Annotated in this window: 55 protein-coding genes (1 of these 55 only partly in view); 36 read left to right on the top strand and 19 right to left on the bottom strand. The window is 70.7% G+C overall.

Annotated elements, in window-relative coordinates; translation table 11 throughout:
* The first annotated feature begins 118 nt into the window (after positions 1–118).
* The 8 genes from ACZ7MX_RS13905 (at position 119) to ACZ7MX_RS13940 (ending at position 7,070) form a co-directional block, all read left to right on the top strand.
* Complete coding sequence (locus ACZ7MX_RS13905; protein ID WP_472131818.1) at positions 119–766, top strand: HAD family hydrolase; 648 nt, start codon at positions 119–121, stop codon at positions 764–766.
* 86 nt (positions 767–852) lie between these two features.
* On the top strand, positions 853–2,166 hold the full coding sequence (locus tag ACZ7MX_RS13910) for an MFS transporter (protein WP_472131820.1): 1,314 nt from the start codon (positions 853–855) through the stop codon (positions 2,164–2,166).
* Positions 2,135–3,310: an acetoin utilization protein AcuC gene (locus ACZ7MX_RS13915; protein WP_472131821.1), complete on the top strand. Its 1,176-nt coding sequence runs from the start codon at positions 2,135–2,137 to the stop codon at positions 3,308–3,310. The genes ACZ7MX_RS13910 and ACZ7MX_RS13915 overlap by 32 nt, the downstream gene beginning before the upstream one ends.
* Before the next feature lie 129 nt (positions 3,311–3,439).
* Positions 3,440–4,255 carry a phosphatase gene (locus tag ACZ7MX_RS13920; protein ID WP_472132508.1) on the top strand — a complete coding sequence of 272 codons (816 nt, stop codon included), beginning with the start codon at positions 3,440–3,442 and terminating at the stop codon, positions 4,253–4,255.
* A 129-nt stretch (positions 4,256–4,384) separates the two neighbouring features.
* Entirely contained in the window at positions 4,385–4,594 is a 210-nt protein-coding gene (locus tag ACZ7MX_RS13925; protein ID WP_014144137.1) for a helix-turn-helix domain-containing protein, read from the top strand.
* A 120-nt stretch (positions 4,595–4,714) separates the two neighbouring features.
* Positions 4,715–4,813, top strand: coding sequence for a 30S ribosomal protein bS22 (locus tag ACZ7MX_RS13930; protein WP_003948845.1), 99 nt, complete (start codon positions 4,715–4,717; stop codon positions 4,811–4,813).
* A 200-nt stretch (positions 4,814–5,013) separates the two neighbouring features.
* Positions 5,014–6,063 carry an NAD-dependent epimerase/dehydratase family protein gene (locus ACZ7MX_RS13935; protein ID WP_472131823.1) on the top strand — a complete coding sequence of 350 codons (1,050 nt, stop codon included), beginning with the start codon at positions 5,014–5,016 and terminating at the stop codon, positions 6,061–6,063.
* A 14-nt stretch (positions 6,064–6,077) separates the two neighbouring features.
* The gene (locus ACZ7MX_RS13940; protein WP_472131825.1) at positions 6,078–7,070 is read left to right on the top strand and encodes a lysophospholipid acyltransferase family protein; all 993 of its coding nucleotides are present in this window, start codon (positions 6,078–6,080) and stop codon (positions 7,068–7,070) included.
* Between the two features lie 113 nt (positions 7,071–7,183).
* Here the strand turns inward: ACZ7MX_RS13940 and ACZ7MX_RS13945 are convergent, their stop codons facing one another.
* From ACZ7MX_RS13945 to ACZ7MX_RS13960, 4 genes are all read right to left on the bottom strand, one after another.
* On the bottom strand, positions 7,184–8,395 hold the full coding sequence (locus ACZ7MX_RS13945) for a DUF5667 domain-containing protein (protein ID WP_472131827.1): 1,212 nt from the start codon (positions 8,393–8,395) through the stop codon (positions 7,184–7,186).
* Positions 8,396–8,673: 278 nt separating this feature from the next.
* Positions 8,674–9,459 carry an ECF subfamily RNA polymerase sigma factor, BldN family gene (locus tag ACZ7MX_RS13950; RefSeq protein WP_030416665.1) on the bottom strand — a complete coding sequence of 262 codons (786 nt, stop codon included), beginning with the start codon at positions 9,457–9,459 and terminating at the stop codon, positions 8,674–8,676.
* 330 nt (positions 9,460–9,789) lie between these two features.
* A complete protein-coding gene (locus tag ACZ7MX_RS13955; RefSeq protein WP_472132510.1) occupies positions 9,790–10,740 on the bottom strand; it encodes an HAD family hydrolase in 951 nt (316 codons plus the stop codon).
* Positions 10,741–10,900: 160 nt separating this feature from the next.
* Positions 10,901–11,179, bottom strand: a complete 279-nt coding sequence (locus ACZ7MX_RS13960) for a glutaredoxin family protein (RefSeq protein ID WP_030804011.1) — start codon at positions 11,177–11,179, stop codon at positions 10,901–10,903.
* A 354-nt stretch (positions 11,180–11,533) separates the two neighbouring features.
* Here ACZ7MX_RS13960 and ACZ7MX_RS13965 point away from each other — a divergent pair, with 354 nt between their 5' ends.
* The 6 genes from ACZ7MX_RS13965 to ACZ7MX_RS13990 all read left to right on the top strand — a co-directional run bounded on the left by ACZ7MX_RS13965 (position 11,534) and on the right by ACZ7MX_RS13990 (position 17,909).
* Positions 11,534–12,325, top strand: coding sequence for a redox-sensing transcriptional repressor Rex (locus tag ACZ7MX_RS13965; RefSeq protein WP_030416662.1), 792 nt, complete (start codon positions 11,534–11,536; stop codon positions 12,323–12,325).
* A complete protein-coding gene (locus tag ACZ7MX_RS13970) occupies positions 12,322–13,728 on the top strand; it encodes a glutamyl-tRNA reductase (protein ID WP_472131830.1) in 1,407 nt (468 codons plus the stop codon). The genes ACZ7MX_RS13965 and ACZ7MX_RS13970 overlap by 4 nt, the downstream gene beginning before the upstream one ends.
* Complete coding sequence (hemC, locus tag ACZ7MX_RS13975; protein ID WP_472131832.1) at positions 13,725–14,765, top strand: hydroxymethylbilane synthase; 1,041 nt, start codon at positions 13,725–13,727, stop codon at positions 14,763–14,765. Before ACZ7MX_RS13970 ends, hemC begins: the two co-directional genes overlap by 4 nt.
* Positions 14,762–16,411, top strand: coding sequence for a bifunctional uroporphyrinogen-III C-methyltransferase/uroporphyrinogen-III synthase (locus tag ACZ7MX_RS13980; RefSeq protein ID WP_472131834.1), 1,650 nt, complete (start codon positions 14,762–14,764; stop codon positions 16,409–16,411). Before hemC ends, ACZ7MX_RS13980 begins: the two co-directional genes overlap by 4 nt.
* 182 nt (positions 16,412–16,593) lie before the next feature.
* Entirely contained in the window at positions 16,594–17,583 is a 990-nt protein-coding gene (gene hemB / locus ACZ7MX_RS13985; protein ID WP_472131836.1) for a porphobilinogen synthase, read from the top strand.
* A 149-nt stretch (positions 17,584–17,732) separates the two neighbouring features.
* On the top strand, positions 17,733–17,909 hold the full coding sequence (locus ACZ7MX_RS13990; RefSeq protein WP_362146358.1) for a CsbD family protein: 177 nt from the start codon (positions 17,733–17,735) through the stop codon (positions 17,907–17,909).
* 446 nt (positions 17,910–18,355) lie between these two features.
* On the opposite strand, the gene argS is transcribed toward ACZ7MX_RS13990, so the two are convergent.
* Complete coding sequence (gene argS, locus ACZ7MX_RS13995; protein WP_472131839.1) at positions 18,356–20,122, bottom strand: arginine--tRNA ligase; 1,767 nt, start codon at positions 20,120–20,122, stop codon at positions 18,356–18,358.
* A gap of 187 nt (positions 20,123–20,309) precedes the next feature.
* Between argS and lysS the strand changes: the two genes are divergently transcribed.
* Both lysS and ACZ7MX_RS14005 read left to right on the top strand, forming a co-directional pair.
* Positions 20,310–22,058, top strand: coding sequence for a lysine--tRNA ligase (gene lysS, locus ACZ7MX_RS14000; RefSeq protein ID WP_472131840.1), 1,749 nt, complete (start codon positions 20,310–20,312; stop codon positions 22,056–22,058).
* A 170-nt stretch (positions 22,059–22,228) separates the two neighbouring features.
* The gene (locus ACZ7MX_RS14005) at positions 22,229–22,429 is read left to right on the top strand and encodes a hypothetical protein (RefSeq protein ID WP_472131842.1); all 201 of its coding nucleotides are present in this window, start codon (positions 22,229–22,231) and stop codon (positions 22,427–22,429) included.
* Between the two features lie 27 nt (positions 22,430–22,456).
* Here the strand turns inward: ACZ7MX_RS14005 and ACZ7MX_RS14010 are convergent, their stop codons facing one another.
* From ACZ7MX_RS14010 to ACZ7MX_RS14020, 3 genes are all read right to left on the bottom strand, one after another.
* Complete coding sequence (locus tag ACZ7MX_RS14010; protein WP_472131844.1) at positions 22,457–23,719, bottom strand: DUF2637 domain-containing protein; 1,263 nt, start codon at positions 23,717–23,719, stop codon at positions 22,457–22,459.
* A gap of 199 nt (positions 23,720–23,918) precedes the next feature.
* Positions 23,919–24,638: a DUF3558 family protein gene (locus ACZ7MX_RS14015; RefSeq protein WP_472131845.1), complete on the bottom strand. Its 720-nt coding sequence runs from the start codon at positions 24,636–24,638 to the stop codon at positions 23,919–23,921.
* A 220-nt stretch (positions 24,639–24,858) separates the two neighbouring features.
* Complete coding sequence (locus ACZ7MX_RS14020) at positions 24,859–25,848, bottom strand: hypothetical protein (protein ID WP_472131847.1); 990 nt, start codon at positions 25,846–25,848, stop codon at positions 24,859–24,861.
* Positions 25,849–26,010: 162 nt separating this feature from the next.
* Here ACZ7MX_RS14020 and ACZ7MX_RS14025 point away from each other — a divergent pair, with 162 nt between their 5' ends.
* Positions 26,011–27,204 (top strand): RtcB family protein, encoded by a 1,194-nt coding sequence (locus ACZ7MX_RS14025; protein WP_472131849.1) that lies wholly within the window; start codon positions 26,011–26,013, stop codon positions 27,202–27,204.
* 247 nt (positions 27,205–27,451) lie between these two features.
* Here ACZ7MX_RS14025 and ACZ7MX_RS14030 read toward each other — a convergent pair whose 3' ends face one another.
* Together ACZ7MX_RS14030 and ACZ7MX_RS14035 are read right to left on the bottom strand one after the other, a co-directional pair.
* Positions 27,452–28,261, bottom strand: a complete 810-nt coding sequence (locus tag ACZ7MX_RS14030) for an SDR family NAD(P)-dependent oxidoreductase (protein ID WP_472131851.1) — start codon at positions 28,259–28,261, stop codon at positions 27,452–27,454.
* 263 nt (positions 28,262–28,524) lie between these two features.
* The gene (locus tag ACZ7MX_RS14035) at positions 28,525–28,860 is read right to left on the bottom strand and encodes a YnfA family protein (RefSeq protein WP_472131853.1); all 336 of its coding nucleotides are present in this window, start codon (positions 28,858–28,860) and stop codon (positions 28,525–28,527) included.
* 123 nt (positions 28,861–28,983) lie between these two features.
* Here ACZ7MX_RS14035 and ACZ7MX_RS14040 point away from each other — a divergent pair, with 123 nt between their 5' ends.
* Entirely contained in the window at positions 28,984–29,745 is a 762-nt protein-coding gene (locus ACZ7MX_RS14040; RefSeq protein WP_472131855.1) for an AAA family ATPase, read from the top strand.
* 148 nt (positions 29,746–29,893) lie between these two features.
* On the opposite strand, the gene ACZ7MX_RS14045 is transcribed toward ACZ7MX_RS14040, so the two are convergent.
* Positions 29,894–31,504, bottom strand: a complete 1,611-nt coding sequence (locus ACZ7MX_RS14045) for an FAD-dependent monooxygenase (protein WP_472131857.1) — start codon at positions 31,502–31,504, stop codon at positions 29,894–29,896.
* Positions 31,505–31,624: 120 nt separating this feature from the next.
* Here ACZ7MX_RS14045 and ACZ7MX_RS14050 point away from each other — a divergent pair, with 120 nt between their 5' ends.
* Positions 31,625–32,293, top strand: coding sequence for a TetR/AcrR family transcriptional regulator (locus tag ACZ7MX_RS14050; RefSeq protein WP_472131859.1), 669 nt, complete (start codon positions 31,625–31,627; stop codon positions 32,291–32,293).
* Between the two features lie 23 nt (positions 32,294–32,316).
* Here the strand turns inward: ACZ7MX_RS14050 and ACZ7MX_RS14055 are convergent, their stop codons facing one another.
* Positions 32,317–32,697: a MazG-like family protein gene (locus ACZ7MX_RS14055; RefSeq protein WP_472131861.1), complete on the bottom strand. Its 381-nt coding sequence runs from the start codon at positions 32,695–32,697 to the stop codon at positions 32,317–32,319.
* Between the two features lie 191 nt (positions 32,698–32,888).
* Between ACZ7MX_RS14055 and ACZ7MX_RS14060 the strand changes: the two genes are divergently transcribed.
* Together ACZ7MX_RS14060 and ACZ7MX_RS14065 are read left to right on the top strand one after the other, a co-directional pair.
* Positions 32,889–33,455 carry a cupin domain-containing protein gene (locus ACZ7MX_RS14060; protein WP_472131863.1) on the top strand — a complete coding sequence of 189 codons (567 nt, stop codon included), beginning with the start codon at positions 32,889–32,891 and terminating at the stop codon, positions 33,453–33,455.
* A gap of 605 nt (positions 33,456–34,060) precedes the next feature.
* Complete coding sequence (locus ACZ7MX_RS14065; RefSeq protein WP_472131864.1) at positions 34,061–34,798, top strand: SDR family NAD(P)-dependent oxidoreductase; 738 nt, start codon at positions 34,061–34,063, stop codon at positions 34,796–34,798.
* Positions 34,799–35,075: 277 nt separating this feature from the next.
* Here ACZ7MX_RS14065 and ACZ7MX_RS14070 read toward each other — a convergent pair whose 3' ends face one another.
* Positions 35,076–35,633, bottom strand: coding sequence for a hypothetical protein (locus ACZ7MX_RS14070; protein ID WP_078866473.1), 558 nt, complete (start codon positions 35,631–35,633; stop codon positions 35,076–35,078).
* A gap of 323 nt (positions 35,634–35,956) precedes the next feature.
* Here ACZ7MX_RS14070 and hemL point away from each other — a divergent pair, with 323 nt between their 5' ends.
* From hemL to ccsB, 7 genes are all read left to right on the top strand, one after another.
* A complete protein-coding gene (hemL, locus tag ACZ7MX_RS14075) occupies positions 35,957–37,264 on the top strand; it encodes a glutamate-1-semialdehyde 2,1-aminomutase (RefSeq protein ID WP_078872077.1) in 1,308 nt (435 codons plus the stop codon).
* Positions 37,265–37,271: 7 nt separating this feature from the next.
* Complete coding sequence (locus tag ACZ7MX_RS14080) at positions 37,272–37,985, top strand: histidine phosphatase family protein (protein WP_472131866.1); 714 nt, start codon at positions 37,272–37,274, stop codon at positions 37,983–37,985.
* Between the two features lie 147 nt (positions 37,986–38,132).
* Entirely contained in the window at positions 38,133–39,359 is a 1,227-nt protein-coding gene (locus ACZ7MX_RS14085) for a polysaccharide deacetylase family protein (RefSeq protein WP_472131868.1), read from the top strand.
* A gap of 143 nt (positions 39,360–39,502) precedes the next feature.
* Entirely contained in the window at positions 39,503–40,114 is a 612-nt protein-coding gene (locus ACZ7MX_RS14090) for a TlpA family protein disulfide reductase (RefSeq protein ID WP_472131870.1), read from the top strand.
* A gap of 11 nt (positions 40,115–40,125) precedes the next feature.
* Positions 40,126–40,890, top strand: coding sequence for a cytochrome c biogenesis CcdA family protein (locus ACZ7MX_RS14095; protein WP_030416180.1), 765 nt, complete (start codon positions 40,126–40,128; stop codon positions 40,888–40,890).
* Between the two features lie 3 nt (positions 40,891–40,893).
* The gene (locus ACZ7MX_RS14100) at positions 40,894–42,681 is read left to right on the top strand and encodes a cytochrome c biogenesis ResB family protein (RefSeq protein ID WP_472131872.1); all 1,788 of its coding nucleotides are present in this window, start codon (positions 40,894–40,896) and stop codon (positions 42,679–42,681) included.
* The gene (gene ccsB, locus ACZ7MX_RS14105) at positions 42,678–43,763 is read left to right on the top strand and encodes a c-type cytochrome biogenesis protein CcsB (RefSeq protein ID WP_472131874.1); all 1,086 of its coding nucleotides are present in this window, start codon (positions 42,678–42,680) and stop codon (positions 43,761–43,763) included. The genes ACZ7MX_RS14100 and ccsB overlap by 4 nt, the downstream gene beginning before the upstream one ends.
* A 95-nt stretch (positions 43,764–43,858) precedes the next feature.
* Here ccsB and ACZ7MX_RS14110 read toward each other — a convergent pair whose 3' ends face one another.
* The 3 genes from ACZ7MX_RS14110 to ACZ7MX_RS14120 form a co-directional block, all read right to left on the bottom strand.
* Complete coding sequence (locus tag ACZ7MX_RS14110; RefSeq protein ID WP_472131876.1) at positions 43,859–45,286, bottom strand: alkaline phosphatase family protein; 1,428 nt, start codon at positions 45,284–45,286, stop codon at positions 43,859–43,861.
* Positions 45,287–45,500: 214 nt separating this feature from the next.
* Positions 45,501–46,118, bottom strand: coding sequence for a DUF4291 domain-containing protein (locus tag ACZ7MX_RS14115; protein ID WP_472131878.1), 618 nt, complete (start codon positions 46,116–46,118; stop codon positions 45,501–45,503).
* Positions 46,119–46,190: 72 nt separating this feature from the next.
* Entirely contained in the window at positions 46,191–46,631 is a 441-nt protein-coding gene (locus ACZ7MX_RS14120) for a PLD nuclease N-terminal domain-containing protein (RefSeq protein WP_472131880.1), read from the bottom strand.
* An 88-nt stretch (positions 46,632–46,719) separates the two neighbouring features.
* Between ACZ7MX_RS14120 and ACZ7MX_RS14125 the strand changes: the two genes are divergently transcribed.
* Together ACZ7MX_RS14125 and mqnP are read left to right on the top strand one after the other, a co-directional pair.
* Positions 46,720–48,177 carry a menaquinone biosynthesis decarboxylase gene (locus tag ACZ7MX_RS14125; protein ID WP_472131882.1) on the top strand — a complete coding sequence of 486 codons (1,458 nt, stop codon included), beginning with the start codon at positions 46,720–46,722 and terminating at the stop codon, positions 48,175–48,177.
* Entirely contained in the window at positions 48,177–49,079 is a 903-nt protein-coding gene (gene mqnP, locus ACZ7MX_RS14130; protein WP_472131884.1) for a menaquinone biosynthesis prenyltransferase MqnP, read from the top strand. The genes ACZ7MX_RS14125 and mqnP overlap by 1 nt, the downstream gene beginning before the upstream one ends.
* Before the next feature lie 18 nt (positions 49,080–49,097).
* Here mqnP and ACZ7MX_RS14135 read toward each other — a convergent pair whose 3' ends face one another.
* Positions 49,098–49,490, bottom strand: a complete 393-nt coding sequence (locus tag ACZ7MX_RS14135; RefSeq protein ID WP_472131886.1) for a nuclear transport factor 2 family protein — start codon at positions 49,488–49,490, stop codon at positions 49,098–49,100.
* A gap of 98 nt (positions 49,491–49,588) precedes the next feature.
* Here ACZ7MX_RS14135 and ACZ7MX_RS14140 point away from each other — a divergent pair, with 98 nt between their 5' ends.
* Entirely contained in the window at positions 49,589–50,032 is a 444-nt protein-coding gene (locus tag ACZ7MX_RS14140; protein WP_472131888.1) for a MarR family winged helix-turn-helix transcriptional regulator, read from the top strand.
* An 85-nt stretch (positions 50,033–50,117) separates the two neighbouring features.
* On the opposite strand, the gene ACZ7MX_RS14145 is transcribed toward ACZ7MX_RS14140, so the two are convergent.
* The gene (locus ACZ7MX_RS14145; RefSeq protein WP_472131890.1) at positions 50,118–50,747 is read right to left on the bottom strand and encodes a rhomboid family intramembrane serine protease; all 630 of its coding nucleotides are present in this window, start codon (positions 50,745–50,747) and stop codon (positions 50,118–50,120) included.
* Positions 50,748–50,871: 124 nt separating this feature from the next.
* On the opposite strand from ACZ7MX_RS14145, the gene ACZ7MX_RS14150 reads away from it, so the two are divergent.
* Entirely contained in the window at positions 50,872–51,648 is a 777-nt protein-coding gene (locus ACZ7MX_RS14150; protein WP_472131892.1) for a UbiX family flavin prenyltransferase, read from the top strand.
* Here the strand turns inward: ACZ7MX_RS14150 and ACZ7MX_RS14155 are convergent.
* Positions 51,645–51,779, bottom strand: a complete 135-nt coding sequence (locus ACZ7MX_RS14155) for a hypothetical protein (RefSeq protein WP_472131894.1) — start codon at positions 51,777–51,779, stop codon at positions 51,645–51,647. The two genes, ACZ7MX_RS14150 and ACZ7MX_RS14155, sit on opposite strands and share 4 nt — an antisense overlap.
* A 119-nt stretch (positions 51,780–51,898) precedes the next feature.
* On the opposite strand from ACZ7MX_RS14155, the gene ACZ7MX_RS14160 reads away from it, so the two are divergent.
* The 4 genes from ACZ7MX_RS14160 to ACZ7MX_RS14175 form a co-directional block, all read left to right on the top strand.
* Positions 51,899–52,357: an Lrp/AsnC family transcriptional regulator gene (locus ACZ7MX_RS14160; protein ID WP_261956973.1), complete on the top strand. Its 459-nt coding sequence runs from the start codon at positions 51,899–51,901 to the stop codon at positions 52,355–52,357.
* 188 nt (positions 52,358–52,545) lie between these two features.
* Positions 52,546–53,709, top strand: coding sequence for an aminofutalosine synthase MqnE (mqnE, locus tag ACZ7MX_RS14165; RefSeq protein ID WP_261957556.1), 1,164 nt, complete (start codon positions 52,546–52,548; stop codon positions 53,707–53,709).
* A 119-nt stretch (positions 53,710–53,828) separates the two neighbouring features.
* Positions 53,829–54,119, top strand: coding sequence for a DUF4229 domain-containing protein (locus tag ACZ7MX_RS14170; RefSeq protein ID WP_030416166.1), 291 nt, complete (start codon positions 53,829–53,831; stop codon positions 54,117–54,119).
* A 444-nt stretch (positions 54,120–54,563) separates the two neighbouring features.
* Positions 54,564–54,978, top strand: the 5' end (the start) of a protein-coding gene (locus ACZ7MX_RS14175) for a dicarboxylate/amino acid:cation symporter (RefSeq protein ID WP_472131896.1). The gene runs 944 nt beyond the window's last position; only the first 415 of its 1,359 coding nucleotides appear in the window; it begins with the start codon at positions 54,564–54,566; the stop codon falls past the right edge of the window.

The following is a 54,978-nucleotide window of genomic DNA, read 5'->3' on the forward strand; positions in this document are numbered from 1 at the left end:
CTGCAGGGGGGACCCTGTGGGAGAGTAGGACGCCGCCGAACAAATTTTGAAATAGCCTCGTCCCGAGTTGAAGTAATTCAACTCGGGACGAGGCTATTTTGCGTTTAGGGTCAGGGGTATGCGCTATGACCTGGTCATCTTCGACAACGACGGCGTCCTCGTCGACAGCGAGCCCCTGTCCAACACCATCCTGGCCGGCTATCTCACCGAGCTCGGGCACCCCACTTCGTACGAGGAATCGATACGCGACTACATGGGGTCGGCGATGCACCGCATTCATGACATCGTCCTGGAGCGGACCGGGCGGCGGCTGCCGAAGGAGTTCGACGAGGTTTTTCACGGGCGGGTCTTCGCGGCTTTTGAGCGGGAGCTGCAGCCGGTGCCGGGAGTGACGGACGTTTTGGAGAAGCTGGCCGCGGACGGTATTCCGTACTGCGTCGGATCGTCCGGGAGTCATGAGCGGATCCGGGTGGGGCACCGGGCGACGGGGCTGGACCGGTGGTTCGTGCCGGAGCGGGTCTTCTCCTCGCAGGATGTGGGGCGGGGGAAGCCGGCGCCGGATCTCTTTCTGCATGCGGCGCGGGAGATGGGTGTGGCGCCCGAGCGGTGTGTGGTGGTCGAAGACAGTCCGCTGGGGGTGCAGGCGGCGGTTGCTGCGGGGATGGACGTCTACGGGTACACGGCGATGACCCCGGCGGCGAAGCTGGTGGAGGCCGGAGCGACCGCGCTGTTCGGCGGGATGGCCGAGCTGCCGGATCTACTGTGACGCGGCATCACCCGCCGGACGCACATCGGAATTGACGGTGTGATCCATCTACCCAGCGGTAGCCGGGAGTTCTACGCTGAGCGGCCATGACGGCCCCTCTGGCACCGGGAGCGCAGCTGCGGCACGGCCGGGTTTCGCTCGCCCTCAGCTTCTTCGTCCAGGGAGCGGTCTTCGCCCTCCTCGTGACACGGATACCGGCGATCCAGGACCGGTACGGGATTTCGGACGGACTGCTGCCGGCGTTCCTGGCGGCGGTGCCGGTGCTGGCCGGCGTCGGCAGCCTCGTCACCGAGCAGCTGGTGAAGCGGGTGCGGCCGAGCCGGGTGCTGCGGTGCGTACAGCCGGTGGTGTGTCTGGCGTTGCTGGCCGTGGGGTCGGTCGGGTCGATGGCGCAGGTGGCCGTGGCACTGGCGGCGTTCGGGCTGGCGGTGGGGGCCCTGGACGCCTCGATGAACATGCTAGGGGTGAGCCTGCAGCGTGCGTACGGGCGGAGCATCATGCTCGGCTTCCACGCCGCGTACAGCCTGGGCGGCATCGTGGGGGCGTCGCTGGCCTGGGCGGGGGCGCACTGGAAGCTGTCGCTGGGACTGCTGTACGGGCCGGTGGTGGCGGTGCTGGTGCCGTTGGCGGTGGTCGTGGGGCGATGGTTCGTGGACCAGCGGGACGAGGCCGGGCCCGGAAAGCCGATGCCCGTGCAGCCGGCGGAGGTCACGCCCGGTGCCCCAGGCGTCCCCGGCGCACCCTCCGCCTCCGTAGCTCCCGCAGTCCCTGCCGGGCCGGTCACTCCCGTCGCGATGCGGCTGCTGCTGCCGTTGTGTCTGGTGATGGCGTTCGCCTATATAGGCGACTCGACGGTGTCCAACTGGAGCGCCAAGTATCTGCAGGACGTCCTGGGCAGTTCCGAGCAGCTCGCCACGGTGCCGTACAACGTCTACATGGTCACCACGCTGCTGGGGCGGGCGGTGGGGGACCTGGGGGTGCGGCGCTTCGGTGCGGTCGCGGTGGTGCGGTGCGGGACGGTGGTGGCGGCGGGCGGCTTCGCGGTGGTGGCCGCGGCGCCGGGGGCCTGGGCGGGTATGGCGGGGTTCACGCTGCTGGGGCTGGGGCTGTGTGTGATCGTGCCGCAGACGTTCGCGGCGGCCGGGCGGTACGCGTACGACAGCCAGGGTGCCGGAGCTTCGGACATGGCCGTTGCGCGGCTGAACATCTTCAATTACGTGGGCTTTCTGATCGGTTCTCCGTTGGTGGGGGCGCTGGGCGACGCCTGGAGCTATCGGGGGGCGATGTTGGTGCCGATGGCGCTGGTGCTGGTGACGCTCGTGTATGCCCGCGCGTTCGGTGCGCCGCGGGCCGGATACGGTGACAGGCATGAGCGGCCGCGCACAGCTGATGTGGGATGAGGCAGTAACGGGCTACAACTTCGGGCCCGGGCACCCGATGGACCCGGTCAGGCTCGCGCTGACCATGCGTCTGGTCGAGGCGTTCGAGCTGGACCGCGGGCCGTTGGAGGTGGTCGCGGCCAAGCCGGCCGGGGACTCCACGCTGCGGCTGGTGCACCGCCAGGACTACATCGAGGCGGTCCGCCGGGCGTCGGCGGATCCGGCCGCCGCGGACCTCTCGTACGGGCTGGGGACGGCCGACGATCCGGCGTTCGCGGGAATGCACGAGGTGTCCGCGCTGATCGCCGGCCAGTCGGTCGGCGCCGCGGAGGCGGTCTGGCGCGGTGACGCGGCGCACGCCGTGAACTTCGCCGGCGGGCTGCACCACGGGATGCCGGGCGGCGCGTCCGGATTCTGCATCTACAACGACGCGTCGCTGGCGATCGCCCGGCTGCTGGAGCTGGGCGCCGAGCGGATCGCGTACGTCGATGTGGACGTCCACCACGGCGACGGTGTGCAGGCGGCCTTCTGGGACGATCCGCGGGTCCTGACGATCTCGCTGCACGAGCATCCGCGGACGCTGTTCCCGCAGACCGGCTGGCCGGAGGAGACCGGCGGGGAGGGCGCGGCCGGCAGCGCGGTGAACGTGGCGCTGCCCGCCGGGACCGGGGACGAGGGCTGGCTGCGGGCCTTCCACGCGGTGGTGCCGGAGCTGCTGGGCGCGTTCCGCCCGCAGGTGCTGGTGACACAGCACGGCGCCGACACGCACTTCGAGGACCCGCTGGCGCACCTCGCGGTGAGCCTGGACGCCCAGCGGGCGGTGGCCGAGTCCTGTCACTCGCTGGCGCACGAGCACGCGGACGGGCGGTGGGTCGCGCTCGGGGGCGGCGGCTATGCCGTGGTGGACGTGGTGCCGCGCAGCTGGACGCATCTGACGGCGATCGCGGCCGGGCGGCCGATCGAGCCGACCACCCCGGTGCCGGAGTCCTGGCGGCACGAAGTGTTCCGGCGGACGCGCCAGTTGGCGCCGCAGCGGATGACGGACGGCCGGACGCCGCGGTGGCGGGATTTCCTCGACGGCGGTTACGACCCGGCCGACCGGCTGGACCAGGCGGTGCTGGCCACCCGGCGGGCGGTGTTCCCGGCGCACGGTCTCCTGCCGTAGCGGAGGCCGGCGGAACGGGACGGCGGAACAGGCCCCGGAGGAACGGGCCGGCGGGCGGATGCGCCCGGATGTGTGACTACCCGTCGGTTGGGGCATCGACCGGCCGGCCAACGAGTGAGCATGGGCGGCGTGTTGGCCACCGGGGAGCTGCGGGCGCATCTGATCGGGGCGCGGCTGGCAGGGACGATCGCGACGACCCGGGAGCAGAGCCTGGGGCGCTACCGGCTCTTCGCGGCGCGCGATCCCCGGGTGCTGCTGGGGCTGGACCCCGAGCGGGAGTGGCCACTCAGCGCACTCCTGCGACTGATGGGACAGAAGTGCGGTGTTTCGGTCGATCCCGCGCACATTTCCGGCCCGGACGTGATCGATCCGGATCGTACGATCGCGGCGCTCGACCGGTTCGCCGACCGGATCGGCGTCGCCGCGGGCCGGGCGGAGCCGGTGCTGCTCGGCACCGGACACCCGCAGGCGTTACTGGAGTTCTACGCCGGCCTGGCAGACGCCCTCTCGGCGGCGGGCTGCCCCGTCCTCACCCCGGCGTATGGCGTCCGTGTCGACATAGCGACCCGGTTCGGCGTACGCACCCGGGCCCTGGGCTACGTACGGGGAGTCGCGATGTTGCAAGAGACCGGCGTGCGGGGCGCGTCCGGGGCGGGGGGCGTACACACCCATTCGCCGCTGCCGGTGCGGACCGTTCTGGCGGCTGCCGCGGACGCCGGAGGGCCGCTTCCGGGGCTGGTGATCGGGGACCACGGGTGGGCCTGCGGGGCAGGTCAGCTGGGCATTGAGGCGATCGCGCTGGCGGATTCGGACGACCCGGCTCCGTTCGTCGGACAGGCCGAGGGACGGCTCTCGGAGGTGGTGCCGCTCGACGATGCCGTCCCGGCCGCGTCCTACCGGCCGCTCATGCGGTACGTCCTGAATCGTGTCGGTCTGTCATATTAGGCGGCTGTTCGCTGCTCCTCTTCCCCACTCGCATCACCCGCCCCTAATCTGGGGAGTGAGCGCATAGCGACGAAGAGTCACCGGAGGGGAAGCCGGTGACCGTCTTATGCGGAAGGTGCAGGTGTGTTCATGGCTGCTGACCAGAGGCCTCTGAACGAGGTCGTGTTCCTTACGGTGGCGGAAGTCGCCACGGTGATGCGAGTGTCCAAGATGACCGTGTACCGCTTGGTGCACAGCGGTCATCTGCCCGCGATTCGGGTCGGGAGGTCATTCCGGGTCCCGGAGCAGGCGGTTCACGACTACCTCCGGGAGTCCTACGTGGGGGTGGAATCGGCCTGACGGACACCCCGCCGACCCTCGGATTACGCCGTTCGCCCGGTGCCGGGTAGGCTGGCCCGATGTAGGTAGTGTGGGCTCGGACGCCCCGCACCGAGTGATTCGAAGTGAGCGAGGGTAGTCGTGGGCTCTGTTATCAAGAAGCGGCGCAAGCGGATGGCCAAGAAGAAGCACCGCAAGCTGCTCAAGCGCACCCGTGTTCAGCGTCGTAACAAGAAGTAAGCGACGCTGATCGCGATTTCGCAGCCCCCCATCGCCTTGGTGCGGTCGGGGGCTGCGGCGCGTTGTGGGCCGTATGGACGGTGGTGGGACGGAAATGTCGTCGTGGGCATCCCGTGGTCATCACTGCGCAACACCGACCCGATAGCGTTGACCGCACAGCTGGGCTACGCGCAGGTCGCGGCGGGAAGGTAGGGCTGATCTTGGGCAAGGTCGTGCTCGTCACGGGAGTCGCACGGCAGCTGGGCGGCAGATTCGTCCGCCGGATCCGGCGCGATCCGGACGTCGACCGGGTGATCGGGGTCGACGCGGTGGCACCCGAGCACCATCTGGGCGGTGCCGAATTCCTCAGGGCCGACATCCGGCACCCGGCGATCGCCAGGGTCCTGGCCGAAACCCGCGTCGACACGGTGGTCCATATGGATATCAACGGGACGCCGTTGGGCAAACGCGGCGGCCGCACCTCGGTGAAGGAAACCAACGTCATCGGGACGATGCAGCTGCTGGGTGCCTGCCAGAAGGCCCCGAACGTCGAGCGCGTGGTCATCAAGTCCAGCACCAGCGTCTACGGCTCCGCGCCCCGCGACCCGGCCGTCTTCACCGAGACCACCACCCCGAAGTCGCTGCCCAGCGGAGGCTTCGCCAAGGACATCGTCGAGGTCGAAGGGTACGTCCGCGGCTTCGCCCGGCGCCGGCCCGACGTGGCCGTCTGCATCCTGAGGTTCGCCAACATCCTCGGGCCGTGCGCGGATTCCCCGCTCGCCGAGTACTTCTCGCTGCCCGTTCTGCCCACGGTCCTCGGTTACGACCCGCGGCTGCAGTTCGTCCATGAGGACGACGCCCTCGACGTGCTGCGGATCGCCGCCGCCGCGCCGCGCCGGGGCACGCTCAACAGCGGCACCTTCAACATCGCCGGCGACGGCGTCCTGCTGCTCTCGCAGACCTCCCGGCGGCTCGGCCGGCCCACCCTGCCGCTCTTGCTGCCGACGGTGACCTGGGCCGGCACCGCCCTGAGGTCCGTCGGCATCACGGACTTCTCGCCGGAACAGATCCGGCTGCTCACGCACGGCAGGGTCGTCGAGACGACGCAGATGCGCGAGACACTGGGGTTCCACCCCAAGTACACGACGGCGGAGGCCTTCGCGGAATTCGCCCGCAGTCGCGGACCCGGGCTGCTGCCGCCCGAGTCCCTCGCCCGCACCGTCGACCGGCTCGCCGGCGTGCTCACCGCACGCCGGACCCCGGCCCAGTGAGGAGGTCACCCACCATGGCGGACGCCAAGGTCATTCCCTTCGGCGAGGAGCCCCGGGCGCGCCGGAAGGCCCGGCGGGCCGGGCGCGGCGGGCGCGGTGCCGCGCTGGCGCCCGTACCGGAGGCCCGGACCGAGCACCCGCCGGCGGCACCCCCGCCGCCCCGGCCGCGCTCCCTGGACGAGCGGATCGCGGGCGGACTGGCGTTCCTGCGCCGCCGGATCACCGGCGACTACGAGGTCGACGACTTCGGCTACGACGAGGAGCTGACCGACCAGGTCCTGATGTCGCTGCTGCGGCCCTTCGCCGAGAAGTACTTCCGGGTCGAGGTCAAGGGCATCGAGAACATCCCCGCGGACGGCGGGGCGCTGGTCGTCGCCAACCACTCCGGGACGCTGCCGCTGGACGGCCTGATGCTGCAGGTCGCGGTGCACGACAACCACCCGGCGCAGCGTCACCTGCGGCTGCTGGCGGCGGATTTGGTGTTCGTGCTGCCGGTGATAAACGAGCTGGCGCGCAAGGCCGGGCACACCCTCGCGTGTGCGGAGGACGCCCAGCGGCTGCTGGAGCGCGGCGAGATCGTCGGGGTGATGCCGGAGGGCTTCAAGGGCATCGGCAAGCCCTTCGCGGACCGCTACAAGCTGCAGCGCTTCGGGCGGGGCGGCTTCGTGTCGACGGCGCTGAAGGCCGGGGTGCCGATCGTGCCGTGCTCGATCGTGGGTGCGGAGGAGATCTACCCGATGATCGGGAACTCCAAGACCCTGGCGCGGGTGCTGGGGCTGCCGTACTTCCCGATCACGCCGACGTTCCCGTGGCTGGGCCCGCTGGGCGCGGTACCGCTGCCGACGAAGTGGACGATCCAGTTCGGCGAGCCGATCCCGACCGACGGCTATCCGCCGGAGGCCGCGGACGACCCGATGCTGATGTTCAACCTCACCGACCAGGTGCGCGAAACGATTCAGCACACCCTCTACAAGCTGCTGGTGCAGCGGCGTTCGGTGTTTTTCTGAGCTCTTCGCAAGCTGTTGGTGCGGCGGCGTTCGGTGTTCTTCTGACGGGCCGCCGTGCGGCGGCCCGTCATATGAGGAGCGTCGAACGCCGCCGCACCCGGCGCGGCGTGGCGTTACTTCGGGAGGTCCTGGCCGTCGATGCCCAGGCCGGGCAGCAGGCCCGGGAGCAGCGGGGGCAGGGTGACGTCGGGATGGCCGCCGGGGTGGCCTCCCGTGCCGTGGCCGGCGTCGTGCGGGGACGGGCTGTCGGCCTTGTCCTGCGGGTCGAGCAGACCGCCGGTGTTGCCGCCGAGCAGACCGTCCTCCTGGGACGGGGAGGCCGACGGACGGGGGGCGTGCGGGCCCGCGGAGTGGCCCCTGGTGGCGGAGCCGTGGCCGGAGGGGGCCGGGTGGCCGTCGGGACCGGAGCCGGTGCCCGCGGAGGCCGGGGTGTTGCGCGGGTGGTTCTTGCCGTCGGGGGCCTGCGGCAGCAGCGAACGGAGCGGACCGACCTCTTGGTCTATGGCGTCGAAGACCGAGCTGACCTGGTCGCGGACGTCCATGAGCTGCACCGGGAGCTTGTCGCGCAGCTGCGACCACGTGCTGCGATGGGACCGGGTGAAGGAGTTCAGCGCCTGGATGGGGCCGAGCGAGCCGTCCCGCTCGTACGCCGCGTGCAGCAGGCGGTGGCCCTCGCCCGCGTCGTGCTTCACCCCGGACAGGGCGCGGCGGACCTCGCCGAGCGACTCGTGGTCGAGGTCGGCGGCCCGGGCCCGCTCCATCAGGCGGCGCGCCTCGAACATGCGGGTGGACGCCTGGTCGAGGTAGAGCCGGCCGCGGTCGGAGTCGTCGTCGGCCATGCCGAGCCTGAGGTCCTCCATGCCCCGCTTGAGGCCGTAGAGGGAGTCACCGGGCAGGGCGTCGGAGCTGGCGGCGGCGACCCCGGTGAAGGCTCCGGCCGCGACGCCGACGGTCAGCCCGCCGGCGGCCAGTCCTTTGGAGAGCCGGGAGCGCGGCCGCAGCCGGCCGATCGATTTGTCGGCGCGGTGCGCGCCCTTGTGTTCGCGCTGCTCGGGCACCCTGGCACCCTCGGACGGAGTGCCTTCGGCGAAGGCGGACTCCATCGCGGCGAGGAGCTGAGCGCGCTGGACAGTCTTGACCTCGGCGGCCATCTCCGGCCGTGGAAGCCTCCCGAGACCGTCGGCGACCGCCAACAGCCGTGCCTCGCCCGGCGTCTGTGCCGGATTGTCGACCTGTTCCTCGGCCGCCGCGCCCTTGAGGACCTGCTCCTCCAGGGTCTGGGCGAAGGCGTTGGCCCGCCGGTGCACCGAGACATTCGCGATCACGGGCGGCACCTCCTCTCATCATCCCGCTCGACTCCCCGGACTGGCTTTGACTATCCAGACGGGCCGGACGGTTGCACACCGATGTCCGCGGCCACTCGATCGAGTGAGAGGCAGCGGGCATGGCGTGACCGCATGGAGCCTGCACCCCGCACAACGAGCGGCGCGGCACTCGGGTTACGCACTCACGATGATCTGACCGACCGGGCACGGCCGGTCACCAGGCGTGAGCGTGGTGCGGCGCGCGGAGGGGCGGAGAAGCACGGAACGAGGGGGGTGGGTCAGCGGGCGTCTTCGGGGAGGAGGCGCGCGAGGGTGCGGACGGCGCGGTACTGGAGGGTCTTGATGGCGCCCTCGTTCTTGCCCATGACGCGGGCGGTCTCGGCGACCGAGAGGCCCTGCAGGAACCGCAGCGTGACGCATTCCTGCTGTTGGGGGTTGAGCTTGCGTACCGCCTCCAGGAGGGCGGCGTTGGAGAGGGACTCGAGGACCGACTCCTCGGGGCTGCGCTCGACCTCGTTGGCGTCGAGCATCTCTCCGGTGGTGACTTCCAGACGGAAGCGCGAGGACTTGAAGTGGTCGGCGACGAGGTTACGGGCGATGGTCACCAGCCAGGCGCCGAAATCACGGCCCTGCCAGGTGAAGGTGCCGATGCGGCGCAGGGCGCGCAGGAACGTCTCACTGGTGAGGTCCTCGGCCGTGGCGCGGCCGCCCACGCGGTAGTAGATGTAGCGGTAGACGGTGTCGGCGTACTGGTCGTAAAGGCGGCCGAAGGCCTCGGCCTCGCCGGCCTGGGCGCGTTCGACGAGGTCCATCATGCGACGGCTGTCGCTGTCGGCGGGGCGCCGGGCGGTGGTCGTGCCGGCGCCGGCGCGGCGGGTTCTGCCGGCGGCCTTGCCGACCGCAGCGCTCCCGTCGGCCAGGGCGTAGCAGGGTCCGGCGGCGGGGACTGCTGAGGCGAATGCGGGGACGGCGTACGCGGTGGGGACGAAACTGCGCAGGTGGTCGACGAGTGTCGTACGCAGCGTAGCCAGGCCCGAGGCGTCAACCCCGACGTGTGGGTACACGGGACTCCCAGAGGCAGAGCTTCCATCACGTGCAGTGCGGGACCGTTCACTCGTCGTAGGGACGTGTGGGTTCCGGATTGCGTCTGAGGAGAATAACGCTTCGTACAGGCAGCGCTACACCCAGTTGCTCAAATCATCGATTACTTACGGTCTGTGACGGGTTGGTGGCAGATCAAGTATCGAATACTGAGCAACTATTGATCGGAAGGGAACGCAATCTGCCTGGTTGGAAGGCGTGTTGTGGTTGTCCCGTGGCAAGGGGACTGACCAGGAGCCCGTGGGGGTAGGGAGTGGGGATGGCCCGCCGCGCCGACGGGCGATCAGCCCTGGTCAGCGGCGGCGGCGCTGGAGCGCGACCGCGGCCGCGGCACCGCCCGCGAGGGCGCCCACTCCGGCCGCCGCGGGGATGCCGATCCTGGCCGCCTTGCGGCCGGTGCGGTAGTCGCGCAGCCGCCATCCGTGTGCCCGGGCGTGCTTGCGCAGTCGGCTGTCCGGGTTGATGGCGTACGGGTGGCCGACCAGGGACAGCATCGGGATGTCGTTGGCGGAGTCGCTGTAGGCGGCGCAGTGCGACAGGTCCAGGCCCTCGGCGGCGGCCAGCGCGCGGACCGCCTCGGCCTTGGCCGGGCCGTGCAGCGGCTCGCCGACCAGTTTGCCCGTGTAGATCCCGCCCACGGACTCGGCGACGGTGCCCAGCGCGCCGGTCAGGCCCAGCCGGCGGGCGATGATCGTCGCGGTCTCCACCGGGGCGGCGGTCACCAGCCAGACCTTCTGGCCGGCGTCGAGGTGCGCCTGGGCCAGCGCGCGGGTGCCCGGCCAGACCCGTTCGGCCATGTACTCGTCGTAGATCTCCTCGCCGATGGACATCAGCTCGGAGACGCGGTGGCCCTGGACGATGGACAGCGCGCTGTTGCGGACGTCCGCCATGTGCTCGGGGTTCTCCGAGCCGGCCAGCCGGAAGTAGATCTGCTGCCAGGCGAAGCGGGCCAGGTCGCGCTTGTGGAAGAAGTGCCGCTTGTACAGGCCGCGGCCGAAGTGGAACAGCGCGGCGCCCTGCATGACGGTGTTGTCGAGGTCGAAGAAGGCGGCGGCCGCGGTGTCCCCGACGACCGGGAACTCCGGTTCGGCCGGGGTCTCCTCGACGGCCTGGGCCTGATCGACCTCCTGCGAGGTCTTCCGGGCGGCCTCGGCGGCGGCCTCGCCGGCCAGCACGCTGCGGGCGGTGGCGGGGCGTCGGCGGCGGGGGATCCAGCCCAGGTCGAAGAGCGCCCCGGAGGGCATCCAGCCGGATCGGCGAGCGGGCGAGGGGCGGGCGGCCATGGCGCTAGCGTAGCCAGTTTGTTCGGTGCTTCCGGTTACGGGCGCGTGTCCGGTGGGCCGGGAGCCGCCGACGGTCGCATTACGGCCGACTCGCGGGCGGGTCCGGACGGCCCCGGGCGGCTCAGGCGCCCAGGGCCGTCCGCAGTCGCTGGGGGTCGACACGCCAGAAGTCGTGCTGGGCGCCGTCGATCAGGACGACCGGAATCTGCTCCCAGTACTTGCGGTGCAGTTCGGCGTCCTCGGTGATGTCCTTCTTCTCCCAGGACGCTCCGGTCTCGGCGCAGACCTTCTCGATCACCGCTTGGGCGTCGTCGCAGAGGTGGCAGCCGGGCTTGCCGACGAGGGTGACCAGCCGGTCGGCGGGGCGCTTGCGGGGGCTGCGGCTGAACAAGGGGGCCATGGAGCCATTGTGCCGGGTCGGCGACGAAGCGAGGGGGTGGCGGGACGGGCGCCGGACGGGCCGGGGTCGCTTACCATCGATGGACGATTTGTAGGTTTCCGGGGGGATAGCGACAAGGAGTGCACGCGCGTGTCCCCGTCGGTGCTGCCGTGGTGTGCGGGTGGCGCGAGTGAACGGTGCGACGTGGGAGTTGGTTCCACGGAGGGCCGGAAAGGGCGCGTGACCCCTATCACTTTGGCCGGACAAAGCGGACACCATCTTTGTGCACGCGTTCACAAAGACATAGCCTGCAGTAGACAGGGCGGTCGGGTTCCATACGGTCGCCCGCAGCCCCGCTCTACCCGCAGGAGCACCGTGGCAACTGGCCGAACTCACCGACCGGCGACCCGAAGCCGAGGCATCCCCGAGGCCACCGTCGCCCGGCTTCCGTTGTATCTGCGCGCGCTGACCGCGCTCTCCGAGCGCTCGGTGCCCACGGTCTCGTCCGAGGAACTCGCGGCCGCGGCGGGGGTCAACTCCGCCAAGCTCCGCAAGGACTTCTCCTACCTCGGCTCCTACGGCACCCGCGGTGTGGGCTACGACGTGGAGTACCTCGTCTACCAGATCTCGCGCGAGCTGGGCCTGACCCAGGACTGGCCGGTCGTCATCGTCGGTATCGGTAACCTCGGCGCCGCCCTCGCCAACTACGGCGGCTTCGCCTCCCGCGGCTTCCGCGTCGCCGCGCTGATCGACGCGGACCCGGCCATGGCCGGCAAGCCGGTCGCCGGCATCGCGGTCCAGCACACCGACGAGCTGGAGCACATCATCGAGAGCAACGGCGTCTCGATCGGCGTGATCGCCACGCCGGCCGGCGCCGCCCAGCAGGTCTGCGACCGCCTGGTCGCGGCCGGCGTCACCTCGATCCTCAACTTCGCGCCGACCGTGCTGACCGTCCCCGACGGGGTCGACGTCCGCAAGGTCGACCTGTCGATAGAACTGCAGATCCTCGCCTTCCACGAGCAGCGCAAGGCCGGCGAGGAAACCCCCGAGGGCGGCGCCCCGGCCACCTCCGGCCGTGCCGCCGCCGTCGCGGCCGCGGCCGAAGCCGCCGCCGCGGCCGACCGCAAGGGACCGGACGGGGACGTGCCCGCCGTGATGCCGGCATGAGCCTTCTCGTTGTCGGACTGAGCCACCGCAGTGCGCCGGTGAGCGTGCTGGAGCGGGCCGCGCTCGCCCCGGAGGCGCGCGGCAAGCTGCTCGCGGACGCGGTGTCGGCCGAGCCGGTCACCGAGTCCGCGGTGCTGTCCACCTGCAACCGCATCGAGCTCTACGCCGACGTGGACAAGTTCCACGCCGGTGTCGCCGAGCTGTCCACCCTCCTGGTCCGCCACAGCGGCGTCGACCTGGAGGAGCTCACCCCCTACCTCTACGTCCACTACGAGGACCGCGCCGTCCACCACCTCTTCTCGGTGGCCTGCGGCCTGGACTCGATGGTCGTCGGCGAGGGCCAGATCCTCGGGCAGATCAAGGACGCGCTGGCCGTCGCGCAGGAACAGCACACCGCCGGCCGGCTGATCAACGACCTCTTCCAGCAGGCCCTGCGGGTCGGCAAGCGCGCCCACAGCGAGACCGGCATCGACAAGGCCGGCCAGTCGCTGGTCACCTTCGGCCTGGAGCAGCTCGCCGCCGGCCGGGACGTCGAGGACTGGACGCACGGCAAGCGGGCGCTGGTCATCGGCGCCGGCTCGATGTCGTCGCTGGCCGCCACCACCCTCGTGCGCAACGGCATCGGCGAGCTGGCGGTCGCCAACCGCACCGTCGAGCGCGCCGAGCGGCTGGTGGCCATCCTCACCGAACCCGGCGGGCCCGGCGCGCGTGGGGGTACCGCCCTGTTCGAGCGGAGCCGAGAACTTGGGGGAGGCCTGACCGCCCGCGCGGTGGCGATGGCCGGCGTCGAGGACGAGCTCGCGCTCGCCGACATCGTGGTGTCCTGTACCGGCGCGACCGGCCTGGTCCTCACGGGCGGGACGGTCGCCGCCGCCCGCGCCGGCCGCACCGCGCCGCTGGCGCTGCTCGACCTCGCCATGCCGCGCGACATCGACGCCGCGGTCCACCGCATCGAAGGCGCCCACCTCGTCGACATCGAGTCGCTCGCCGACGCCTCCGCGGACGCCCCGATGGCGGCCGACGTGGACAAGGTGCGCGGCATCGTCTCCGACGAGGTCGCCGCCTTCGGTGCCGCCCAGCGGGCCGCGCACATCACCCCCACCGTGGTCGCCCTGCGCACCATGGCCGCGGACGTCGTCACGAGCGAGATCGCCCGGCTCGACGGCCGCCTCCCCGACCTGGACGACAAGCAGCGCGCCGAGATCACCCAGACCGTGCGCCGCGTCGTCGACAAGCTCCTGCACGCGCCCACCGTGCGGGTCAAGCAGCTCGCCAGCGAACCCGGCGGCGCCGGGTACGCGGACGCGCTGCGCGAACTCTTCGATCTCGACCCCCAGACTGTCGCCGCCGTCAGCCGGGCCGATACCCGCGGCGGCAGTCATGAAGCACGGGAGCGGGCATGAAAGACAGCACCAACAGGCCACTGCGGCTGGGCACCCGCCGCAGTGCGCTCGCCATGGCCCAGTCCGGGCAGGTCGCCGAGGCGGTGCGCGAGCTCACCGGCCGCCCCGTCGAACTGGTGGAGATCACCACGTACGGCGACACCTCCCGCGAGCACCTCGCGCAGATCGGCGGCACCGGCGTCTTCGTCTCCGCGCTGCGCGACGCGCTGCTCGCCGGGGACATCGACTTCGCCGTCCACTCGCTCAAGGACCTGCCCACCACGCAGCCCGAGTCGCTCGTCCTGGCCGCGATCCCCGTCCGGGAAGACCCCCGTGACGCGCTGATCGCCCGGGACCGGCTCACCTTCGAGGAGCTCACCGCCGACCCGGACCGCGTCGCCCGCATCGGCACCGGCTCCCCCCGGCGGATGGCGCAGCTCAACGCGTGGGCCCGCGCGCTGGGCCGGCACATCGAGGCGGTGCCGATACGCGGGAACATCGACACCCGCATCGGTTTCGTCGAGAAGGGCGAACTGGACGCGGTCGTGCTGGCCGCGGCCGGCCTCACCCGCATCGGCCGGATCGACGAGGCGGCGCAACTGCTGTCGCCCGACGTGGTTCTGCCCGCCCCCGGCCAGGGGGCACTGGCGATCGAGTGCAGGGCGGGGCACACCGCCCAAGACGCTGCCCTCGTCGCCGCGCTCGCCGAGCTCGACGACCCGGACACCCGGGCCGCCGTGACCGCCGAGCGTTCCCTGCTCGCCGCCCTGGAGGCCGGCTGCTCCGCACCCGTCGGGGCGCTGGCCGACCTTTCCCCAAGCTCTCGACTTCGCTCGAGCAGGGGAGGCCCCAAGGCCGACGAGCAGGCTGTCAACGAATTGCACCTGCGTGGTGTCGTCGGCACGACCGACGGCAGCACGCTGGTGCAGCTGTCCACCACCGCGCACGTACCCGCCTCTCCCGACGAGTCGTCGGTTCCGCAGCAGCTGGGCCGCGAACTCGCCGCCGAGATGCTCGCCAAGGGTGCGGCCGGTCTTATGGGGGAGCGAGCACTTTGAACCCCACCGCCCCTAACCATTCCGCCTCCGGTCAGGTCACCTTCCTGGGTGCCGGGCCGGGTGACCCGGGTCTGCTGACGTTGCGTGCCGTGGAGGCGCTGGCCTCCGCGGACGTACTGATCGCCGACCCGCAGGTGCTCGACGTCGTGCGAGTGCATACCCGCGCGCAGGTGGACACACCGCTGCAGGCGTCGGCTGACGAGGCGTCAATCCCCGCCGACGTCCCCACCCTTAGGGACTCCGGCAATCTTGTCATGGCGGCCGCACGGGCGGGCAAGCGGGTCGTCCGTGCGGTCACCGGCGACCCCGGTCTGGACGGGAACGTCGCCGAGGAGATGCTGGCCTGTGCCGCCGAGGGCATCGTCTTCGAGGTCGTGCCCGGCATCGCCGCGGCCGTCGGTGTACCCGCGTACGCCGGTGTGCCGCTGCGTGACGCCGAGGGCACCGACGTGCGTTTCGTCGATGCCCGCAGCGCCGATGACCGCTGCTGGTCGGAGCTGGGCACCAGCGACGCCACCGCGGTCGTCTCCACCACCCTCGACGCGGTGGCCGCGGCCGCCGGCGAGCTGGTCACCGCGGGCCGCAAGCCCGACACCCCGATGACCGTCACCGTCGCCGGCACCACCACCCGCCAGCGCACCTGGACCGCCACCCTCGGGTCGGTCGCCCAGGTGCTCAAGGCCGCCAAGGTGCTGCCGTCGGCGGACGGCGGCCAGCCGGTCATAGCCGTGGTCGGTGAGCGCAGTGCCGCCGCGCAGCGCGACCAGCTCTCGTGGTTCGAGTCCAAGCCGCTGTTCGGCTGGCGGGTGCTCGTACCGCGGACGAAGGAGCAGGCCGCGTCGCTCTCCGACCAGCTCGTCTCGTACGGCGCGGTGCCGCACGAGGTCCCGACCATCGCCGTCGAACCGCCGCGCACCCCGCAGCAGATGGAGCGCGCGGTCAAGGGCCTGGTCACCGGCCGCTACGAGTGGATCGCCTTCACGTCGGTCAACGCCGTCAAGGCCGTCCGTGAGAAGTTCGAGGAGTACGGCCTCGACGCCCGGGCCTTCGCGGGCATCAAGGTCGCCGCGGTGGGCGAGCAGACCGCCAAGGCGCTGGTCGCCTTCGGCGTGAAGCCCGACCTGGTCCCGTCCGGCGAGCAGTCCGCCGCCGGGCTGCTGGAGGACTGGCCGCCGTACGACCCCGTCTTCGACCCGATCGACCGGGTCTTCCTGCCCCGGGCCGACATCGCCACCGAGACCCTGGTGGCCGGCCTGATCGAGCTGGGCTGGGAGGTCGACGACGTCACCGCCTACCGGACCGTTCGGGCCTCGCCGCCGCCGGCCGAGACCCGCGAGGCGATCAAGGGCGGCGGCTTCGACGCGGTGCTCTTCACCTCCTCGTCGACCGTGCGGAACCTCGTCGGCATCGCCGGCAAGCCGCACAACGTGACCGTGATCGCCTGCATCGGTCCGGCCACCGCCAAGACGGCCGAGGAGCACGGGCTGCGCGTCGACGTGATGTCGCCGGAGCCGTCCGTGCACAAGCTGGCCGAGGCCCTCGCGGACTTCGGCGCGGCGCGCCGGGACGCCGCGATCGAGGCCGGCGACCCGGTCACCCGCCCCAGCGAGCGCCGGCCGGGCTCCCGCCGCCGGGCCCGCAGCTGACGGCGGTACGTCAGCGCTACGGCAGCGGACAGTAGCGGTCCGACAGCGTTTCGCGCCCCGCGCCCGGTCATCCGGGCGCGGGGCGCGGCGCGTTGGGGCCCGGGAGGGGTGTCCCGGCCGCCGGGCGGCTGCCGACGACGCGTCGGCAAAGGCGGGTGCGGGGCGGGCGTAGCGTGGTGGGCATGACGAAGTACGGAAGCTTCCCCGGTGCGCGGCCGCGGCGGCTGCGCACCACCCCGGCGATGCGCCGGATGGTCGCCGAGTACCGGCTGCACCCGGCCGACCTGATCCTCCCGGCGTTCGTCCGGGAGGGCATCGCTGAGCCGGCGCCGATCTCCGCGATGCCGGGCGTCGTCCAGCACACCCGCGACACCCTGCGCAAGGCCGCCGTCGAGGCGGTGGAGGCGGGGGTCGCCGGGATCATGCTGTTCGGCGTGCCGCTGGACGAGAAGAAGGACGCCGCGGGCACCGCCGGCACCGACCCCGACGGCATCCTGCAGGTCGCCATCAGGGACGTCCGCGCCGAGGTCGGCGACGACCTGGTGATCATGTCGGACCTGTGCCTGGACGAGTACACCGACCACGGTCACTGCGGTGTCCTGGACGCCGACGGGCGGGTCGACAACGACGCGACGCTGGAGCGCTACGCGGAGATGGCGCAGGTCCAGGCCGACGCGGGCGTCCACGTCGTGGGCCCCAGCGGCATGATGGACGGCCAGGTCGGTGTCATCCGGGATGCCCTGGACCAGACCGGCCACGAGGACGTGTCGATCCTCGCCTACACGGTGAAGTACTCCTCGGCGTTCTACGGCCCGTTCCGCGAGGCGGTGGGCTCGTCGCTGCAGGGCGACCGCAAGACGTACCAGCAGGACCCGGCCAACCTCCGCGAGTCGCTGCGCGAGCTGGCGCTCGACCTGGACGAGGGCGCCGACATGGTCATGGTCAAGCCGGCGCTGCCCTACCTGGACGTCCTGGCGAAGATCGCCGACGCGGTGGACGTGCCGGTGGCCGCGTACCAGATCTCCGGCGAGTACGCGATGGTCGAGGCGGCCGCCGAGAAGGGCTGGATCGACCGCGACCGGGCGATCCTGGAGACCCTCACGGGCATCAAGCGGGCCGGCGCGAACATGATCCTCACGTACTGGGCGACGGAGGTCGCGCGGGGGCTCTGAGCTGCCCGGCGCCTCCCCTTCCTGAGAACAAGCTCCCGCCCCGGGTTCCGGTGCGGGAGCTTTGTCCTACTTGCCAGGTTTTGACTGCCGTACGCGGGGCACGGACTCGATGTTGACGAAGACCGCGACTGAGCGAGGAGCGGGTCACCGTGACTGCCAAGGACACCATGCGGGCCAAGGGCGCCCAGGTCATCGGCACCATGAAGGAGGTCGTCGGCAAGGCGACCCACAACCGCAAGCTGCAGGCCGAGGGCAAGGCCGAGAAGGCGGCCGGGCACGGGCTGGACGCGAAGGAGAAGGCGACGCATCGGCTGCGCAGGCATTGACGCCCCACGTACCTGTCTGCGGCGCCGCGGGGGTTGCTCGCGGTTGCGCTTTGCGGCGCCCCGCACGTAGCCGTCTGCTGCGCCGCGGGTGTTTCTCGCCGTTGCGCCTGCGGCGGGCTGGGTGGGTGTTGGGTGCGGTGACGGGCCTCCGGGGCCTTGTTCGTGGACTGCTGACGCTTTACGTCCACGAACAAGGCCCCTCCGGCCCGTCCCCTCCCGTTGGGAGGGGAATGCGGTCCGTGGGGGTGGGCGTTGAGGCATGCAAGGGGACCTGGGAACCCCTAGGGGAGGGTCGAACAGATCCCGTAAGGGTTGCGAGCGCCCCCTGCAGGGCTCAACTCCGCGGGCTGGGGAGGTATTCCTGTCGCTTCGCGGTGCCCCGCCCGGCGCCGGGCGCCACGGTGTGACACCACCGCGGCGCCGCAGGCGACAGCGCGGGCAGGCCGTCAGAGGCGCTCGGGGGTGCGGATGCCCAAGAGGGCCATGCCCTGGTGGAGGGTGCGGCCGGTCAGGTCGACGAGGAACAGACGGTTCTCGACCACCTCGGCCGGGTTCTCCTCGCTGATCACCTGGCACTTCTCGTAGAACGTGGTCAGGTGCGAGGCGAGCTGGTACAGGTAGGCGGCCAGCCGGTGCGGCTCGTACGACGCCGCGGCCTCGGCCAGCACCTCACCGAACTGGTCGAGGTGCAGGCCCAGCGCCCGCTCTGCCGGGGCCAGTGCCAGCTCCGGGTGGGCGACGGGACGGGTCTCGCCGGCCTTGCGCTTGATCGACTGGATGCGGGCGTAGGCGTACTGGAGGTACACCGACGTGTCGCCGTTCAGCGACACCATCTGGTCCAGGTCGAACTTGTAGTCCCGGCTCGGCGAGGTCGACAGGTCCGCGTACTTCACGGCGCCGATGCCGACGTACCGTCCGTTCTCGACGATCTCGTCCTCGGACAGACCCACCTTCTCGGCCTTGCCCCGCACCACCGCCGTCGCCCGCTCGGCCGCCTCGTCGAGGAGGTCCTCCAGGCGGACCGTCTCGCCCGCGCGGGTCTTGAACGGCTTGCCGTCCGCGCCCAGCACCGTGCCGTAGCCCATGTTGTGCGCGGTGACGCCGTCGTTCAGCCAGCCCGCCCGGCGGGCCGTCTCGAAGACCATCCGGAAGTGGAGGGACTGGCGGACGTCGACGACGTAGAGGAGCGTCGTCGCCTGCAGGTCGAAGACGCGGTTGCGGATCGCGGAGAGGTCGGAGGCCGCGTAGCCGAAGCCGCCGTCCGCCTTCTGCACGATCAGCGGCACCGGCTGGTCGTCCTTGCCGCGGATCTCGTCGAAGAAGACGACGAGGGCGCCCTCGGAGCGGACAGCCACGCCCGACTCCTCCAGGAGGCGGGCCGTCTCGGCCATCATGTCGTTGTACGCGGACTCGCCGACGATCTCGTCGTCGCGGATCTCCATGTCCAGCTTCTCGAAGACCGAGTAGAAGTAGACCTTCGACTCGTCCACGAACCGCTGCCACAGGTCCAGGGTCTCCTTGTCGCCGGACTGGAGGGCGACGACCCGCTTGCGGGCCCGCTCCTTGAACTCCTCGTCGGAGTCGAAGACCGCGCGCGACGCCTTGTAGACCCGGTTGAGGTTGCTCATCGCCTGCTCGCCGTCGACGTCGGCCGCCGGGGCCAGCTCGCCGGGGTTCTCGATCAGGTACTGGATGAGCATGCCGAACTGGGTGCCCCAGTCGCCGATGTGGTGCCGGCCGATCGTCCGCTCGCCGGTGAAGTCCAGCATGTGGCGGAGCGCGTCGCCGATGACCGCCGAGCGCAGGTGCCCGACGTGCATCTCCTTCGCCACGTTCGGCTGGGCGTAGTCGATGACCGTGAGGCCCGGATTGTCCTTGAGGGGCACGCCGAGCCGGTCGCCGTCGGCGGCGCGGGCGGCGAGCGTCTCGGTGATCGCCTTGTCGGTGATCGTGATGTTCAGGAAGCCGGGCCCGGAGACCTCGACGTCCTGGAGGAGGTCGCTGTCGCCGATCGCGTCGACGACCTTGGTGGCCAGCTCCCGCGGGTTGCCCTTCAGCTTCTTCGCCAGTGCCAGCAGGCCGTTGGCCTGGAAGTCGGCCCGGTCGCTACGTCGCAGCAGCGGGTCCGCGGCGCCGGCCTCCGGCAGGGCTGCCGAGAGGGCGTCCGCGACGCGCTGGTGAACCGAAGCTGCGAGGGAAGGGACCGAGGCCATGAAGCTGCGCTCTCTTCTAGACGAAGGTGTCTTTGAAGGGGAAAGGGTTTGCCACTGAGTATCCCACGCCGTTACCACTGAATTTCCGGACGGCAGGCGTCTGGGACAATGGCACCGTCAGGCTTTTGTGCGTCGCACGCGCAAGACGGCGCAACCGAGGAAGCACCAGGAAGAGGAAGGGCCGATCGTGGCTCAGCAGAGCACCGAGACCGACTGGGTCTCCAGGTTCGCGGACGAGGTCATTGCCGAGGCGGAGCGCCGTGCCCCCGGCAAACTGGCATCGGGTGCTTCCGCACCGGTGATCGTCTGCGCCTCGGGCCTGAGCCCCTCCGGCCCGATCCACCTCGGCAACCTCCGCGAGGTCATGACCCCGCACCTGGTCGCCGACGAGATCCGCCGTCGTGGCCACGAGGTCCGGCACCTCATCTCCTGGGACGACTACGACCGGTACCGCAAGGTCCCGGAGGGCGTCGAGGGCGTCGACAAGTCCTGGGCCGAGCACATCGGCAAGCCGCTGACCTCGGTTCCGGCGCCGGCCGGCTCGGCGTACCCGAACTGGGCGGAGCACTTCAAGGCCGCCATGACCGAGGCACTGGCCGAGCTGGGCGTCGAGTACGACGGCATCAGCCAGACCGAGCAGTACACCTCCGGCGTGTACCGCGACCAGGTCCTGCACGCGATGAAGCACCGCGCGGACATCGACGCGATCCTCGCCCAGTACCGCACCAAGAAGGCCCCCGCGAAGAAGTCCCAGAAGCCCGTCGACGAGGCGGAGCTGGAGGCGGCCGAGGGGTCCGGCGCGGCCAGCGAGGACGACGGCAGCGGCGGTTCGGCGGGCTACTTCCCGTACAAGCCGTACTGCGGCGGGTGCGAGAAGGACCTCACCACCGTCACCTCGTACGACGACGAGACCACCGAGCTGACCTACACCTGCACCGCCTGCGGCTTCGGGGAAACGGTCCGGCTGAGCGAGTTCCACCGCGGCAAGCTGGTCTGGAAGGTCGACTGGCCGATGCGCTGGGCGTACGAGGGCGTGATCTTCGAGCCGTCCGGTGTCGACCACTCCTCGCCCGGCTCGTCCTTCGTCGTCGGCGGGCAGATCGTCCGGGAGATCTTCGGCGGCGCCCAGCCGATCGGCCCGATGTACGCCTTCGTCGGCATCAGCGGCATGGCCAAGATGTCCTCGTCGCGCGGCGGCGTGCCGACCCCGGGTGACGCGCTGCAGATCATGGAGGCGCCGCTGCTGCGCTGGCTGTACGCCCGCCGCAAGCCCAACCAGTCCTTCAAGATCGCCTTCGACCAGGAGATCCAGCGGCTCTACGACGAGTGGGACAAGCTGGAGGGCAAGGTCGCCGACGGCACCGCGCTGCCCGCCGACGCGGCCGCCCACTCCCGGGCGGTCCGCACCGCCGCCGGCGAGCTGCCCCGCACCCCCCGCCCGCTGCCGTACCGCACCCTCGCCTCCGTCGCGGACATCACCGCCGGCCACGACGAGCAGACCCTGCGGATCCTCGGCGAGCTGGACCCGGCCAACCCCGTCACGTCCCTGGACGAGACCCGGCCCCGGCTCGACAAGGCCGAGCACTGGATCAACACCCAGGTCCCGGCCGACCAGCGCACCATCGTGCGCGAGGAGCCGGACGCCGAGCTGCTGGCCTCGCTGGACGACCAGGCCCGCGAATCGCTGCGGCTGCTGCTCGACGGCCTGGACGAGCACTGGTCGCTGGACGGCCTGACCACGCTCGTCTACGGCGTGCCGAAGGTCCAGGCGGGCCTGGCCCCGGACGCCAAGCCGACGCCCGAGCTGAAGGTCGCCCAGCGTGCCTTCTTCGCGCTGCTCTACCACCTGCTGGTCGGCCGGGACACCGGGCCGCGGCTGCCCACGCTGCTGCTGGCGGTCGGCGCCGACCGGGTGCGCAAGCTGCTCGGCGGCTGACGGCGGCGAGCGGGCGTGAGCTGCTCGGCGGCTGACGGCGTTCCGCCGCCGGGTCGTCCACGCACCGCCGCCTGGTCGTAGACGCCGCGCCGGCTCTGCGACTCAAGGGTGAGAACGGGTTCGGCCCCGGGGAGGAGGATCCCCGGGGCCGAACCCGTCACGCTGGTGCCATGAGGGGAATCATCGGCTTCATCGCCATGCTGCAAGGAGCGCTCGGCTTCATCGGCAAGACGTTCTTCGACGGTGCCTGGGGGCTGCTGGCCCACTGGTTCGACCTGCCGTCGGTCGCCTACCTCGGCCTGTTCCTGGTCGGCGCGGCGCTGGCCGTATGGGGCGACACGGACAAGAAGCGGAAGGCGCAGCGGGTGTAGGGCCGGGCGGGCTGCCTCCCCGGCGCGTTACGCGATGTGCTCGTCCATCAGCTCGGCGTTGAGGCGGTCGGTGAACTGGTCCATGTAGCGGTTCAGTTCGCGCGACCGCAGGCGGATCCCGTACTGCGCCTCCATGTTCGCGGCGAACGCGCCCGGCGTCGGCATGCCCTCGCCCTCGATCGAGCGCCGGAACACCTGGTAGACGTCCTCGTCGTGAGGAGTCGCGGCCGGAACCTGAGCGGGCTGCGGGTCCGCCTCCGCGACGCCCTTGCCGAGCGGACGCGTTCCGCCTGCCCCGTTCGGCACCGGGACCTGCGGCGCCGGCTCGGGCTCCGGCGCGCGCGGCGCCGGCACCGGGACCTGCTCGGCCGTCGTCACCTGCTGCTGCTCGTCGTACGGGGGCTGGGGTTCCGGCTCAGGGACGTACGCCGGGTCGTAGTCCCCCTGGTACGCCACCTGCGGCGACGCCGCGAACCACTGGTTGGGCAGTGGCTCGTCGGGCAGCGGCTCGGTGGCCAGCTGCCCGCCCGGCTCCTGGGCTCGCGGCGCCGGAGCGGGATTCACCGACTGCTGCGGCGCCGGCAGCAACTGCGGCTCGATGCCCGCCGCGGCGAGCCCCGCGGGAGCGGTCCGGGCCAGCGGCACCCCGTACCGGGCGAGCCGCAGCGGCATCAGGGACTCCACCGGAGCCTTGCGACGCCAGGCGCGCCCGAAGCGCGAACGCAGGCGTGCCTGGTAGACCAGCCGTTCCTGCTCCAGCTTGATCACCGCGTCGTACGACCGCAGTTCCCACAGCTTCATCCGCCGCCACAACAGGAACGTCGGGATCGGCGACAACAGCCACCGCGTGATGCGCACACCCTCCATGTGCCGGTCGGCCGTGATGTCGGCGATCCGGCCCACCGCGTGCCGGGCCGCCTCGACGGCCACCACGAACAGCACCGGGATCACCGCGTGCATCCCCACGCCCAGCGCGTCCGGCCAGGCCGCCGCGCCGTTGAAGGCGATGGTGGCGGCGGTCAGCAGCCAGGCGGTCTGCCGCAGCAGCGGGAACGGGATCCGGATCCAGGTCAGCAGCAGGTCCAGCGCCAGCAGGACGACGATGCCGGCGTCGATGCCGATCGGGAAGACGACCGAGAAGGCCCCGAAGCCCTTCTTCTCGGCCAGCGCGCGCACCGCCGCGTAGGAGCCGGTGAAGCCGATGCCTGCGATCACTGCGGCACCGGCGATGACCACACCGATGAGGATGCGGTGGGTACGAGTCAACTGCGCCGTCTTCGTCGCGGACACCCGCGGTCCCTCCCCGGCTCGGCGAAATGGCGCGCCTAGCCTGGCACACCGCCCGCCGGGCCCCACCGGGAGGTGCCCGGAGGGGCGGGGGCGGGGCCGGTCGGGTCGGTGTACGCCGGGCCGGCGGGGAGCGTCACGCCGCCGTCAGGTCGCCATCGGACCGCCGTCAGGCTCGCGTCGGATCGACGTCCGCTCGACGTCAGTGGTTCGCCTTGAGGGCGGCGGCGACCGCTTCCTTCGCGGCGGCCTGGGCCTTCTTCAGCAGGTCGGCGCCCTTGGGGGTGTCGGCGCCGGCCAGGCCCGCGCCGTTGTAGTTGATCGTCACGACGATGTTGGAGGCGCGGGCGACGATCGTGGTGTTCTTGAAGTCGTTGCCCTCCTTCTTCACGTCGTAGGTGATCGCGGTCGCCTCGTCGCCGGTGCCGCCGGTCTGGGCGGCCTTGAGCTTCTTGGCGCCCTTGGTGGCCTTCGCGTCGCTGACCTGCTTGGTGTAGAAGTCGGTGGCGCGCTTCTCGCCGGAGCCGATGCCCGGGTCCGAGTCGTAGCGCTGGTAGCCGATGTCCAGCCAGCGGAACTGGGTGCCGTCGACGCCGTGCTCGTCGGAGCTGTTCCAGGAGCAGGTGCCGTGCGAGGCGTTGTCCGTGGACTGGCCCTGGTCCCCGGCGGCGTCCTTCACCTTGGGCAGCAGCTTCTTGATGGTGTCCTTGGAGAACGCCGAGCAGGGGTTCGGCAGCTTCTTGTACTTCGCGGGCTCCACGGTCGGCGACGGCTGGGCGGAGCGGCTGGGCGCGGCGGAGGAGGCGTCACCGGAACCGGAGTCCGAGCTGCCGCCGTCCGAGCCGGAGCAGCCGGCGACGAGCAGCACCGGTACTGCTGCGCAGGTGAGGAGGCTGGCGAGGCGCTTGGCTGAACGGTGCATGGTTCCTTCGCTGTTCGTCGTCGTGCGTCGTCGTGCGTCGGCGTCGTGTGGTCGGCGTCGTGCGGCGTTCGGCGTGGTCAGTCGTCGTGCGTCGTCGGTTCGCTAGAGGGCACGGTACGCGGCGACGCGAGGTGGGTGACCGTTTCGTACCGGTGAGTACGAGGTGCGAAACGGGCATTCGGCTCTGTCCGGACGATCAGCCCGAGTTGCTCAACTCGGGCTATTCGGCGAGGCGGTCGGCCAGCTCATCGGCCAGCGAACGTGCCTTGTCCTGCAGTTCCTGGCTCTCCGGCAACATCGACTTGTCCGTGGACCACTGGTCGTAGGTGATCGTCACGATCACGTTCGACGTGCGAAAGACCACAGTGACGTCGCGGTGCACACCGGAGTCCGCGGTGATCAACTTGTCGTTGAGGAACGCCGCGTCCGCCAGGCCGTCGAGCACGCGCGGTGCGGTGGAGGCGCCGGCGCTCGCACTCGGGTCCGTGGTCGGCGGCGTGGTCGAGGCGGTGCTCTTGTCTCCGCCCGCATCCCCGCTCGGGTCCGTGCTCGCGTCGCTGCCGGGCTTGCCCGAGGCGCCGGCCTTTCCGGCGAGGGCCTTTGCGGGGTCCTTCCCGGCGGCGGCCGTCCCGCCCTTCGAGCCCCCGGTGTCCTTCGGATCCCCTGTGCTGCTGGCGGCCTTTGTTCCCTTTGTGCTCTTTGTGTCCTTCGACGGGGGCGCGGTGGGGGAGGAGCCGGTGCTGCCGCCGGACGGGATCTGGGCGGCCTGTTCCTTGCTGTCGTAGATCCCCTGCGCCTTGTCGTCATCGCTGACGGCGGCCTCGTACGAGACCACGCGCTGGATGTCGAGGCTCAGATGGCGGGTGCCCGTGTCGGTCTCGCGGGTCCAGTGGCAGCCGACCCGGCGGTCCGTGTCGTACGTGATGTCGGCCTGGCCGCCGTAGAGCTTGTCGGCCTCGGCGCTGGAGAGGTGCTGACCGTCGCCGGGCAGCATGCCGCGGACGGTGCTGCGCGACGGCAGCCCGCACGCCTCCGGGAGGGTCTGGTAGCGGCCCGGTTCGGCGGACTGGCTCGTCGCGGCGGGGTCGCCGCCCTTGGCGTCGGCGGCGTCACCGTCGGTGCCGGGGCCGCCGGTGCAGCCGGCGAGGCCGACGGCCAGCGCCGCGACGGCCACCAGTGCGGCACCGGGTGCGAACGGTTTGCGGGGCATCGTTCGCGGCTCCTTCCCTCAAGAAATGCGGTTGCCGCCGGGCGGCGGCCGATGGACACAATGTCTATCGCACGTCTTGCCGCGCACGCCGGTTCACCGTCCAAGATCAGGTATTTTGTCCGGCTTTTGCGTTTTTCAGTTTTTCGGGGGAATGAGGAAGTTATGTCGTACGTCGAGGTACCCGGCGCCCAGGTGCCCATCCGGATGTGGACCGACCCGGCCACGGTCGAGGACGTGGCGATGCAGCAACTGCGCAACGTCGCCACCCTCCCGTGGATCAAGGGCCTGGCCGTGATGCCCGACGTGCACTACGGCAAGGGCGCCACGGTCGGTTCGGTGATCGCGATGCGCGGGGCGGTCTGCCCGGCGGCGGTCGGCGTCGACATCGGCTGCGGCATGAGCGCGGTGAAGACCTCGCTCACCGCCAACGACCTGCCCGGCGACCTGTCCCGGCTGCGCTCGAAGATCGAGCAGGCCATTCCGGTGGGCCGGGGCATGCACGACGACCCCGTCGATCCCGGCCGGCTGCACGGCTTCCCGACGGCCGGCTGGGAGGACTTCTGGGCGCGGTTCGACGGGGTGGCGGATGCCGTCAAGTTCCGTCGCGAGCGGGCCGTCAAGCAGATGGGAACGCTCGGTAGCGGCAACCACTTCCACGAGATCTGCATCGACGAGGACCAGTCCGTGTGGATCATGCTGCACTCCGGGTCGCGCAACATCGGCAAGGAACTCGCCGACCACCACATGGGCGTGGCCCAGAAGCTGCCGCAGAACCAGGGCCTGGTCGACCGCGACCTCGCCGTCTTCATCGCGGACACCCCGCAGATGGCGGCGTACCGCAACGACCTCTTCTGGGCGCAGGAGTACGCCAAGCACAACCGCGAGATCATGATGGCGCTCACCCAGGACGTCGTCCGCCGGGAGTTCAAGAAGGCCAGGGTGACCTTCGGCGAGGTCATCTCCTGCCACCACAACTACGTGGCGGAGGAGCGGTACGACGGCATGGACCTGCTGGTGACCCGTAAGGGCGCGATCCGGGCCGGCGGCGGGGAGTACGGCATCATCCCCGGCTCGATGGGCACCGGCTCGTACATCGTCCGCGGCCTCGGGAACCCGGCGTCCTTCAACTCCGCCTCGCACGGCGCCGGCCGCAAGATGAGCCGGAACGCCGCCAAGAAGCGCTTCACCACGCGCGACCTGGCGGAGCAGACGCGGGGCGTGGAGTGCCGCAAGGACTCCGGGGTGATCGACGAGATCCCGGGCGCCTACAAGCCGATCGAGAAGGTCATCGACCAGCAGCGCGACCTGGTGGAGGTCGTCGCACACCTCAAGCAGGTGGTGTGCGTGAAGGGCTGAGGTGCGTGAAGGGCTGAGGTGCGTGAAGGGCTGAGGGGCGAGGGCTGGGACTGGCTCGCTGGGGCAGTGGCTCAGCGGGTCCGTGGCCTGGTGGCCTGGTGGCCTGGTGGTCCGGTGCTTCGATGGGCCATGGGGCCATGGCCCGGTGGTTCGTTGGCTTGGTTGAGGGGCGGCGTGGCGCGTGGTGCGCCACGCCGCTCTGCGTTACTCCGCGCTGCCTTGCGTGACGCGGTCCGGCCGGGCCGGCTCAGGGGGTCCGGGTGCGGTGCACCTTCGTGTTGGAAGCCTGGGCGCGGGGCCGGACCACCAGGAGGTCGATGTTGACGTGGGAGGGGCGGGTGATCGCCCAGGCGATGGTGTCGGCGACGTCCTCCGCGCTGAGCGGCTGCTCCACGCCCTCGTAGACCTTGGCGGCCTTTTCGGTGTCCCCGCGGAAGCGGGTGGTGGCGAACTCGTCGGTCTTCACCATGCCCGGCGCGACCTCGATGACGCGCACCGGCTCACCGCACAGCTCCAGCCGCAGCGTCTCGGCGATCACATGCGCACCGTGCTTGGCCGCGACATATCCGCCGCCGCCCTCGTACGTGCCATGACCTGCGGTGGAGGACAGGACGACGACGGTGCCGTCCCCGGAAGCGGTCAGCCTGGGCAGCAGCGCCTGGGTCATGTGGAGCACGCCCAGCACATTGACCTCGTACATGGCGCGCCAGTCGGCGGGGTCTCCGGTGGCCACCGGTTCCGCACCGAACGCGCCACCGGCGTTGTTGACCAGGACGTCGACGGACGGCAGCTCGTCGAGCGAGGCCACGAAGGCGTCGACGGCGGAACGGTCGGTGACGTCCAGCGCATGGGCCTGGGCATTCGGCAGCTCGGCGGCGAGCGCCTCGATGCGGTCCTTGCGGCGGGCGGTGAGCACGACGCGGTAGCCGGCGGCAGCCAGCGCCCGCGCGGTCGCGGCCCCGATGCCGCTGCTCGCTCCGGTGACAACGGCGGTACGGGCCTCGGCGCTGGGCGTTTCGGCGCTACGGGCATCAGCGCTACGGGCATCGGCGGTCATGACGCTCTCCTCGGAGCCGGTGGGACGGCGGGACGGCGGGACGACGGATCAGCGCGCGTCGGCGTGACCGTTGTGCGGTCTGGCCGCGGTCGCGGTGTGGCCAGGATATGCAGCGCCTGAACAACTGTTGATCAATTACTGGTGAGCACCTGATCAACGGCTGATCGAGGAGTCGAGGGAGACGGGTGGAGCCGGGCGAGACCAGCGACATTGGACGAGGCGGACGGAATGGGGGAGATGCAGGTGACCCGTTGTCGGAACGGTCAGCGGCTCCTGGGGGCGTACATGATCACTGCCATCCCGGCCAGGCAGATCAGCGCGCCGATGACGTCCCACCGGTCGGGTCGGTAGCCGTCGGCCACCATTCCCCAGGCCAGTGACCCGGCGACGAAGACCCCGCCGTACGCGGCAAGGATGCGCCCGAAGTGGGCGTCGGGCTGGAGCGTGGCCACGAAGCCGTACACCCCGAGGGCGATCACGCCGGCCCCGATCCACGCCCAGCCGCGGTGTTCGCGGATCCCCTGCCACACCAGCCACGCCCCGCCGATCTCGAACAGCGCGGCAACGACGAACAGGGCAACGGAACGCGCGATAAGCATGCGGCGAGCGTAAGCCCGGGCGACCCCGCCGGTGCGCGAGAGCCTCTCCGGCGGTGCCGCAGGCGAACGCCCGCCCAGGCATGCCACCCCGGGGCTGTCAGTGGTGCATGAGAGCTTCGAGTCATGCTGATTGAACGGGCTTATCTGGACCTTCCGACGGGGACGGGGGCAGGGGTAGGGGCAGGGGCTGCCGAGGACGGCTGGCCGTGGACGGTGCCCTGTGTCCGGCAGTTGGCCGCCGAGGGGCTTGCCTTCCGTGCGCCCGTCACCTTCCTGGTGGGCGAGAACGGTTCGGGGAAGTCCACGCTGGCGGAGGCGCTGGCGGAAGGCTTCGGCCTGGATTCGTACGGCGGGTCGGCCGGCTACAAGTACGCCTCCTCTCGTGAGGCTTCGCTGTTGGGCGGTCTGCTGCGGTTCGATCCGACGCGGGAGGGGCGGCGGATGGTGCGGGGGCCGCGCACGCGTCGCCGCGGCTTCTTCCTCCGGGCCGAAACGGCGCTGGAAGCACTGAACGGCGAGCGGAATACCCGGCGGCTCTCCCAGGGCCCCGACGAGATGAGCCACGGCGAGAGCTTCCTGCTGGCCTTCCGCGAACGGTTCGCCGAGCGCGGGCTGTATGTGATGGACGAGCCGGAGGCGGCACTGTCCTTCTCCTCCTGTCTGGAACTGGTCGGGCTGATGGACGAGTTGGCGCGGATAGGCGCTCAGGTCGTGTGCGCCACCCACTCACCGCTGCTGACGGCTCTGCCCGGCGCGGACATCGTGGAGGTCGGCGAGCACGGCATGCGGTCGGTGGAGTGGGCGGAGCTGGGCCTCGTCGATCACTGGCGGCGTTACCTCAACGACCCGCGGGCGTATCTGCGGCATGTGCTGGCCTCGGGCTGAGCCGAGGCGAACGCCGACGCCAAGCACGCTTCGACGCCAAGCGCGCTCCGACGCCAACCGCGGTCCGACGCTCACCGCGCAGCCATCCGCCCCTGCGTGGCCGCCCGTCCCCCCGCAGCCGTCCGCCCCGCTTAACCGTCCGCCCCGCTCAACCATTCGCCGGTGCGGCGCCGGTCCACCGTATGAGTGCGCTGCGCAGTGCCGCGGCACGTACGGCGGGGGCCGTGGAGTCGGTGGCCCAGGCGATATAGCCGTCGGGCCGTACCAGCAGGGCGGTGCGGCGGTCGCTGTCCCAGGCGGCCGGGATGACGCGGTCGTCGTCCGGACGCAGGCCGGTGGGCTCGTCGGCGGCGGTGACGAGGACGAACTTCCCCTGACGCAGGAGTTCATAGAGCCGGTCGCCGCCGGCCAGGCGGATGTCCGGAGCGCGGTGGCCGGCGAGCCGATGGGCACCCGGCCCGGCCGGATAGCTGATGCCGATACCGGACAGCGTGCGTATCGCGCGGCGGGACACCGGCCGCAGATGGTTGATGAGCCGCGCGGCGACTCCCCGGACCGCACGCCCGGGAGAGGAGTGCAGCAGGGCCACCCGCAGGATGGCGCCGCTGCTGCGCAGCACCGACTTGCCGACGGGATGCCGCTCGGCCTGATAGCTGTCCAGCAGGGACTCGGGGGAGTGGCCGCGTATCACGGCGGCCAGCTTCCAGCTGAGGTTGGCGGCGTCCTGAAGGCCGGTGTTCATGCCCTGACCGCCCGCGGGGGAGTGGACATGCGCGGCGTCCCCGGCGAGGAAGACCCGCCCGACGCGGTACTGCGGGGCCTGGCGCTCGTCGCTGTGGAAGCGGGAGATCCAGCGGGCGTCCCGCATGCCGTAGTCCGTACCGAGCGCGAGCCGGGTGACCTCGCGGGCCTCGTCGAGATCGGCGGGCGCGCTGTCGTCGTCCTGGCGGTGGCGGTTCCAGCCGATGACGCGGTACCAGCCGTCCCCGAACGAGCCGATCAGCGCGAACGCCTCCCCCGTGGCGTTGAAGGTGAAGGGGGACGGCGGCGCCTCGGCCAGCCGGACGTCGGCGAGGATCACCGAGCGGATCACGGACTTCCCGGGGAAGGGCAGGCCCACGGCCTGCCGGATCGTGCTGCGCACGCCGTCGGTGCCGACGAGGTAGGCGGCGCGGGCGCTGCCGATGCCGTCGGGGGTGCGCAGCTTCACCGTGACCCCCTCCTCGTCCTGGTCGAGACCGAGCACCTCCGAGTCGTACCGGAACACCACACCGGCCTTCCGCGCCCGCTGCTCCAGCAGCCGTTCGACCTCGAACTGGGGAGTGATCAGGACGAACGGGAAGCGGCTGGCGAGCTGGGTCGGGTCGAGAGTGGCCTTCCCGAAGAGCCGGAGGCGGGAGATCGGATGGCCGCCGGCGACCAACTCATCGGCGAGACCACGGGCGTCGAGCTGCTCCAGCGTGCGCGCATGGACGGCGAGGGCGCGGCTGAGGTTGCTGGTGGTGTCGGTGCGGCGTTCGAGAAGCGTGACGGACAGGCCGGCCTCGGCGAGGTCCCCGGCCAGCAGCAGACCGGTGGGCCCGGCGCCGACGACGAAGACGTCCGCGGTGTCCGTCATGTCTGCGGCCTCCGCACTCTCCGCGCCGGGTGCGAGGTGTCCGGCGGCTTCCGGGGCGTCTCTGACCTCGGCCTCGCGGGCCGTGCTGAGTCCCTGCTCCGGGGTGCCGGACTGGTCCGGTGTGCGGTTCATGGCGTCCATGGCTTCCGCCTCCTCTGCGTGCGCCTGGGCCTACGCCAACGCATGTTGGTCAACGCATGTTGGCAAGCGTAAGTCGCGTCGGCTTGGCATGTCAACAGTCGTTGGCCTACTGTTGTTGACATGCCGCACGAGCGCCCTCCTACTACTGCTGAGCCCGACGCCCCCGCCGAATCGGTGGCCTCCGACACCGGCGCTGAAGCCGCTGCCGGCGTCCCGTCCGCCGGTCCCGCGGCCCCGCCCCGCCGGTCCGCCGCGACCCGGGCGGCGATCCTGGCCGCCGCCCGCGACCGCTTCGCCGCGGACGGCTATGAGCGCGCCACGATCCGCGCCATCGCGCGCGAAGCGGGCATCGACCCGTCGATGGTCATGCGCTACTACGGCAACAAGGCCGGTCTTTTCGCGGCAGCCTCCGAGATCGAGGTGCACGCGCCCGACCTGAGCCACGTACCGCGAGAAGAAGCCGGCGCCCGGCTCGTACGCCACTTCCTCGAGCGGTGGGAGGGCGACGAGGTAATGACCGGCATGTTGCGCGTCGGTGCGACGAACGAAGCAGGCGCGGAGCGGATGCGAGGGGTGTTCGCCGAGCAGATCAGGCCGGTGCTCACGGCGCTCTGCCCGGTCCCCGAGGAGGCCCCGAAGCGCGCGGCGTTGATCGCCTCCCAGATACTCGGCATGGCGCTGTGCCGTTACGTCCTGCACCTCGCGCCGGCCGTCGCCCTCAGCCATGAGGAGGTCATCGCCTGGCTGGCGCCCACGATCCAGCGCTATCTGACGGCGGAGCAGCCGTAGAGCGGGCGGTTGCCAGGGGGTGTTCAGTCCGCGGACAGCGGCCGCGGCACCCGTCCGGCGACCCGCCTCATCTGTCCTTCGAAGACCTGCCGCGCCTCCGGGGTCAGCGTCCGGAGCGCCACCATCGCCGTGAGGATCACATCGCACAGCTCGCTCTGCACGTCGTCCCAGGTGTGGCTGTGACCCTTGCGCGGGTTCTGGCCGGTGGCGCCGATCACCGCCTGCGCGACCTCGCCCGCCTCCTCGGAGAGCTTCAGGATGCGCAGCAGCCGCTCCTGTTCCGCGGGCAGCGTGCTCTCGCCGTCGAGCCAGCGCACCAGGTGGTCGACGGTTTCCCAGACGGCTGACGGGGCGTCGGCCGGAGGCGCGGACGAGGTCTCGACGGGCGGAGGCGTATCGGACATGGCCCGATTGTGCCCGTGTCCGGCGGCGTACGCGCCTAGTGTGGAGGAACCGCCGTATGTGAAGCCCGGTATGTGCACCGCCATAGGTGACACGCCGACTACGAATCGCTCCGCGTACGTACTGCCGTGCACGAACTCGCCGTGCACAACGCCCGTATTGCTGCTGGCTGGTGGGAAGGGGCACGCCGCAGATGGCCGAGCACCGCACGTCCCGCGATCCGCTCCCCGAGGAGCTGGTCGACTTCTACGGCCTGGTGCCGTTGCCGCGTGAGGGCGGGCGGTTCCGGCCTACGTGGGCGGGTCCGCCCCGGTCCGACGGACGGCCCGAGGGCACGGCGATCGTGATGCTGCTGACCGCCGAGCCGGGCGACTACAGCGCCCTGCACCGGCTGCCCACCGACGAGATCTGGCACTTCTACCGGGGCGATCCGCTCACCCTCTTCCTGCTCACCGAAGGGCCCGAAGAAGACGGGCAGCCCCAGGGGGCCGAGGGGCGCGAGGCGAGCACTCCGGATGGCCGCGCGGCCCGTACGGTCGTCCTCGGGCCGGACGTCCTGGGCGGGCAGCACGTTCAGTTCACCGTTCCGGCCGGGACGTGGATGGCCGCCGAGGTCGCCGACGGCGGCTCCTGGACACTGTTCGGCTGCACGATGGCGCCCGGTTTCACCTTCGAGGACTACGAACACGGGGACGCCGCCGAATTGGCCGCGCGGTTTCCCCGGGAGGCAGCGCGGATCGTCGCGCTGAGCCGGCCATGACAGGGGAGTGGGCCCCTTTCAGCCTGAACGGTGGTGGGGCGGCGGTTACTCCCAGTGACGACGGTGGACCGGTCGGATCCGGCCAGGCAGGGTCGGATGGTCAGGCCGTCTCGTACGGCCAGGCTGGCTGGGACGGCTCGGACGGCTCGGACGGTCGGGGCGGCGCGGGCAGTCCGGGCAGCCAGGGCAGTCCGAACACTCCGGATAGGCGGGGCGGCCCGGCCAGCCTGGATGGTCGGGACAGGCTGGGCGGCCGGGACAGGCTGAATGGCCCGAACGGTCAGGCCGGCGCGGACGGCCCGGACGGTCACACCAGCAACGGCCCGGACGGTCATCTCAGCAACGGCACGGACGGTCAGGCCAGCGATGGTCCGGGCGCTCAGGTCAGAGCGGATGGCCCGGACAGCCAGGTCAACGAGAACGACGCGGCGCACGCATTGAGCATGGCCGCGGGGCAGCCCCAGCCGGAGCCCCAGCCGCAGCCTCACCCCCAGCCCCAGTCCCGTCGCCAGCCCCAGAACCACCCTCACCCCCATCCCCAGGGCCACACCCATCCCCATACTCATCCCCAGAGCCAGCGCCACCTCCCCGATCTTTCGGGGCAAGTGGTGCTCGTTACCGGGGCCGCGGGTGGGGTCGGGCAGGGGATTGCGGTGCGGTTCGCGGAGGCCGGCGCGGCGGTGGTGGTGCATTACCGGACCGGGGCGGAGGCAGCGCGGGCGCTGGTGGGGCGGATCGAGGACGGCGGCGGGAGTGCGCTGGCGGTGGCGGCCGATCTGGCCGTCGAGGAGGAGTGCCACCGGCTGGTGGCCGAGGCGGCCGGCTGGCGCGGGCGGCTCACCGCGCTGGTGAACAACGCCGGGGTGCAGCCGACGCAGGAGCTGGCGGGGATGTCGCTCGCCGACTGGCGGGCGGTGGCGGACCTCAACGTGCACTCGGTGTTCGCCTGCACCCAGGCCGCGGCGGCCGTGATGCGGGAGGGCGGCGGCGGGTCGGTGACGCATATCGCGTCGATCGAGGCGGACCGTCCGGCGCCGCAGCACGCCCACTACTGCGCGTCGAAGGCGTCGGTGGTGATGCACGCCCGCGCCGCCGCGCTGGAGTACGGCCGGTACGGCATCCGCGTCAACAGCGTCTCGCCGGGCCTGATCGACCGGCCCGGGCTGGCCGAGGACTGGCCCGACGGAGTACGGCGCTGGCACGCGGCGGCGCCCACCGGGCGGTTGGGGCGGCCGGAGGACGTGGGCGACGCCTGTGTGTTCCTCGCCTCACCGATGGCGTCCTGGATCAGCGGACAGAACCTCGTGGTGGACGGCGGAGTCTCCGCCCGTCCTACCTGGTGAGCCCCAGCCCCAGCCCCTGGTGAGCCCCTCGCCCTACGAGACCTGGCCACCCGCCAGCTCACCGTCCGATCAGCTCACCAGTCCGCCGACCCGCCGGCTCACCAGCCCGCCGGCTCATCAGCCCACCGGCCGGTCCCGCCCCCCCCGGACGCCACCGGCCACTAGCCACCCGCCACCGGCCCCCCGCCGAACCGTTACGCCCGCACCAAGCAACAGCCGCCGAACCAACAAGACGCCGCCGACCCGTTACCGGCACACCAAGCAACAAGCCGAACCGTTACGGCCACACCAAGCAGTAAGCCTGGTGTCCCGCCTCGTGGAGGCGGTGGCTGAAGTCCTGCCATTCGTGGAGGAGCTGGTAGACGGCGAAGGCGTCGCGGGGGCCGCCGCGGTCGGGGACCGTGGACCAGATGAAGGCGGCCGCGCCGACCGATTCCTCGCCGATGCCGCGCAGCGGGTCGACCACGGTCATGGGGAGCTTGACGACGGCGTAGTCGGGGTGGAGAACGACGAGTTCGAGCGGCGGAACCTTATGGAGGGGTATGCCCTCTATACCGGTGAGGACCATGGCGGCCATGGTCTCCGGCTTGATCTTGGTGAACATCCCGCCCATGCCGAGCTCGTCACCGCCGAGTTCCTCAGGGCGCATGGAGATCGGGACCCGGGCCGCGGTCGCGCCGTTGGGCGCGCCGAAGTACTTGTAGGTCACCCCCATGCGGCCGCCCCTGATGTCCCCACCCTTGATGCCTTCGGTCTCGCGCCGGTGACGGCCGCGCTGGGCGCGCCCGGAACCCCGGTCATCGGTTCCTTCGCCCAGTTCGCCACCGCGATGCATATCTCCACCCGACCACTCGCAGCCCCAGCCGCGCAACCCGATCATCGTCTCAGAGACCTCCCCCGTCACCGGCGCGCGAAACGCCCGGCCGCACGCCCCCGTGCGCCTCTGAGACCATTGCTTGCGTGACTCACTCGTCCGTCGCCCCAGTTTCGCAGACAAGCGGGGGCTGACGCCCGGTCGGAAGCGAGAGGAATCAAAAAAGGATCGAGTGGGAACCGCGCGGCGCCTTAGGTGGTCCAAGCGGGGATTCCCATGCCGTTGTCAGCCGGGGCCGTGCCCGTGCGCCGCCGCCCTCCCCGTTTATGCAGGTCAGGATCACAGTGTCTTTTCCGTATGAAGCCCCTGTTTCGCAGTCGCTGTTCGAGCGCGCCTCCGTGGTGACGCCCGGCGGCGTCAATTCACCGGTGCGGGCGTTCCGCGCCGTCGGCGGTACGCCCCGTTTCATGGTGTCCGGTACCGGTCCGTACCTCACCGACGCGGACGGCCGTGAGTACGTCGACCTCGTGTGCTCGTGGGGGCCGATGATCCTCGGGCACTCGCACCCCGAGGTGATCGCGGCGGTCCAGGAGGCGGTCGCGCGCGGCACGTCCTTCGGTACGCCGGGCGCGGGCGAGGTCGAGCTGGCCGAGGAGATCGTGGCCCGGATCGAGCCGGTCGAGCAGGTGCGCCTGGTGTCGTCCGGCACCGAGGCGACGATGTCGGCGATCCGTCTGGCGCGCGGGTTCACCGGCCGCCCCAAGGTGGTCAAGTTCGCCGGCTGCTACCACGGGCACGTGGACGCGCTGCTGGCCGCGGCCGGCTCGGGCGTGGCGACCTTCGGGCTGCCCGACACGCCCGGCGTGACCGGCGCGCAGGCCGGCGACACGATCGTGCTGCCGTACAACGACCTGGAAGCGGTGCGGGCCGCGTTCGCCGCGCACCCGGGCGAGATCGCCTGTGTGATCACCGAGGCGTCGCCCGGCAACATGGGCGTGGTGCCGCCGCTGCCCGGCTTCAACCAGGGCCTTGCGGACCTGTGCTCGGCCAACGGCGCGCTGTACATCTCCGACGAGGTGATGACCGGCTTCCGCGTCAGCAAGGCCGGTTGGTACGGAATTGATGGGGTTCGTCCGGATCTGATGACCTTCGGCAAGGTCATGGGCGGTGGCTTCCCGGCGGCGGCGTTCGGCGGCCGCGCCGATGTCATGGCGCATCTCGCCCCGGCCGGCCCGGTCTATCAGGCGGGCACCCTGTCCGGGAACCCGATCGCCACCGCCGCCGGTGTCGCGCAGCTGCGGCTGCTGGACGACGCCGCGTACGAGAAGGTCGACGCGGTCTCCGCCGAGCTGCGCTCGCTGGTCGGCGGGGCGCTGGCCAAGGAGGGCGTGGCGCACCGGCTCCAGGTGGCGGGCAACATGTTCTCCGTCTTCTTCACGGAGCGGGACGTCACCAACTACGACGAGGCCAAGGCGCAGGAGTCCTTCCGCTTCACCGCGTTCTTCCACTCGATGCTGTCCCAGGGCGTCTACCTCCCGCCGTCCGCGTTCGAGTCGTGGTTCGTCTCGACCGCGCACGACACCGCGGCCGTCGAGCGGATCGCGGCCGCCCTGCCGGCCGCCGCCCGGGCCGCCGCCGAAGCGACGGAATGAGGGGGAAATGAACCAGAGCAGCAACGACGTCTCCGCCGGCAACAACGGTGACGACATCACCGTCGTCCACCTCATGCGGCACGGCGAGGTGCACAATCCGGAGGGCGTGCTGTACGGGCGCCGGGCCGGCTACCACCTCTCCGAGCTGGGGCGGAAGATGGCCGACCGGGTCGCCGAGCACCTCGCGGACCGGGACATCACCCATGTCGTCGCCTCGCCGCTGGAGCGGGCACAGGAGACCGCGACACCGATCGCCGCGGCGCACGGTCTCGACCTGGCCACCGACGAGCGGCTGATCGAGGCGGCCAACGTCTTCGAGGGCAAGACCTTCGGGGTCGGTGACGGGGCGCTCAAGAAGCCCGGCAACTGGAAGTACCTGACGAATCCGTTCCGGCCCTCGTGGGGCGAGCCGTACCTCGAACAGGTCGTACGGATGATGGCGGCGCTCGGCGCGGCACGGGACGCGGCGCGCGGGCACGAGGCGGTGGCGGTCAGCCACCAGCTGCCGATCTGGATCGTCCGCAGCTTCGTGGAGCGGCGGCGGCTGTGGCACGACCCGCGGAAGCGGCAGTGCACGCTGGCCTCGCTGACGTCGTTCACGTTCCACGGCGACAAGATCATTTCGGTGGGGTACAGCGAACCGGCGCGCGACCTGGTTCCCTCCCACCTCCTGGCCGGCGCCAAACCGGCGAAGGGGAAGAGCAAGGCCTACGGGGCCTGACTCTGCATCAGGTGGCGGAACGTCAAAGCCAAGCAAAAATGGAATATCCGGGCGATTAACTCGTAGCCCCGGTGCTCAACATGCCCAGTCCTCAATTGTCCGTTTATATGGATATTGAGTTCGGCGAGCACGGATGGGGACGAGGTCATGTGCGCGATCAGTCGGCGAAACCTGCTGGGCCTGGGAGTTGGTGCAGCCGCGGCGCTGGGCGTCGCCGGCTGCACCACGCCCGGTCCGCAGGTCGACGTCGACAAGCGGAAGGTCAAGAGCTCCGTCCGGGCCCGCCCCAAGCTCATCGGTGACGGCTCGACGGCGTATTACGGCGCGCAGCCGAACCAGCCGAAAGCACCCGAACGGATGGAGCCCGGACAGACCCCGCCGCAGTTCGTGGTCTTTTCCTGGGACGGCGCGGGAGAGGTCGGAAACGGCCTCTTCCCCCGCTTTCTCCAGCTCGCCAAGGACCACGGCGCGGCCATGACCTTCTTCCTCTCCGGCCTCTATCTCCTGCCGGAAGATCAAAAGCACCTCTACGAGCCGCCGAACAATCCGCCCGGTGCCTCCGCCATCGGCTACCTCGCCGACGAGCACATCAGGGAGACGCTCACGTACGTCCGCCAGGCCTGGCTGGACGGCCACGAGATCGGCACCCACTTCAACGGCCACTTCTGCGGCGACGCCCCGACCTCCGTCAAACACTGGACCCCCCGCCAGTGGTACTCCGAGATCGACCAGGCGATGGACTTCGTCACCAAATGGCGGACCCATACCGGTTTCGCCGAAGTCGACCCGCTGCCGTTCGATTACCGGCAGGAATTGGTCGGTGGCCGCACGCCCTGTCTGCTCGGCCAGAGAAATCTGCTGCCCGCCGCCCGGGCACTCGGCTGGCGCTACGACGCCAGCTCGCCCGGCGGCCTCCAGACGTGGCCGAAGAAGAAGTTCGGCCTCTGGGACTTCCCGCTCCAGCAGATTCCCTTCCCGGGGCACTCTTTCGAGGTGCTCTCGATGGACTACAACCTCCTCGCCAACCAGTCCAAGAACTCCACCAAGGCACCGCCGGCCAACTATCCCGGCTGGCGGCAGCAGGCCACCGACGCGTACATCTCCGGATTCCGCCGCGCCTACGAGACCAACCGCGCCCCCCTCTTCATCGGCAACCACTTCGAGGAGTGGAACGGCGGCATCTATATGGACGCCGTCGAGGAGGCCCTCAAGTACATCGCCAACGAGCAGAACCGCGATGTCCGGCTGGTGTCGTTCCGGCAGCTCACCGACTGGCTCGACGCCCAGGACCCCGAGGTGGTGCGCAGGCTCCAGGAGGTCCCGGTCGGCGAGCGGCCCGCCGAGGGCTGGAAGGAGTACCTCTCGGCCGCGTGACCTCTCGGCCGCGTGACCGGGTGACGTACCGCTCCGGCCCCGTGTGCCCGCCGCCCCGCCGCCTGACATGCCCCTTCGGACGGGGGCGGGTCGGGCGAGGGGGGCGTGGAAGATCCGGAATCGGCCCATGCGAAACTTTTCACATGAGTGCTGACGCCCCACGCCGCCGCACGCGCCGCCGCCGGATCCTCCTGCTCGCCGCAGGGGCCGCGGCCGCCTCGCTGTGCTTGAGCGCCTGCGGGGACGGTGCCTCCGGAGGCTCGGCCCAGACCCGTTTCGTCCAGGGCAAGGACGGCGTCGACACCGTCAAGAAGGCCGACCGGCAGCCCGCCCCCGACCTGTCCGGCGAGACCACCACCGGCAAGCAGCTCGACGTCGCCGACTACAAGGGCAAGGTCGTCATCCTCAATGTCTGGGGCTCGTGGTGCGGCCCCTGCATCGCCGAGGCGCCCAACTTCGCCAAGGTCGCCAAGGAGACCGAGGGCAAGGGCGTCCAGTTCCTCGGCATCAACACCCGCGACTCCCAGAAGTCCCAGGCCACCAGCTTCGAGGAAGAGCACAAGGTGCCCTACCCGAGCCTGTTCGACCCCACCGGCCGGCTCATGCTGCGCTTCCCCAAAGGCAGCCTCAACCCGCAGTCCATCCCCTCCACGATCGCCATCGACCGGCACGGCAAGATCGCCGCCCGCTCGATCGGCCCGCTCACCGAGGACGAACTGCGCAGCATGGTCAAGCCGCTGATCGCCGAGAAGTGATCCCGCCAGAGATGGAACTCACCCAGCTCGCCGTCGCCGCCGACCACACCGTCGTCTCCGGCACCCTCCTCGCCGCCGTCCCCCTCGCGCTCCTCGCCGGCCTCGTCTCCTTCTTCTCCCCCTGCGTCCTGCCGCTGGTCCCCGGCTACATGTCGTACGTGACGGGCGTCACCGGCACCGACCTCGGCGAGGCCCGGCGCGGCCGGATGCTGGCCGGCGCCGGCCTCTTCATCCTCGGCTTCACCGCCGTCTTCGTCTCCGGCGGCGCCCTCTTCGGCTTCTTCGGCCGGACCCTGCTCGACTACAAGGACGTCATCTCCCGCGTCCTCGGCGCCCTGCTGATCCTCTTCGGCCTGACCTTCGCCGGCGTCCTGCAACGCTTCGGGCAGCGCGAATTCCGCTTCCACAAGAAGCCCGCCATGGGCCTGGCCGGCGCGCCGTTCCTCGGCGTGCTCTTCGGCCTCGGCTGGACGCCCTGCCTGGGCCCCACCTTCGCCGCCGTCCAGGCCCTGACCTTGTACGACGCCAGCGCCGCCCGCGGCGCCCTCCTCACCGTCGCCTACTGCCTCGGCCTCGGCGTGCCGTTCATCGCCGTCGCGCTGGCCTTCCGCCGCGTCCTCGGCGCCTTCGGCTGGGTCAAACTCCACTACCAGTGGGTGATGCGGATCGGCGGCGGCATGATGGTCGCCCTCGGCGTCCTCCTCGTCACCGGCATCTGGGACAGCATGATGTCCGAGCTCCAGAGCTGGACCCAAAGCTCCACCGTTGGGATCTGATCGATGTCCACCAAGACCGACACCCCCCGCGACCCCGGCACGCCCGGCGCCGACGACGCGGGCGCCGACCTCGGCGCGGCCGGGTCCCAGCTCTCCACCGCCCCCCGCGAAGACGTCACCCTGCCCTCGCTCGGCCCGGTCGGCTGGGCCCGCTGGTTCTGGCGGCAGCTGACCTCCATGCGGGTCGCGCTGCTGCTGCTCTTCCTGCTGTCGATCGGCGCCATCCCCGGCTCGCTCATCCCGCAGTCCAGCATCGACCCCGTCAAGGTCGACCAGTTCAAGGCCGACCACCCCGCCCTCGGCGACGTCTACGACAAGCTGGGGATGTTCCACGTCTACAGCTCGGTGTGGTTCTCCGCGATCTACCTGCTGCTGTTCATCTCCCTGATCGGCTGCATCGTGCCGCGCAGCTGGCAGTTCGTCGGCCAGCTCCGCGGCCGCCCCCCGGCCGCCCCCCGCCGGCTGACCCGGCTGCCCGCGTACACCACCTGGCGCACCGACGCCGCGCCCGACGACGTGCTCGCCGCCGCCGAGCGGATGCTGAAGAAGCGCCGCTTTCGCGCCCACCGCACCGGCACCGCGGTCGCCGCCGAGAAGGGCTACCTGCGCGAGGTCGGCAACCTCGTCTTCCACGTCGCGCTGATCGTGATGCTCGTCGCGTTCGCCGTCGGCAGCCTGTGGAAGTCCGAAGGCGGCAAGCTGATCACCGAGGGCGACGGCTTCGCCAACAACCTGACCCAGTACGACGACTTCAAGTCCGGTGTCTTCTTCGACACCGACACCATGGAGCCGTTCGGCTTCACCCTCGACAAGTTCGACGCGACCTACGAACGCACCGGCCCGCAGAAGGGCACCCCTCGGGTCTTCCGCGCCCACATCCGGTACTTCTCCGGCGCCGACGGCCAGGAACACAAGACCACCGTCGAGGTGAACACCCCCCTCGACATCGCCGGCTCCAAGGTCTACCTGCTCTCCCACGGCTACTCGCCCGACGTCACCGTCAAGGACGGCCGCGGCAAGACCGTCTACAACGGCGCCGTGCCCTTCCTCCCCCAGGACCCGAAGAACTTCACCTCCACCGGTGTCGTCAAGGTCCCCGGTGCCCGCACCAAGGACGACAGGCCCAACCAGCTCGGCTTCCAGGGCTTCTTCGTCCCCACCTTCGGCGGCAAGGGCTCCGGCTCGATGTTCTCCACCTTCCCGGCGCTCGACAACCCGCGCCTGGTGCTCACCGCGTACCACGGCGACCTGGGCGTCGCCTCCGGGCTGCCGCAGAGCGTCTACCAGCTCGACAAGAAGGACCTGAAGCAGTACAAGGTCGACGGCCGGGCGGTCGCCCGGATGATGAAGCCCGGCGAGACCATGAAGCTCCCCGGCGGCGACGGCAGCATCACCTTCAACGGCGTCAAGACCTGGGCCAGCTTCAAGATCAGCCATCAGCCCGGCAACGGCCTCGCCCTCACCGGCGCGGTCGCCGCCCTGCTCGGCCTGGCCGGCTCCCTCTTCATCCAGCGGCGCCGCGTCTGGGTACGCGCCGAACGCAGCGAGGAGAACGGCGTCACCGTCGTCGAGCTGGCCGGACTCGGCCGCAGCGAGTCCGCCCGCCTCCCCGAGGAACTCGGCGACCTCGCCGCGGCCCTGGAGCCCGAGGCCCCGCTCGCCCCGCACCCCGACCCGGACGCCGACCCCGCCCCGGAGCCCGGGACTGCCCCCGCCACCCCCTCCGAAGACCCCGCGGAGCCCACCGACTCTGACGGTCCTGCTGATCCCTCCGAAGGAGCGCGCGCGTGAACCTCGCCGCCGCAGCCAACGAGACACTGGCGCACAACAGCAATGTCCTGGTCTATTCGGCCATGGCGATCTACACCCTCGCCTTCGTCGCGCACATGGCCGAGTGGGTGTTCGGCAGCCGCAGCAAGGTCGGCCGCACCGCCGCCGCCCTCACCCCGAACGCCACCGCGTCGGCGCCCGCCACCGTCACGGCCCGGCAGAGCGGCGGCACCGCCGTACTGGAACGGCCCAAGGTCATCACCAAGGCCGCGGCCGGCAGCCGCGACGTCCCCGACGGCCCCGGTGCCGCCGGCGGCACCGAGAAGGGCGACCTGTACGGCCGCATCGCCATCTCGCTGACCGTCCTCGCCTGGGCGCTCCACGTCGGCGGCGTCGTCACCCGCGCCCTGTCCGTACAGCGTGCCCCCTGGGGCAACATGTACGAGTTCTCCACCACGTTCGCCGCCGTCGCCACCGGCATCTACCTGCTGCTGCTCGTCCTGGGCAAGAACGTCCGGTGGATCGGCCTGCCCCTGGTCACCACCGTCCTGCTCGACCTCGGCCTCGCCGTCTCGGTGCTCTACACCGCCAGCGACCAGCTCGTCCCCGCGCTGCACTCCTACTGGCTGTGGATCCACGTCAGCTGCGCGATCCTCTCCGGCGCCGTCCTCTACCTCGGTGCCGTCGCCACCTTGCTGTTCCTCTTCCGCGACCGCTACGAGGCCAAGCTCGCCGACCCCGCCGGCAAGCAGCCCGGCGCCTTCGCCGCCTCCGTCCTGGAGCGGCTGCCCTCCGCCGCGTCCCTCGACAAGTTCGCCTACCGCGTCAACGCCACCGTCTTCCCCCTGTGGACGTTCACGATCATCGCGGGCGCCATCTGGGCCGAGGCCGCCTGGGGCCGCTACTGGGGCTGGGACCCCAAGGAGGTCTGGTCCTTCATCACCTGGGTCGCCTACGCCGGCTACCTGCACGCCCGCGCCACTGCCGGCTGGAAGGGCCGCAAGGCCGCCTGGCTCGGCCTGATCGCCTTCGCCTGCTACCTCTTCAACTACTACGGCGTGAACATCTTCGTCACCGGCCTGCACTCCTACGCCGGCGTCTGAACCACTTCGACCCCACCACGGTGCCGTACGGAAAGCCCCGCCCGGGGCCCGTACGGCACCGTCGTCCGTGAAGGCGCCCGACCCGGCCCGCGACCTCACCGCCGCCTGCGCCGCCCCCGCTCCTGCCGCGGCGGCACCTGCCCCGCCCCCGGCAGCGTCGGCTTCGGCAGATGCGCCACCTCCCACTGCGCCTCCGCCAGCTTCTGCGCCGTGTCGTCCGGCAGCCACGGCGGCCGGCGCGCCGCGTGCCGGAAGCCGAACGCCGACGTCAGATCGCCGAAGGTCGCCCGCCGCCAGTCACTGATGTTCGGCTCCGCCACACCCGTCCAGCGCTCCAGGAACTGCAGCACCGACGTGTGGTCGAACGGATCACCGGCCGCCCAGCCGCCCACCGTCCACGGCGACACGATCAGACACGGCACCCGGAAGCCACCACCGATCGGCAGTCCCCGGACGAACTCGTCCTTCGTTCCCGGCGGCGGCACCGGCGGCGGCACATGGTCGAAGAGCCCGTCGTTCTCGTCGTAGTTGAGGATGAAGACCGTCTTCGCCCACACCCGCGGATTCGACGCGATCGCCTCCAGCTTCTGCGCCACATAATCCGCGCCGGCCGCCGGCAGATAGTCCGGGTGCTCCGACTGGTGACTCGTCGGGATCAGCCACGACACCGCCGGCAGCCGGTCGTTGCGGGCGTCCTCCTCGAACGTGCCGGCCGGCTGCGGCCGCACCCCCCGCTCGTACAGCGGATCACCCGGCTGGGCGTCCCGGAACGTCTGGAACTGCTCCAGCAGGTTGCAGCCGTAGTCGTCCTCCTCCTGGTACACCTTCCAGCTGATCCCCGCCGCCTCCAACCGCTCCGCGTACGTCGTCCAGCGGTACGGCTTCGGCGCGGTGTTGTTCAGCACCGGCCCGCCCCGCGTGCCGCCCGGGTCCAGCGTGCCGGTCATCCAGTACAGCCGGTTCGGCCAGGTCGGCCCGAAGACCGAGCAGAAGTAGTTGTCGCACAGCGTGAACGCCTCCGCCAGCGCGAACTGGAACGGGATGTCCTCCCGCGTGTGATAGCCCATCACATACGGGCCGTTGACCCCGTCCGCCTTGCGGTGCGCCGGCAGCCAGCGGTCCATCTTGCCGCCGTTCCACGCCTCGTGCTGCACCGACCAGGCATGACTCGTGGAGGGAATGGCCTGGGCGCTGGACGTGTGGGTGTTGAGCCGGAACGGCAGCAGATAGCCGTCCGGATTCTCCGCGTCCGGCTGGTGGAAGACGTCACGGCCGTCCGGGAGCACCAGCGCGTCCGGGTCGGCGAAACCACGGACTCCGCGCAGCGTGCCGAAGTAGTGGTCGAACGACCGGTTTTCCTGCATGAGCATGACGACGTGCTCGACGTCGTGCAGCGAACCGTGACGTGCGGGTCCGGCGGCGACGGCCTTTTGGACGCTGGGCGGCAGCAGAGTCAGCGCGGCGGCGCCACCGACCGCGCCGGCCGCGGAGCCGAGGAGTCTGCGTCGGGTCATGTCGGGCATATGTGCCACTCTCCCTGAGTCGCGTGAGCCCTCAGTGGGCCGACATGACTGTGGCGGCGGGGGAGTTTCCCGGGCAGGGGGAGGCATCTGAACGATCCGTCAATTGGCCATGAACTGCCGGGAGTTGGCCAAACCGCACTACGTCCCGTACGCCACCCGAAGCAGTCCCCCACGGACCGCGCGGTGGCCGGAATTACGCGTTTACCGGGCCGCCTCAGGACACGCGGCCGAGCCCCGGAGTTCCCTCGGGTGCAGGGTACGGACGCTCCTCGGGCAGCAACCCGGCCGCCCCCGTCACGTCCCCCGCGGCCATGCGCGCCCGCACCTCATGCGCCAGCTCGGTCACGTCCGTGATCCCCACCGTCCACTCGTCCGCGTACCGCCGCGACGCCTCCCCGGCCAGTCCGAGCTGCAGCGAACGGTACGGCAGTGCCCGCAACCCCAGATCGCGCTCCGGATCCCACTGCACCCGCGCCGGCGACTCCCGCAACTGCCGCCGCCAGGAATCCCGGTCCGCGTGCTCGTCCCGGTCGTAGTGCGACAGACACGCATGCCGCAGCGCCCAGTCGAAGCCCGCCCGGTCGATCTCGACCGCCAGCACCGTCTCCTGCCCGGCCTTGGACGCCCAGCCGCAGCGGTACATCATCCACAGGAACGACGGCTTGATCCACGTCATCCGCTCCCGCTTCCACGCCACCGGGAACCGCCCGTCCCGCGCCGCCGGCAGGCCCAGCTCGGGCGCGTACGCCTGATAGACCGTGACGGTCCGTTCGGTGTAACGGGCGCGGATACGGCGGACGGGCTCGACGCTGTGGTGCGGGACGGTGCTCATGGGCGGTCATCCTGGCCGACGCCGACGCGGCGGAGCCACCGAATTGACGGCCCGGGAGGCCCTGGCAGCGTCCTAGTGGTCCTTCGCCGGCGGCGTGTCCCCGTTGGTGCCGTCGTTGCCCTCGGACGCCTCGCGGCTCTTGCGTCGCAGTTCCTCCTCGCGGCGCCGCAGGTCCGCCTCCCAGTCCTTCAGCAGCGCCTCGTCCTTCTTGTTCTCCTCCTTGAGGGAACGCAGGAACTCCGGATTGTCGTCCGGCGCCACCCACTTCGCCGTGCTGTGGTTGCGGTGCCACTCGGCGGGCGTACTGCCGCCCCCGCCCGCCACCGGGTACCGCTGCTTGCCGGCCACCAGCCACGCGATCGGGCCGATCAGCACCTCGCCGAAGAGCAGGATGACGATCACCCAGACCACCTTCGGCAGGCCGCGCACCTGCGATTCGGGAGTGTTGAGGCAGTCGATGAACGCGTAGATCCACAGTGCCAGCACCAGAAGGAACGGCAGATACCTGAGCATTGCGGAACGAGCCCCCTGCAAACGACGGCGGGCCCTCGGCAGGGCCCGGTGACCCGCTCAGGGTAGTGCGTACCCGATACTGGAACGCATGGCTTACGACGATCTCCGCTCGTTCCTGCGCGCTCTTGAGCGGGAAGGCGACCTCAAGCGCATCAAGGCCGAGGTCGACCCGTATCTCGAAGTCGGCGAGATCGTGGACCGGGTGCAGAAGGCCGGCGGCCCCGCGCTGCTCTTCGAGAACGTCAAGGGCTCGGCGATGCCCCTCGCCATGAACGTCTACGGCACCGACCGCCGCCTCCTCAAGGCCCTCGGCCTCAAGGCGTACGAGGACATCAGCGCCAAGATCGGCGGCCTGCTCAAGCCCGAACTGCCGCACGGGTTCGTGGGCGTCCGCGAGGCGTTCGGCAAGCTCGCCGGCATGACGCACGTCCCGCCCAAGAAGGTCAAGGGCGAGAGCGCCCCCGTCCAGGAGGTCGTGCTCACCGGCGACGACGTCGACCTGGACCAGCTGCCCGCCCTCTTCACCTGGCCCAAGGACGGCGGCTCGTTCTTCAACCTCGGCCTCACCCACACCAAGCACCCCGAAACCGGCGTCCGCAACCTCGGCCTCTACCGCCTCCAGCGCCACGACAAGCGCACCATCGGGATGCACTGGCAGATCCACAAGGACAGCCGCAACCACTACCAGGTGGCCGCCAAGCGCGGCGAGAAGCTGCCGGTCGCCATCGCCTTCGGCTGCCCGCCGGCCGTCACCTACGCCTCCACCGCCCCGCTCCCGGGCGACATCGACGAATACCTCTTCGCCGGCTTCCTCCAGGGCAAGCGGATCGAGATGGTCGACTGCAAGACCGTCCCGCTGCAGGTCCCGGCGCACGCCGAGGTCGTCATCGAGGGCTGGCTGGAGCCCGGCGAGATGCTGCCGGAGGGCCCGTTCGGCGACCACACCGGCTTCTACACGCCGCAGGAGCCGTTCCCCGCCCTGAAGATCGACTGCGTGACGATGCGGAAGCGCCCGCTCCTCCAGTCGATCGTGGTGGGCCGCCCGCCGACGGAGGACGGCCCCCTCGGCCGCGCGACGGAACGCTTCTTCCTCCCGCTGCTCAAGATCATCGTCCCGGACATCGTGGACTACCACCTCCCCGAGTCCGGCGGCTTCCACAACTGCGCGATCGTCTCGATCGACAAGAAGTACCCCAAGCACGCGCAAAAGGTGATGCACGCCATCTGGGGCGCCCACATGATGTCCCTCACCAAACTCATCGTCGTCGTCGACGCCGACTGCGACGTCCACGACCTCCACGAGGTCTCCTGGCGCGCCCTCGGCAACACCGACTACGCCCGCGACCTGACCGTCGTCGAAGGCCCCGTCGACCACCTCGACCACGCCTCCTACCAGCAGTTCTGGGGCGGCAAGGCAGGCATCGACGCGACGAAGAAGTGGCCCGAGGAGGGCTACACCCGCGACGGCGGCTGGCCCGACATGGTCGAGTCCGACCCCCGCACGGCGGCCCTCGTCGACCGCCGCTGGAAGGAGTACGGCCTCTGATGACCAGCGCCTCCGCCGCCCTCCCGCAGCCCGGCCGCACCAGGGCCTTCCTGCGCCTCGTCATGATCGAGCACTCGGTCTTCGCGCTCCCCTTCGCCTACATCGCGTCCCTGACCGCGATGTACCAGCGCGACAAGCGCATCGACTGGCTCCTGCTGCTCCTCGTCACCGTCTGCATGGTCGGCCTGCGCACCTTCGCGATGGCCGCCAACCGGATCATCGACCGCGAGATCGACGCCCGTAACCCCCGCACCGCCCACCGCGAACTCGTCACCGGTGCGGTCTCCGTGAAGTCCGCCTGGACCGGCGCCCTGATCGCCCTCGTCGTCTTCCTCGGCGCGGCCGCCCTGCTCAACCCCCTCTGCCTGGCCCTCGCCCCGGTCGCCGTCGTGCCGATGGTGGTCTATCCGTACGGCAAGCGCTTCACCCACTTCCCCCAGGCCATCCTCGGCCTCGCCCAGGCCATGGGCCCGATCGGCGCCTGGATCGCCATCACCGGCACCTGGTCCTGGGACGCCGTGATCCTCGGCCTCGCGGTCGGCGTCTGGATCGGCGGCTTCGACCTGATCTACGCCTGCCAGGACGTCGACACCGACCGCGAGATCGGCGTCCGGTCCGTCCCGGCCCGCTTCGGCATCCCCGCCGCCATCCGGGGCGCCCGCGGCTGCCACCTCGTCACCACGGCGCTCTTCGCCTGGTACGCACTGGCCACCGGTGCCGGCCCGTTCTTCTGGCTCGGCCTGCTGATCGTGGCGGCGGCCTTCCTCTACGAGCACAGCATCGTCCGCCCGCACGACCTCACCCGCCTCAACCGGGCCTTCTTCCAGGTCAACGGCTTCATCGGCATCGCACTGTTCGTGTGCGCGCTGCTGGACCTGGTGGTGCGGGGGCTGTCGGTCTGAACGGCCCCCGCGCGGGCCTCAGCGGGCGCTGCCCATGGTGCGGTCGGAGGCGGAGCCCTGGAGCATCAGGGTGGTCTCCTCGATGCGGTGGAAGCGGCCGTCCGGTGCCAGGTCGGCGAACACGTACACCTCCATCTGCACGGTCGTGCCGTCCTTCTTCGTGAGGTGGGCGGTGTGCCGGTCGGCGTACTTGCTGCCGTCGTGCAGCTCCTCGTGGACCTCGACGTGGCCGTCGGCGACGAGGGTGCGCAGGTGGGCGATGTGCTCCAGGAACTGGGTGCGGTCCGCCCACTCCCCATCGGTGCGCTGACGGTACTCCGGGGTGAAGTGGCGGTCGGCCGCCTCCTGCAGCGTGAGGTCGCCGTTGAGGAGCAGGTCGGTCAGGGCGGCCTCGATGCCGGTACGGGTCATGGAACTTCCTTCCGAGAGGAATCAAGAAGCGTGCGCGGCGCACGCTTCTCCTCGACCGTAGCACCAGATGCGTGCGTCGCGCACGCTATTGTTGAGGTGTGGAGAAGGAAGTAGGACACGAGATCGCCGAGGCGCTGGGCATCCTGCTGCGGCGCACCACCCGTACGCAGCTGCACCGGAAGCTGACCGAAGGCATGGGCGAGGCGGTGGACGAACTGACCTACCCCGTGCTCAGCACGCTCGCCCGGACCGGGCCGTGCAGCGCGGCCGACCTGGCGCCCGACGTGGGGCTCGACCGCTCCGGCGTCACGCGCCGGGCCTCCCGGCTGGAGGACGCCGGCCTCATCCGACGCGAACCGGACCCCGCCGACCGGCGCGCACATCTCCTCGTCCTCACCGAGCAGGGCCAGCAGGCCGTGGCCGAGCTGCGCGCACGGCTGGCCGCCCACATCATGGCGAGCCTCTCCTCGTGGCCACCGGGCGAGGCCCAGGACTTCGCCCGCCACCTGCGCCGCTTCGCGCTCGACGGCCCGTTCACCTGAGACGCGAACAGGGCCTGCCCGACGGGAGGCTCGGGCGCCTGGGCGGGGCCGCGGCACGATCCGAAGGACCCGCCCAGGTCGCGGCCTAGATGCTCGTGGGGAGCGAGGGGCTCGAAAGGGCGGGCTGGGAGCGGGTGCGGAGGGTGAAGGCTGCGGTGATGCCGCCCAGGAGGCCGAAGAGGTGGGCCTGCCAGCTGACCTGGCCGGCGGTCATGGGCAGAGCGCCCCAGAGGATCGAGCCGTAGACCGCGCCGACGGCGAGGCCGATGACGATGTCGAGGGGGGAGCGCTCGATGAAGCCGCGCACCAGGAGGTAGCCGAAGAGGCCGAAGATCACGCCGGAGGCGCCCGCGGTGTTGCTGCCGGTGGCGGCGGTGAGCCAGACGCCCAGGCCGCTGGCCAGGGTGATCAGGAGCACGACGGCCAGGAAGCGGCGGATGCCGCTGCGCAGGGCGGCGAGGAAGCCGAGCAGCAGCAACGGCAGGGTGTTGGCGGCCAGGTGGCCGAAGCCGAAGTGGAGGAAGGCGGCCGGTACGACGTCGACGAGCTCGGAGGGCTCGCGCGGCTCTATGCCGAAGGTGTCCAGCGCGCCGCCGGTGACGACGTCGACGCCTTCCAGCAGCCAGAGCAGTGCGACCCAGCCCAGCATCAGCACCAGGCACGCCGCCGGCTTGGCCCGTCCTTGTCGCGTCCCGCTTCGCCCTGTCGCTGTCATCCCTGCCCGCCCGTCAGTCGTCCGGTGGCCGTCACGGTTGCCCGTTCTGCGCCCGCTCGGCCCGCACCTCACAGCTAAGAACGGCCGTGACCGGGTTCCTGGTTCCGCCGGATAGGCTCGATGCGTGGAGCCGCCGCACAACAACACCAGTCACGACACGAGTCGCCACGTCCCTCAGGACGCTCGCCACGACACGAGCCCGCCGGCCGCCGAGCGCCGTCGGCCCTGGGTCGTCGGGGTTTCCGGGGCGTCCGGGACGCCGTATGCGGCCTCCGTGTTGCGGGGGCTGCTCGCTGCCGGTGAGGCGGTCGACCTGGTCGTGAGCCGGGCGTCGCGGTTGACGTTGCTGGATGAGACCGGGATCGCGTTCCGGGACGCGCATTGGCGTGCTGACCTGCGGGAATGGCTGGCGCGCGGGGCGGACGGGAAGCCGGGGACGTTTCCTGTGACGGACGCGGAGCTGGCGCGGGTGCGCTACTGGGCGGCCGGAGACCTGGCGGCCGGACCGTCGTCGGGTTCGTACCCGGTGAAGGGGATGCTGATCGTCCCCGCCAGTACGGCGTGCGTGGCCGGGGTGGCGCTGGGGCTGTCGAAGGACCTGCTGCAGCGGGTGGCGAGCGTGACGCTCAAGGAGCGGCGTCGGCTGGTGGTGGCGGTCCGGGAGACTCCGCTGAACGGTCCGACGCTGAAGCATCTGGTGACGCTCGACGAGGCGGGCGCGATCGTGCTGCCCGCCTCGCCGGCGTTCTACGCGGGAGCGACGCACATCCAGGATCTGGTGGATTTCGTCGCGGGCCGGGTGCTCGATGCGGCGGAGGTGCCGCACGGGTTGTACCGGCGTTGGGAGGGGGAGCTTCGGGGTGGCTCCAAGGACGAGGAGGAGGCCCCGGACGCTCCTTAGCGCTTCTTCGCCGTGGCGGCGCGCCCGAAGCGGCGCCGGGCCCGCGGCTCGGAGGGCTTGTGGGCACGTGAACGATTGGCCTGGTCCTGCAGCTCGCGCATGCGGGCGTAGGCCATCTCGATCGAGTACACGGTGACAACTCCTGTGAGATCGTCTTTGATCGCTTGAAAATCGCAGGGACTAGGCCCTGTGTGCCTTAGATTCTACATGCAGAACTCGAAAATGCGTAAAGATTGGAAGGCTTGAGGGCATGGACGCGGTGGATAGGCAGCTCATCCAGGCACTGCGCGAGAACGGCCGGGCCTCGTACGCGGAGCTCGGCCGGCTCGTCGGCCTCTCCGGGCCCAGCGTCACCGACCGGATCAACCGCCTCGAAGCGGCCGGGGTGATCACCGGTTACCGCGCGACGGTCGACGCCGCCTCGCTCGGCCTCGGCGTCACCGCCCTGGTGGGCATCTCGCTGTCGGACGCGGCCGACCACGAGGACGTCGCCCGCCGGCTGCGCGACCTCGAAGAGATCGAGGACTGCTGGTTCATCGCGGGCGACGACTCGTACATGCTCAAGGTGCGGGTCGGGGACGTCGACGGGCTGGAGCGCACCATCCGGCGGCTGTCCGGCACCAAGGGCGTCTCCCGTACGCGCACCACGATCGTGCTGTCCACCAAGTGGGAGAACCGCGTCGGGGAACTGCCCGAAGAGGCCGAGTAGGACGGGGCGGGCAGGACGGGGCCGAGCGGGCCACTCGGGGCCACCCCGGCCCCGGACTCGCCAAGGGCGCCCCGTCCGCGCCGATTACGGGGGAGTACGCTCGACGAAGCCCGTTTCCGGCACCGAGACCGTGCCGCGGGTCGGCACAGATACGGCAGAGACTGGGAGGCGACCGGATGGCTGCGTCGATGGATGTGGGCCTCAAGCGTGAGCTGGAGGCGAAGGTCCACGCCGGGGAGCGGCTGACCCGCGAGGACGGTATCGCCCTCTACGAGTGCGACGACCTGGCCTGGCTGGGCGGTCTCGCCCATGAGGTGCGCACCCGCAAGAACGGTGACGTCGTCCACTTCAACGTCAACCGTCACCTCAACATGACGAACGTGTGCACCGCCTCCTGCGCGTACTGCTCCTTCCAGCGCAAGCCGGGCGAGAAGGACGCGTACACGATGCGCATCGAGGAGGCCGTCCGCCTCGCCAAGGCGATGGAGAACGAGAACCTCACCGAGCTGCACATCGTCAACGGCCTGCACCCGACCCTGCCGTGGCGCTACTACCCGCGCTCGCTGCGCGAGTTGAAGAAGGCGCTGCCGAACGTCTCCCTCAAGGCGTTCACGGCGACGGAGATCCACCACTTCGAGACCATCTCGGGCCTGTCCGCCTCGGAGATCCTCGACGAACTGATCGACGCCGGGCTGGAGTCGCTCACCGGCGGCGGCGCCGAGATCTTCGACTGGGAGGTCCGGCAGCACATCGTCGACCACCGCACCCACTGGGAGGACTGGTCGCGGATCCACCGCCTGGCGCACGAGAAGGGACTCAAGACCCCCTCGACGATGCTCTACGGGCACATCGAGGAGCCCCGGCACCGCGTCGACCACGTGCTGCGGCTGCGTGAACTCCAGGACGAGACCGGCGGTTTCCAGGTCTTCATCCCGCTGCGCTACCAGCACGACTTCGTCGACATGCAGGACGGCAAGGTCCGCAACCGCCTCCAGGCGCGGACGACGATGGCGACCGGCGCGGAGGCGCTCAAGGTCTTCGCGGTCTCCCGGCTGCTGTTCGACAACGTCCCGCACGTCAAGTGCTTCTGGGTGATGCACGGTCTGCAGACCACCCAGCTCGCGCTGCAGCACGGTGCCGACGACATGGACGGCTCGGTCGTCGAGTACAAGATCACGCACGACGCGGACAACTACGGCACGCCGAACAAGCTGACCCGCGAGGACCTGCTGGAGCTGATCCGCGACGCCGGTTTCCGTCCCGTCGAGCGCAACACCCGCTACGAGGCGATCCGCGAGTACCCGGGCCCGGACCCGGACCGCCGCGAGTCGCCCCAGCCGATGCGCGTCTGAGCACGAGAGGCGCAGGCAAGCGCCCGATGGCAGGCGGCAGGGGCCCGGAAGATCGCCCCTGCCGTTGTGCTTGACTGGAGGCGACCCTTTCGGTTGCCGTTGAGAAGAAGGTCCCGTCCGTGAGTAGCCACAAGTTCGCCACGCTCCGCTACACCGCCCTTCGCCTCGGCCTGTTCGTCGCCTGCTTCGCGGTGGTGTGGGCGCTGGCCTACTTCCGGATCATCCCGCTCGCGGTCGGCGCGTCGAACACCGTCTGGATGCTGCTGCTCGCCATCGTGATCTCCGCGCCGCTCAGCTTCGTGCTGCTGCGCAAGCAGCGGGACGCGATGTCCGAGCAGATCGTCGCCAAGGTCGACCGCCAGCGCGAGCGCATCGCGGCCAACGCGGGCCAGGAGGACGACCTCGTCTGACCCCGCCGCCCGGCGCCCCCTCACCGGCGCCCGCGGCCGTAGGACATCCCGCGGCAGTGAGACACCTCACGCCCCCTCATCCGTCCGGCAGGCGCCGGTCCGTGGAGCTCCCCTCCACGGACCGGCGCCTGCCGCGTTGTTGACGCCCGTTCCGTTGCCGGCTCCCCGGGGAACCTCCATGGAACCCAAAGATTTTCTTTGGGTTCCTCAAAGTTCGAGTGTTAACGTACCTGCCATGAAGACAGCAGCTGCGCCCTCGTCCCCCATGAGCGTTCCGCTCGTGGTGCGCCTGCACGTCGATCTTTGCCGCTGTATGTCCGCGGCCTGTCGTCGCCGCTGACCGACCTCGCCGCAGCGGCCGGAGATCCTGCCTCTTCCGTACGGACCTCCTGGCGCTTTTTCACGCCTTTTCCCGACTTCTCATCTGTCCCCGGAGTGTGTCCGTTGTCCCCGTCGTCCGCGCCGTCTGCGTCATCCACATCGCCCACGAAGACGCCGAAGTCCTCCCGCATACCCAAGGTCCCGTTCTGGGCCCAGATCCTGGCGGGTCTCGCCCTGGGTGTACTGCTCGGCTGGGTGGCCAAGAGCAATGACCTCGGCTGGCTCACCTCGACGCTCCAGCACATCGGCGACCTCTTCGTCCAGCTGCTGAAGCTGGCCGTCGCCCCGCTGGTGTTCTTCGCGATCCTGGTGTCGATCACCAACCTGCGGCAGGTCAACAACGCCGCGCGGCTCGCCACCCGCACCCTGCTGTGGTTCATGGCCACGTCGCTGATCGCGGTGGCGATCGGCCTGGCCATCGGCCTGCTCACCCACCCCGGCGCGGGCACCGGCCTCACCCCGAAGGACGGCAAGCTCC

The sequence above is a fragment of the Streptomyces sp. NPDC107765 genome (genome assembly GCF_055657085.1).

Excerpts from the sequence above, each read along its gene's own strand:
- ACZ7MX_RS13905 (WP_472131818.1), top strand. The coding sequence starts at position 119 with ATGCGCTATGACCTGGTCATCTTCGACAACGACGGCGTCCTCGTCGAC.
- ACZ7MX_RS13910 (WP_472131820.1), top strand. The coding sequence starts at position 853 with ATGACGGCCCCTCTGGCACCGGGAGCGCAGCTGCGGCACGGCCGGGTT.
- ACZ7MX_RS13915 (WP_472131821.1), top strand. The coding sequence starts at position 2,135 with ATGAGCGGCCGCGCACAGCTGATGTGGGATGAGGCAGTAACGGGCTAC.
- ACZ7MX_RS13925 (WP_014144137.1), top strand. The coding sequence starts at position 4,385 with ATGGCTGCTGACCAGAGGCCTCTGAACGAGGTCGTGTTCCTTACGGTG.
- ACZ7MX_RS13940 (WP_472131825.1), top strand. The coding sequence starts at position 6,078 with ATGGCGGACGCCAAGGTCATTCCCTTCGGCGAGGAGCCCCGGGCGCGC.
- ACZ7MX_RS13955 (WP_472132510.1), bottom strand. The coding sequence starts at position 10,740 with ATGCCCTCCGGGGCGCTCTTCGACCTGGGCTGGATCCCCCGCCGCCGA.
- ACZ7MX_RS13960 (WP_030804011.1), bottom strand. The coding sequence starts at position 11,179 with ATGGCCCCCTTGTTCAGCCGCAGCCCCCGCAAGCGCCCCGCCGACCGG.
- ACZ7MX_RS13970 (WP_472131830.1), top strand. The coding sequence starts at position 12,322 with ATGAGCCTTCTCGTTGTCGGACTGAGCCACCGCAGTGCGCCGGTGAGC.
- hemC (WP_472131832.1), top strand. The coding sequence starts at position 13,725 with ATGAAAGACAGCACCAACAGGCCACTGCGGCTGGGCACCCGCCGCAGT.
- hemB (WP_472131836.1), top strand. The coding sequence starts at position 16,594 with ATGACGAAGTACGGAAGCTTCCCCGGTGCGCGGCCGCGGCGGCTGCGC.
- argS (WP_472131839.1), bottom strand. The coding sequence starts at position 20,122 with ATGGCCTCGGTCCCTTCCCTCGCAGCTTCGGTTCACCAGCGCGTCGCG.
- ACZ7MX_RS14005 (WP_472131842.1), top strand. The coding sequence starts at position 22,229 with ATGAGGGGAATCATCGGCTTCATCGCCATGCTGCAAGGAGCGCTCGGC.
- ACZ7MX_RS14015 (WP_472131845.1), bottom strand. The coding sequence starts at position 24,638 with ATGCACCGTTCAGCCAAGCGCCTCGCCAGCCTCCTCACCTGCGCAGCA.
- ACZ7MX_RS14020 (WP_472131847.1), bottom strand. The coding sequence starts at position 25,848 with ATGCCCCGCAAACCGTTCGCACCCGGTGCCGCACTGGTGGCCGTCGCG.
- ACZ7MX_RS14025 (WP_472131849.1), top strand. The coding sequence starts at position 26,011 with ATGTCGTACGTCGAGGTACCCGGCGCCCAGGTGCCCATCCGGATGTGG.
- ACZ7MX_RS14030 (WP_472131851.1), bottom strand. The coding sequence starts at position 28,261 with ATGACCGCCGATGCCCGTAGCGCTGATGCCCGTAGCGCCGAAACGCCC.
- ACZ7MX_RS14035 (WP_472131853.1), bottom strand. The coding sequence starts at position 28,860 with ATGCTTATCGCGCGTTCCGTTGCCCTGTTCGTCGTTGCCGCGCTGTTC.
- ACZ7MX_RS14040 (WP_472131855.1), top strand. The coding sequence starts at position 28,984 with ATGCTGATTGAACGGGCTTATCTGGACCTTCCGACGGGGACGGGGGCA.
- ACZ7MX_RS14045 (WP_472131857.1), bottom strand. The coding sequence starts at position 31,504 with ATGGACGCCATGAACCGCACACCGGACCAGTCCGGCACCCCGGAGCAG.
- ACZ7MX_RS14050 (WP_472131859.1), top strand. The coding sequence starts at position 31,625 with ATGCCGCACGAGCGCCCTCCTACTACTGCTGAGCCCGACGCCCCCGCC.
- ACZ7MX_RS14055 (WP_472131861.1), bottom strand. The coding sequence starts at position 32,697 with ATGTCCGATACGCCTCCGCCCGTCGAGACCTCGTCCGCGCCTCCGGCC.
- ACZ7MX_RS14060 (WP_472131863.1), top strand. The coding sequence starts at position 32,889 with ATGGCCGAGCACCGCACGTCCCGCGATCCGCTCCCCGAGGAGCTGGTC.
- ACZ7MX_RS14070 (WP_078866473.1), bottom strand. The coding sequence starts at position 35,633 with ATGCATCGCGGTGGCGAACTGGGCGAAGGAACCGATGACCGGGGTTCC.
- ACZ7MX_RS14080 (WP_472131866.1), top strand. The coding sequence starts at position 37,272 with ATGAACCAGAGCAGCAACGACGTCTCCGCCGGCAACAACGGTGACGAC.
- ACZ7MX_RS14085 (WP_472131868.1), top strand. The coding sequence starts at position 38,133 with ATGTGCGCGATCAGTCGGCGAAACCTGCTGGGCCTGGGAGTTGGTGCA.
- ACZ7MX_RS14090 (WP_472131870.1), top strand. The coding sequence starts at position 39,503 with ATGAGTGCTGACGCCCCACGCCGCCGCACGCGCCGCCGCCGGATCCTC.
- ACZ7MX_RS14095 (WP_030416180.1), top strand. The coding sequence starts at position 40,126 with ATGGAACTCACCCAGCTCGCCGTCGCCGCCGACCACACCGTCGTCTCC.
- ACZ7MX_RS14100 (WP_472131872.1), top strand. The coding sequence starts at position 40,894 with ATGTCCACCAAGACCGACACCCCCCGCGACCCCGGCACGCCCGGCGCC.
- ACZ7MX_RS14110 (WP_472131876.1), bottom strand. The coding sequence starts at position 45,286 with ATGCCCGACATGACCCGACGCAGACTCCTCGGCTCCGCGGCCGGCGCG.
- ACZ7MX_RS14115 (WP_472131878.1), bottom strand. The coding sequence starts at position 46,118 with ATGAGCACCGTCCCGCACCACAGCGTCGAGCCCGTCCGCCGTATCCGC.
- ACZ7MX_RS14120 (WP_472131880.1), bottom strand. The coding sequence starts at position 46,631 with ATGCTCAGGTATCTGCCGTTCCTTCTGGTGCTGGCACTGTGGATCTAC.
- ACZ7MX_RS14125 (WP_472131882.1), top strand. The coding sequence starts at position 46,720 with ATGGCTTACGACGATCTCCGCTCGTTCCTGCGCGCTCTTGAGCGGGAA.
- mqnP (WP_472131884.1), top strand. The coding sequence starts at position 48,177 with ATGACCAGCGCCTCCGCCGCCCTCCCGCAGCCCGGCCGCACCAGGGCC.
- ACZ7MX_RS14135 (WP_472131886.1), bottom strand. The coding sequence starts at position 49,490 with ATGACCCGTACCGGCATCGAGGCCGCCCTGACCGACCTGCTCCTCAAC.
- ACZ7MX_RS14145 (WP_472131890.1), bottom strand. The coding sequence starts at position 50,747 with ATGACAGCGACAGGGCGAAGCGGGACGCGACAAGGACGGGCCAAGCCG.
- ACZ7MX_RS14160 (WP_261956973.1), top strand. The coding sequence starts at position 51,899 with ATGGACGCGGTGGATAGGCAGCTCATCCAGGCACTGCGCGAGAACGGC.
- mqnE (WP_261957556.1), top strand. The coding sequence starts at position 52,546 with ATGGATGTGGGCCTCAAGCGTGAGCTGGAGGCGAAGGTCCACGCCGGG.